The sequence below is a fragment of the Sutcliffiella horikoshii genome, assembly GCF_020524325.1.
Classification (GTDB): domain Bacteria; phylum Bacillota; class Bacilli; order Bacillales; family Bacillaceae_I; genus Sutcliffiella_A; species Sutcliffiella_A horikoshii_D.
In genome coordinates this window covers 1-57671 of the sequence record NZ_JAIVKY010000001.1, presented here as the reverse complement: position 1 = coordinate 57671, position 57671 = coordinate 1, and the positions used below count along the sequence as shown (strand labels likewise).

The 57671-nt window shown below is 40.2% G+C and carries 61 protein-coding genes (1 of these 61 running past the window's edge); 57 read left to right on the top strand and 4 right to left on the bottom strand.

Annotation, left to right across the window (positions count from 1 at the left end; all coding sequences use genetic code 11):
* Positions 1–142 carry the 5' portion of a ferredoxin gene (locus LC091_RS00305; RefSeq protein ID WP_010194489.1) on the bottom strand. 107 nt of this gene lie to the left of the window's left edge, so 142 of the gene's 249 nt are visible here — the first part of the coding sequence; its start codon is at positions 140–142; its stop codon lies beyond the left edge, outside the window.
* Positions 143–392: 250 nt separating this feature from the next.
* Between LC091_RS00305 and LC091_RS00300 the strand changes: the two genes are divergently transcribed.
* The 10 genes from LC091_RS00300 (at position 393) to LC091_RS00255 (ending at position 10454) form a co-directional block, all read left to right on the top strand.
* Entirely contained in the window at positions 393–1484 is a 1092-nt protein-coding gene (locus tag LC091_RS00300; RefSeq protein ID WP_226679748.1) for a helix-turn-helix domain-containing protein, read from the top strand.
* Positions 1456–2988, top strand: a complete 1533-nt coding sequence (locus LC091_RS00295; protein ID WP_226679747.1) for a RecQ family ATP-dependent DNA helicase — start codon at positions 1456–1458, stop codon at positions 2986–2988. The genes LC091_RS00300 and LC091_RS00295 overlap by 29 nt, the downstream gene beginning before the upstream one ends.
* Positions 2985–3602 carry a CPBP family intramembrane glutamic endopeptidase gene (locus LC091_RS00290; RefSeq protein WP_226679746.1) on the top strand — a complete coding sequence of 206 codons (618 nt, stop codon included), beginning with the start codon at positions 2985–2987 and terminating at the stop codon, positions 3600–3602. Before LC091_RS00295 ends, LC091_RS00290 begins: the two co-directional genes overlap by 4 nt.
* Positions 3595–4302, top strand: a complete 708-nt coding sequence (locus LC091_RS00285) for a LysM peptidoglycan-binding domain-containing protein (RefSeq protein WP_226679745.1) — start codon at positions 3595–3597, stop codon at positions 4300–4302. Before LC091_RS00290 ends, LC091_RS00285 begins: the two co-directional genes overlap by 8 nt.
* Positions 4303–4835: 533 nt before the next feature.
* Complete coding sequence (locus LC091_RS00280; RefSeq protein ID WP_226679744.1) at positions 4836–5291, top strand: DUF2663 family protein; 456 nt, start codon at positions 4836–4838, stop codon at positions 5289–5291.
* A 68-nt stretch (positions 5292–5359) separates the two neighbouring features.
* A complete protein-coding gene (locus LC091_RS00275; protein WP_226679743.1) occupies positions 5360–6136 on the top strand; it encodes a metallophosphoesterase in 777 nt (258 codons plus the stop codon).
* Positions 6137–6287: 151 nt separating this feature from the next.
* On the top strand, positions 6288–7202 hold the full coding sequence (locus tag LC091_RS00270) for a MerR family transcriptional regulator (RefSeq protein WP_226679742.1): 915 nt from the start codon (positions 6288–6290) through the stop codon (positions 7200–7202).
* Positions 7203–7301: 99 nt separating this feature from the next.
* Entirely contained in the window at positions 7302–7892 is a 591-nt protein-coding gene (locus tag LC091_RS00265) for a genetic competence negative regulator (protein WP_226679741.1), read from the top strand.
* 200 nt (positions 7893–8092) lie between these two features.
* Positions 8093–9373, top strand: a complete 1281-nt coding sequence (locus LC091_RS00260; RefSeq protein WP_223489625.1) for a Glu/Leu/Phe/Val family dehydrogenase — start codon at positions 8093–8095, stop codon at positions 9371–9373.
* Positions 9374–9485: 112 nt separating this feature from the next.
* Complete coding sequence (locus tag LC091_RS00255) at positions 9486–10454, top strand: YpdA family putative bacillithiol disulfide reductase (RefSeq protein ID WP_226679740.1); 969 nt, start codon at positions 9486–9488, stop codon at positions 10452–10454.
* Between the two features lie 159 nt (positions 10455–10613).
* On the opposite strand, the gene LC091_RS00250 is transcribed toward LC091_RS00255, so the two are convergent.
* A complete protein-coding gene (locus LC091_RS00250; protein WP_226679739.1) occupies positions 10614–11588 on the bottom strand; it encodes an asparaginase in 975 nt (324 codons plus the stop codon).
* A gap of 133 nt (positions 11589–11721) precedes the next feature.
* On the opposite strand from LC091_RS00250, the gene prsW reads away from it, so the two are divergent.
* From prsW to fni, 9 genes are all read left to right on the top strand, one after another.
* Entirely contained in the window at positions 11722–12372 is a 651-nt protein-coding gene (gene prsW, locus LC091_RS00245; RefSeq protein WP_226679738.1) for a glutamic-type intramembrane protease PrsW, read from the top strand.
* 196 nt (positions 12373–12568) lie between these two features.
* Entirely contained in the window at positions 12569–13579 is a 1011-nt protein-coding gene (gene sleB, locus LC091_RS00240; RefSeq protein WP_226679900.1) for a spore cortex-lytic enzyme, read from the top strand.
* Positions 13580–13597: 18 nt separating this feature from the next.
* Positions 13598–14938 (top strand): germination protein YpeB, encoded by a 1341-nt coding sequence (ypeB, locus tag LC091_RS00235; protein ID WP_226679737.1) that lies wholly within the window; start codon positions 13598–13600, stop codon positions 14936–14938.
* Positions 14939–15034: 96 nt separating this feature from the next.
* Positions 15035–15697 carry a flagellar brake protein gene (locus tag LC091_RS00230; protein ID WP_226679736.1) on the top strand — a complete coding sequence of 221 codons (663 nt, stop codon included), beginning with the start codon at positions 15035–15037 and terminating at the stop codon, positions 15695–15697.
* 61 nt (positions 15698–15758) lie between these two features.
* Entirely contained in the window at positions 15759–15941 is a 183-nt protein-coding gene (locus LC091_RS00225; protein WP_226679735.1) for a YpfB family protein, read from the top strand.
* A gap of 98 nt (positions 15942–16039) precedes the next feature.
* Positions 16040–16723 (top strand): (d)CMP kinase, encoded by a 684-nt coding sequence (gene cmk, locus LC091_RS00220; RefSeq protein ID WP_226679734.1) that lies wholly within the window; start codon positions 16040–16042, stop codon positions 16721–16723.
* Between the two features lie 2 nt (positions 16724–16725).
* Complete coding sequence (locus LC091_RS00215) at positions 16726–17307, top strand: lysophospholipid acyltransferase family protein (RefSeq protein WP_226679733.1); 582 nt, start codon at positions 16726–16728, stop codon at positions 17305–17307.
* A gap of 294 nt (positions 17308–17601) precedes the next feature.
* The gene (gene rpsA / locus LC091_RS00210; protein WP_226679899.1) at positions 17602–18744 is read left to right on the top strand and encodes a 30S ribosomal protein S1; all 1143 of its coding nucleotides are present in this window, start codon (positions 17602–17604) and stop codon (positions 18742–18744) included.
* A gap of 41 nt (positions 18745–18785) precedes the next feature.
* Entirely contained in the window at positions 18786–19847 is a 1062-nt protein-coding gene (gene fni / locus LC091_RS00205) for a type 2 isopentenyl-diphosphate Delta-isomerase (protein ID WP_226679732.1), read from the top strand.
* Positions 19848–20936: 1089 nt separating this feature from the next.
* On the opposite strand, the gene LC091_RS00200 is transcribed toward fni, so the two are convergent.
* The gene (locus LC091_RS00200; RefSeq protein WP_168864971.1) at positions 20937–21068 is read right to left on the bottom strand and encodes a YpzI family protein; all 132 of its coding nucleotides are present in this window, start codon (positions 21066–21068) and stop codon (positions 20937–20939) included.
* A gap of 123 nt (positions 21069–21191) precedes the next feature.
* Here LC091_RS00200 and LC091_RS00195 point away from each other — a divergent pair, with 123 nt between their 5' ends.
* From LC091_RS00195 to LC091_RS00010, 38 genes are all read left to right on the top strand, one after another.
* Positions 21192–21797: a YphA family membrane protein gene (locus LC091_RS00195; protein WP_226679731.1), complete on the top strand. Its 606-nt coding sequence runs from the start codon at positions 21192–21194 to the stop codon at positions 21795–21797.
* Positions 21794–22693, top strand: coding sequence for a YIEGIA family protein (locus LC091_RS00190; RefSeq protein ID WP_226679730.1), 900 nt, complete (start codon positions 21794–21796; stop codon positions 22691–22693). The genes LC091_RS00195 and LC091_RS00190 overlap by 4 nt, the downstream gene beginning before the upstream one ends.
* On the top strand, positions 22683–22868 hold the full coding sequence (locus LC091_RS00185; protein WP_226679729.1) for a capping complex subunit for YIEGIA: 186 nt from the start codon (positions 22683–22685) through the stop codon (positions 22866–22868). Before LC091_RS00190 ends, LC091_RS00185 begins: the two co-directional genes overlap by 11 nt.
* Before the next feature lie 217 nt (positions 22869–23085).
* Complete coding sequence (der, locus tag LC091_RS00180) at positions 23086–24396, top strand: ribosome biogenesis GTPase Der (protein ID WP_226679728.1); 1311 nt, start codon at positions 23086–23088, stop codon at positions 24394–24396.
* A 17-nt stretch (positions 24397–24413) separates the two neighbouring features.
* Positions 24414–25451, top strand: coding sequence for an NAD(P)H-dependent glycerol-3-phosphate dehydrogenase (locus LC091_RS00175; protein WP_226679727.1), 1038 nt, complete (start codon positions 24414–24416; stop codon positions 25449–25451).
* A gap of 769 nt (positions 25452–26220) precedes the next feature.
* On the top strand, positions 26221–26427 hold the full coding sequence (locus LC091_RS00170) for a DUF2768 domain-containing protein (protein ID WP_226679726.1): 207 nt from the start codon (positions 26221–26223) through the stop codon (positions 26425–26427).
* Positions 26428–26448: 21 nt separating this feature from the next.
* Complete coding sequence (locus LC091_RS00165; protein WP_226679725.1) at positions 26449–27180, top strand: hypothetical protein; 732 nt, start codon at positions 26449–26451, stop codon at positions 27178–27180.
* Between the two features lie 248 nt (positions 27181–27428).
* Positions 27429–28907 carry a stage IV sporulation protein A gene (gene spoIVA, locus LC091_RS00160; protein ID WP_226679724.1) on the top strand — a complete coding sequence of 493 codons (1479 nt, stop codon included), beginning with the start codon at positions 27429–27431 and terminating at the stop codon, positions 28905–28907.
* A 500-nt stretch (positions 28908–29407) separates the two neighbouring features.
* Positions 29408–29680, top strand: a complete 273-nt coding sequence (hbs, locus tag LC091_RS00155) for a non-specific DNA-binding protein Hbs (protein WP_010193643.1) — start codon at positions 29408–29410, stop codon at positions 29678–29680.
* Between the two features lie 135 nt (positions 29681–29815).
* A complete protein-coding gene (gene folE, locus LC091_RS00150) occupies positions 29816–30382 on the top strand; it encodes a GTP cyclohydrolase I FolE (protein ID WP_226679723.1) in 567 nt (188 codons plus the stop codon).
* Between the two features lie 31 nt (positions 30383–30413).
* Entirely contained in the window at positions 30414–30635 is a 222-nt protein-coding gene (gene mtrB, locus LC091_RS00145; RefSeq protein ID WP_226679722.1) for a trp RNA-binding attenuation protein MtrB, read from the top strand.
* Between the two features lie 227 nt (positions 30636–30862).
* Positions 30863–31681 carry a heptaprenyl diphosphate synthase component 1 gene (locus LC091_RS00140; protein ID WP_226679721.1) on the top strand — a complete coding sequence of 273 codons (819 nt, stop codon included), beginning with the start codon at positions 30863–30865 and terminating at the stop codon, positions 31679–31681.
* A 3-nt stretch (positions 31682–31684) separates the two neighbouring features.
* Positions 31685–32398, top strand: a complete 714-nt coding sequence (locus LC091_RS00135) for a demethylmenaquinone methyltransferase (RefSeq protein WP_226679720.1) — start codon at positions 31685–31687, stop codon at positions 32396–32398.
* An 18-nt stretch (positions 32399–32416) separates the two neighbouring features.
* A complete protein-coding gene (gene hepT / locus LC091_RS00130) occupies positions 32417–33379 on the top strand; it encodes a heptaprenyl diphosphate synthase component II (RefSeq protein WP_226679719.1) in 963 nt (320 codons plus the stop codon).
* Between the two features lie 136 nt (positions 33380–33515).
* Complete coding sequence (gene ndk / locus LC091_RS00125; RefSeq protein WP_226679718.1) at positions 33516–33962, top strand: nucleoside-diphosphate kinase; 447 nt, start codon at positions 33516–33518, stop codon at positions 33960–33962.
* 325 nt (positions 33963–34287) lie between these two features.
* Positions 34288–35070, top strand: coding sequence for a CheR family methyltransferase (locus tag LC091_RS00120; protein ID WP_226679717.1), 783 nt, complete (start codon positions 34288–34290; stop codon positions 35068–35070).
* A gap of 128 nt (positions 35071–35198) precedes the next feature.
* On the top strand, positions 35199–36371 hold the full coding sequence (gene aroC / locus LC091_RS00115; RefSeq protein ID WP_226679898.1) for a chorismate synthase: 1173 nt from the start codon (positions 35199–35201) through the stop codon (positions 36369–36371).
* Positions 36355–37449 carry a 3-dehydroquinate synthase gene (gene aroB, locus LC091_RS00110; RefSeq protein ID WP_226679716.1) on the top strand — a complete coding sequence of 365 codons (1095 nt, stop codon included), beginning with the start codon at positions 36355–36357 and terminating at the stop codon, positions 37447–37449. The genes aroC and aroB overlap by 17 nt, the downstream gene beginning before the upstream one ends.
* Before the next feature lie 14 nt (positions 37450–37463).
* On the top strand, positions 37464–37844 hold the full coding sequence (aroH, locus tag LC091_RS00105; protein ID WP_226679715.1) for a chorismate mutase: 381 nt from the start codon (positions 37464–37466) through the stop codon (positions 37842–37844).
* A gap of 287 nt (positions 37845–38131) precedes the next feature.
* On the top strand, positions 38132–39646 hold the full coding sequence (gene trpE, locus LC091_RS00100) for an anthranilate synthase component I (RefSeq protein WP_226679714.1): 1515 nt from the start codon (positions 38132–38134) through the stop codon (positions 39644–39646).
* Positions 39639–40664 carry an anthranilate phosphoribosyltransferase gene (gene trpD / locus LC091_RS00095; protein WP_226679713.1) on the top strand — a complete coding sequence of 342 codons (1026 nt, stop codon included), beginning with the start codon at positions 39639–39641 and terminating at the stop codon, positions 40662–40664. Before trpE ends, trpD begins: the two co-directional genes overlap by 8 nt.
* On the top strand, positions 40654–41418 hold the full coding sequence (gene trpC, locus LC091_RS00090; RefSeq protein ID WP_226679712.1) for an indole-3-glycerol phosphate synthase TrpC: 765 nt from the start codon (positions 40654–40656) through the stop codon (positions 41416–41418). The genes trpD and trpC overlap by 11 nt, the downstream gene beginning before the upstream one ends.
* A complete protein-coding gene (locus LC091_RS00085) occupies positions 41411–42076 on the top strand; it encodes a phosphoribosylanthranilate isomerase (protein WP_226679711.1) in 666 nt (221 codons plus the stop codon). The genes trpC and LC091_RS00085 overlap by 8 nt, the downstream gene beginning before the upstream one ends.
* A complete protein-coding gene (gene trpB, locus LC091_RS00080) occupies positions 42051–43250 on the top strand; it encodes a tryptophan synthase subunit beta (RefSeq protein WP_226679710.1) in 1200 nt (399 codons plus the stop codon). The genes LC091_RS00085 and trpB overlap by 26 nt, the downstream gene beginning before the upstream one ends.
* Positions 43247–44053, top strand: coding sequence for a tryptophan synthase subunit alpha (trpA, locus tag LC091_RS00075; RefSeq protein ID WP_226679709.1), 807 nt, complete (start codon positions 43247–43249; stop codon positions 44051–44053). Before trpB ends, trpA begins: the two co-directional genes overlap by 4 nt.
* 9 nt (positions 44054–44062) lie before the next feature.
* Positions 44063–45157: a histidinol-phosphate transaminase gene (gene hisC, locus LC091_RS00070; RefSeq protein ID WP_226679897.1), complete on the top strand. Its 1095-nt coding sequence runs from the start codon at positions 44063–44065 to the stop codon at positions 45155–45157.
* Between the two features lie 57 nt (positions 45158–45214).
* On the top strand, positions 45215–46327 hold the full coding sequence (locus LC091_RS00065; protein WP_226679708.1) for a prephenate dehydrogenase: 1113 nt from the start codon (positions 45215–45217) through the stop codon (positions 46325–46327).
* 16 nt (positions 46328–46343) lie between these two features.
* Positions 46344–47636, top strand: a complete 1293-nt coding sequence (gene aroA / locus LC091_RS00060; protein WP_226679707.1) for a 3-phosphoshikimate 1-carboxyvinyltransferase — start codon at positions 46344–46346, stop codon at positions 47634–47636.
* A 422-nt stretch (positions 47637–48058) separates the two neighbouring features.
* Positions 48059–48970, top strand: a complete 912-nt coding sequence (locus LC091_RS00055; RefSeq protein ID WP_226679706.1) for a hypothetical protein — start codon at positions 48059–48061, stop codon at positions 48968–48970.
* Positions 48971–49014: 44 nt separating this feature from the next.
* Complete coding sequence (locus tag LC091_RS00050) at positions 49015–50274, top strand: tetratricopeptide repeat protein (protein ID WP_226679705.1); 1260 nt, start codon at positions 49015–49017, stop codon at positions 50272–50274.
* A 32-nt stretch (positions 50275–50306) separates the two neighbouring features.
* Entirely contained in the window at positions 50307–50843 is a 537-nt protein-coding gene (locus LC091_RS00045; protein ID WP_223489575.1) for a ReoY family proteolytic degradation factor, read from the top strand.
* Between the two features lie 414 nt (positions 50844–51257).
* On the top strand, positions 51258–51716 hold the full coding sequence (locus LC091_RS00040) for a YpiF family protein (protein ID WP_226679704.1): 459 nt from the start codon (positions 51258–51260) through the stop codon (positions 51714–51716).
* 246 nt (positions 51717–51962) lie between these two features.
* The gene (locus LC091_RS00035; protein ID WP_226679703.1) at positions 51963–52472 is read left to right on the top strand and encodes a ubiquinol-cytochrome c reductase iron-sulfur subunit; all 510 of its coding nucleotides are present in this window, start codon (positions 51963–51965) and stop codon (positions 52470–52472) included.
* A 3-nt stretch (positions 52473–52475) separates the two neighbouring features.
* Positions 52476–53150 carry a menaquinol-cytochrome c reductase cytochrome b subunit gene (gene qcrB, locus LC091_RS00030; protein WP_010193681.1) on the top strand — a complete coding sequence of 225 codons (675 nt, stop codon included), beginning with the start codon at positions 52476–52478 and terminating at the stop codon, positions 53148–53150.
* Positions 53151–53187: 37 nt separating this feature from the next.
* Complete coding sequence (locus LC091_RS00025) at positions 53188–53982, top strand: menaquinol-cytochrome c reductase cytochrome b/c subunit (RefSeq protein ID WP_226679702.1); 795 nt, start codon at positions 53188–53190, stop codon at positions 53980–53982.
* Between the two features lie 71 nt (positions 53983–54053).
* Positions 54054–54650, top strand: coding sequence for a lipoprotein heptaprenylglyceryl N-acetyltransferase LhaT (locus LC091_RS00020; protein WP_226679701.1), 597 nt, complete (start codon positions 54054–54056; stop codon positions 54648–54650).
* 59 nt (positions 54651–54709) lie between these two features.
* Positions 54710–55507 (top strand): sporulation protein YpjB, encoded by a 798-nt coding sequence (locus LC091_RS00015; RefSeq protein WP_226679700.1) that lies wholly within the window; start codon positions 54710–54712, stop codon positions 55505–55507.
* Positions 55508–55592: 85 nt separating this feature from the next.
* Positions 55593–56273 carry a zinc metallopeptidase gene (locus LC091_RS00010; RefSeq protein ID WP_226679699.1) on the top strand — a complete coding sequence of 227 codons (681 nt, stop codon included), beginning with the start codon at positions 55593–55595 and terminating at the stop codon, positions 56271–56273.
* A 247-nt stretch (positions 56274–56520) separates the two neighbouring features.
* Here LC091_RS00010 and LC091_RS00005 read toward each other — a convergent pair whose 3' ends face one another.
* Entirely contained in the window at positions 56521–57396 is an 876-nt protein-coding gene (locus tag LC091_RS00005) for a YitT family protein (protein WP_148988378.1), read from the bottom strand.
* Positions 57397–57671 lie beyond the last annotated feature (275 nt).

The following is a 57671-nucleotide window of genomic DNA, read 5'->3' as shown; positions in this document are numbered from 1 at the left end:
GAATTTCTACAATTCCTTGGTTGTCATCAAGAGTTACGAATGCAATGCCTTCATCATCGTAGTCGTAGATGTCTGGAGCTGCAGCACCGCACGCTCCACAAGCGATACAAGTATCTTTGTCAACAATCGTGTATTTTGCCATGAAAATAACCTCCCAAATAGTAACTAGTCAATTAAATGATTTCCAATATTTAGATGGAAACCAATTCCTCATATTATATATTGTAAAACTGTTTTCCCAACTTTTCAATAGAAAACTCAATGAGAATGCTTATCACACAAGGGTTTTGAAACATATTGTTAGATTACCCGACGAAAAGATGTGATAAACATGTCATCCTTTACAAAATTTTGATAAAATGACTGTAGGGGAAGAAAGGTGTAGAAATTTGATGAAATCATTCGAATATTTGTGTTTGAAATGCCTTCAATTATTTAAAGGAGAACGGAGCATTTCAGCGATATACCATTTACTTAGAGGAAAGAAATCTTCTCAAACGATACAAGATGCCAATATCTTCTCGTTGGTGAATGTATATGGACTTTTTCCCGATCTAAACAGAAACCTTCTTCAACAAACCATACATTTTTTACATTCAGAACATTTTATTAGTGAAGTACATAGCGAACATTGGGAAATCACAAACAAAGGAATACTGCAATTGTCAAAGGACGAAAAACTGTATGTTTTAGCTCCCTATTTAAATGGATATGCATACAAAGATAAAAGTTTGACTTTTTGGAAGAGATATTCTCTGCTTGTTCAAACTTTGTCTAATCTGGCAGGGAAAGAAAGTTCATTCATCCCAATACAGTATGACGATAAAATCCAGAGGTGGGTGAAAAGATATTTATTAAGCCAAAAAGGCCGTTCAAAGACGCAGTTGTTAAATGAGTTATTCAGGGAAACGAATAGTTTGCTAACACAATTGCCGACCAATCAGGCAACTATCTTTGCACTAAAGCTATCAGGGTATCGGCATGCAGGAAATACAGATGAGCAAATTGGCAGAAGGTTAAAAAATGATCCCGCCTGGATTCACGTAGAGTTCCAATCATCCCTTCATTATATTATTCAAAGCTTAGAGCAAGAAGGTGCTGCTTCAACCTACAAATGTCTTTTTTTCATATGTCGTGATTTGCTGGAGAAACCACTTCTTACTGAAACGACACAAAAAAGTTTAAAGCTTCTTCATCAAGGTTTTAGTCTACATGAGATTGCCAATATTCGGAGATTGAAGAAAAGTACCATTGAAGATCACGTTGTTGAAATTGCCATGCAGATTCGTGATTTTCCACTAAATCCTTATGTGAAAGAGGAAGAGGTAGAAGCAATCAAAGCTGTTATTCATGAATTGCAAACACATCAACTCCGAAAAATAAAAGAGAAGTTGAATACCCTAGATATCAGCTATTTTCAAATAAGGTTAGTGCTGACAAGGATGGGGGATAACGATGAATCTAGACAACCTGCTGAAAGATAAGACCGGCTTTTCTTCTTTTAAACCGGGACAAAAAGAAATTATCCAAGACGTACTAATAAAAAAAGATGTTATTGCCTTACTTCCTACAGGAGGGGGTAAATCTCTATGTTATCAACTCACAGGGTATGCTCTTCGGGGCACTGTGGTCATTGTTTCCCCTTTATTATCTCTAATGGAAGACCAGGTACAACAACTTAGGTCAAATGGTGAAAAAAGTGTCGTGGCATTAAATTCATTTTTAAGTTTTTCCGAAAAAGAAAAGCTGTTGTCCATCGACTTAAATTCTTATAAATTCCTTTTTATCTCACCAGAAATGCTTCAGGTAGATAAATGGATCAAGAAACTTCAATCTGTACGAATTGATTTGTTTGTAGTAGATGAAGCACATTGTGTGTCCCAATGGGGCCATGACTTCCGGACTGATTATTTAAAATTGGGAACGGTCAAAAAAGTACTTGGTGAACCGCCAACTTTAGCGCTGACTGCTACTGCAACAAAAACTGTCATACAAGACATTCAATCCTTTTTATGTATGTCAGAACCTGTATTTCATATCAATTCATTGGACAGGCCCAACATAGCATTGAAGGTGGAGGAAGTCATCAATAACCAAGAAAAAAAGGAACGGTTACTGGAATTAGTGAAAGAGTTGCGCCCCCCAGGTATCATCTATTTTTCAAGCAGAACAAAGACTGAAGAGTTATATGAATACCTATCAGAAAATGGAATAGATAAGGTCGCATTTTATCATGCCGGGCTATCACAAGAGCAACGAATATTAATTCAACAACAATTTTTGATGGATCAGATTGATCTTATCTGCTGTACCAGTGCGTTTGGAATGGGTATCAATAAAAGTAATGTAAGGTATGTTCTTCACTACCACCAGCCAACTCAGATTGAGTCGTATGTTCAGGAAATTGGCCGTGCAGGAAGAGGGGGCAACCAAAGTATTGCACTATTGCTGAAAAGTAAGGAAGATGCGATGCTGCCAGAGTTTATTATCAACAATGAATTACCAGACCCAGAGTGGGTTTCAATAATCTTGCGAAATCTGGTAGATAAGTATATGGAAATAGAATCTCTATCAAAAATACAAACCAAAGAATGGATGGAACAATATCCAGAGCAAGAGTCCCATTGGAGGTATCTTTTTTTTCAACTAAACGAGTTTTTAGAAAAACACGGAAAACTGAATGACACCTCCATTGAACAGTGTACAGAACTGATACAAAACCGAATTGACAACCGAACTTCCATGAAACGTTCAAAACTTGAGGAATTAAATAAATGGACTTCTACAACTCATTGCAGGAGAAAAGAATTGCTTCATTACTTCGATGAAGTTATGTCCACTCCTATCGATCAATGTTGCGATAACTGTGGCTTGAATATGGATATTTATAGTAGGGAATTAAAAGTCACAACAAAAAGTAATGTAGATGAACCTGTAAAATGGGAGAAGGTTTTGAAAAAAATATTTTGGCAGGAAGATGAGAATTGAAAAACAGACAAGCAGAAATTATTAAACATATGGATCCAAGAGAACTTTTATATCATCTCTATCTTTCTCAGATTGCTTTTTTCGCTATCGGATTAGTACTAGCCTATTTTTTGTTTAACAGTTTCCAATCCTTTAAAGAAATTTTCGCATGGCAGCCAATAAACATTTTTGTCATTGGAACGTTAGTCGCACTTGTGGTTGTAGCCGCTGATCTTTTACTCATGAAAATGATCCCGAAAAGCCTTTTAGATGATGGCGGAATAAATGAGAAGATGTTCCAGACAAGGTCATTGCCGCATATTATCCTTTTGGCATTCGTTATATCCTTTGCAGAGGAATTCCTTTTTCGCGGAGTGATTCAAACTCATTTTGGGATTTGGATTGCCAGTATTTTGTTTGCAGTACTTCATGTAAGGTATTTACATAAATGGGTATTGTTCATTTCGGTCGTAGTAATCAGTTTTGTCTTAGGATTCATCTATGAAGTTACAGGAAGTTTATGGGTAACAATTTGGACTCATTTCTTGATTGATTTGATGCTTGCTTACAAGATTAGAGCAGACTATTTGAAAAATATAAACAAGGAAAAGGCGGGAGTGGTAAGAAATGGATAATAATAAAGGCTTAGATCAGGCAGACGGGTTAAGGGAAGAAGTACAAAAAGAATCAAATAAACTCCCATCCAGAAGTGAGCTCCATGCACAAAAACGTGACAAAAAAACTAAATGGAAAGTGAATTTTCCGTTCGTCCGTCTGATAGGTGTATTATTTTTGTTAATTCCTATCAGTATTATGGCCATTCATTTTAATAATCAGGAGACAAATTTTTTAGACAAAATGTTTACTCCAGCAGTTAAAAACGTAGAGCAAATAACTCTTCCTTCAAATGCTTCTGCCAGTACTGTAGATAATGGTGATAACAATGATAAAGATGACGAGGAAAAGCCTATTGTTGCAGAAAAGGAGTATACCAAAGATGTGAAAGCACAAGAAGCTGCAAACCAAGGTGAGGCAGATGGTCCTGGTAAAACTGCAGAAAAGGAAGAAAGTAAAACGGCTACCGAACAAAGTGATGCAACTCCTGTGTCACAACCGGAAACCGAAGAAAAGGACGCAACGGAGGAGCAAGTAGAAGAGGATTCAACAAATGTGACATATGTTGAGCATATTGTACAAGAAAGTGAAACTCTTTATCGCATTTCCATGAAATATTTCAGCAGCAGAGATGGAGAAAGAATCATCAGCGACCACAATAACCTTGTAAACGACCAAGTAAATGTCGGCCAGAAGCTTCTCATCCCGATAAATAGATAACACCACCCACAAAGAGCACAGAGTTGAAGAAAAGAGCAAAAAACTGTTGATTTCCGTTCCAGGCGCTTCGCTTGCCTGCGGGCGGTCTGGGAGCCTCCTCACAACGCTTCAGGGGTCTCCCCTGTCCCTTCCTCCCGTGGGCGTCTGCGCGCCTTCCACTCCAATCAACAAGGTGACTTCATTCGCTAGGGGATTGTGTAATGGCATGTAACAAACTGATAAAGCAATAACGTTATGTTTTCTTGATTTTTAGCTGTGTATTGGAGCAAATGGCGGAGACTCCTGCGGGGGAGTAGCGGCAATGTTGAGACCCCGCAGGCTTGCCGAGGAGGCTCAAGGTCGCCCCGCGGAAAGCGCAGCCATTTGCGAAAAGGAACAGCGTCGATTAATTAAAAACTAACATTTTGTATTTTAGAACTAGGCGTTTCTCTGCCTGGTTTTTTATTTGTTTCCTGTCTTTCCAATACTAAATCATAGAGTGGTTGTGTTCTGCATAGTTTTCTAGTAGGACAGGTTGGAAAGAGGGGATGACAGTGGAACATGCAATAAAGACACTTAACCATCATACAGACGAAGCAACAAAACAAACACTACAACTCTTAGTGGATAAAAAACGAAAACAAGATACATTTAAGAAGAGGGAGTGGAGATGGAGAATATCCTGCTGCATTACATTAGGCTTATTTTTAATGTATCTTTACTTCTTTATTTTCCAGCGATCTTCTTCTTATTCAGCAAGCATATCTTACTTCTTTGATCGCTCCATTCATTTTTGGGTAGTCATGTTTATTGGTTACCAAATTGGGATGGTCAAGTATCTGCTATATAAAAAAGATAAGGCGGAAAAAGAGTACCATGATCTTAGAAAGGAAATGGTAAAACGAAGTGATGATTATTGGTCAAAACCTGCAGACTGGAAGCAGAGACATCAAGTATTTGATCTTATGAAAAGTGAGTTTGATATCAATTTATATCATGAGACAAAGTGAGTTTAATACAAATTTTGGTTAGTGTGATATAGTTGGATTACAACTATGCACAAAAGGGGAAGTTCGAGATGATATGGATCCTACTTGGAGTGGTAGCTCTTATTGGAGTATCACTTCTTTTATATATGTACAAGCAAGCAATTCAAGAAAATATTATAGAGCAAACACTTGCTTTTCCGAATTTTCCGCAAAGCTTTGGTGAAATAAGAATCTTCTTTATCTCAGATATTCATAAGCGGAAAATTAGCCCAGATTTCATTAATAAAATTAAGAACATAGATTTGGTGATTATAGGTGGAGATTTAACGGAAAAGAATGTGCCTTTAAAACAAGTATCTGAAAATATTGAACAACTAAAGAAACTGGGCATTGTTTTTTTCGTATGGGGAAATAATGATTATGAAATTGATTATCACGAATTAGACTCCCTGCTTCTTCAAAATGGTGTGAAAATACTAGATAACACCAGTTACTTGTTTGAAAGTGAACAAGGTGACCGACTAGAATTAGTTGGAGTGGACGACATGGTCCATGAACGGGACGATCTTGAAATTGCTTTGGAGGAAACAAAGGGCGACAGTTTTAAGATCTTGGTCAGTCATGAACCCGAAATCGTGGACAAGTTTACAGACGCAAAAAATATCAGCCTTGTATTAAGCGGACATACACATGGCGGGCAAATTAGGATTTTTGGATTTGGTCCTCATGAAAAAGGAAGGCTGACACAATTGCCGCATACAACACAGTTAATCAGTAATGGATTTGGGACATCTTTAGTGCCCCTTAGACTTGGTGCCCCGCCTGAAACACATATATTGACCGTTACTACACGAGCGGAGGCCTGATTTCTCAGGTTCCGCTTTTTACTTTGTCAGTATACCTTTCTGAATTCTGCACAAAAAATGTAACCTATTCAAAACCTATACAAAGTTTACACAAAAACATTCGTACTATATAATGCAAGTAATGATTTTGAAAAGAGAGAAAGGGATCTGTATGGCAAATAATGAAGGTAAATACAATATTAAGGCAGCATCCAAAATGCTTGGTATCCAACCAGGTACATTAAGGGCCTGGGAAAGAAGATATCAGATTATTGCTCCCGTAAGGAATGAGTCCGGGCACCGCTTATATACGGAAGAGCATATCAAAATATTGAAATGGTTGATACAGAGGGTAAATAAAGGCTTTACCATCAGTCAAGCTGTTTCGCTATTTGAAAAAAACAATCAGGCTCTTTTGGAATCAGATTCACCACAACATACGGATCAAGAAGATTTATCTACTGATTTGCTAAACCAATTGCTAGAAGCTCTTTTGGAGTTCAATGAAGGTCAAGCTCATGAATTAATGGATAAAATATTTAGCTTATATTCTGTAGAAAAAGTGTTGATAGATATTTTAGGGACGCTCTTAGTAAAGGTTGGCGACATGTGGGAAAATGATGAAATATCAAGTGCCCATGAACACTTTGCGTCTGCCTTTTTGCGTTCTCGTATCGGAATGATTCTTCATGGATTACCAGTGAATGGATTCCTACCTAAAACCGTTTCAGTTTGCGGACCAGGGGAATGGCATGAACTGGGCTTATTGATCTATACTCTGTTTGTGCGTAGAAAAGGCTTTGAAACCATATACTTAGGTACAAGTATTGCTGATGAAGATATTCATGTTGTTCTAAAAGAAGTTCAGCCGAAATTTTTATTTCTGTCATGTACACTGTCCATCAACCTACCAAAAACATTAGAAATGGTTACTGATCTTAAAGAACAATATCCGGACCTTCTCATTGGTTTAGGTGGTACTGCAGTGGATAAAATGCCAGAAAATAAGAAAAAGCAATTTGTTGATCACCTGATTGGAAATTCTATGAAAGAATGGGAAGATTGGCTTAGGGTTAGAATGAATTGATTTCATCCTCAACAATAAGAATTACTCACGAACCAACTTACACCTTTTATCATAAAATGTAAGAAGTTCAATGGTGTTAAAGGTTGGGAGGAGTCTTTCATGCGGCTGGAACGTTTAAACTACAATAAGATAAAGATATTCCTCACATTTGATGACTTGGAAGACCGCGGGTTAACAAAAGAGGATTTATGGAAAGATTCGCAAAAGGTTCATCAGCTGTTTCGAGACATGATTGATGAAGCTAGTGCGGAACTGGGTTTTGAAGTGAGCGGATCATTGAATGTGGAAGTTTATGCTCTCCAAGCTCAGGGAATGGTGGTAATTGTAACATCAACGGAACACGAGGAAGTAGAGGAAGAGTTCAATGATGATTATATAGAGATGCAAGTAACAGTAGATGAATGCCAAGAACTGTTTTATGTGTTTCAATCTTTTGACCACTTAATCGACTTAGCCAAAAGGCTTCAAAGCCTCAATATAAATGGCGGTACCATCTATTCGCATGATCATATGTTCTATCTACTTCTGATGGAAGAAGATGTGGATGCAGACATGGACATTGATACCTTAATTGCACTACTGTCTGAATACGGTACACCATCGACCATGACGATACACCGAATTGAAGAATACGGTAAGTTGATAATGAAGCATTCCGCTTTGAAGCAAATAAATTCGTATTTTAATTAGAAAGCAGCCTATTCTACATAGATCTTTTTGTAGTGTAGGCTGTTAGTATTTTCTGATATTTCTTACGTTTTGTAATCGGTTACATTTTTTTAATAAAAGTTTATTTTCTATCTTTGCATAAGTTGAAGTAAGGTGTATACTATGTCATGAAGATGGACTTTTTCAATCTTATTATGTGAGACAATCTAGGAGGTTTACTTATGGTAGCCGAGAAAAGCAATGATAAAAAAAGTTCTAACGAAGACAAGTTAGATGTATTAAAATCGACACAAGTTGTTATACATAAAGCATTAGAAAGGCTAGGCTATCCGGAAGAAGTTTATGAATTACTAAAAGAACCTATGCGCATGCTTACGGTGAAAATCCCTGTCCGTATGGATGACGGATCTGTAAAAATCTTTACTGGATATCGCGCACAACATAATGATGCAGTTGGACCAACTAAAGGTGGAATTCGTTTCCATCCGAATGTCTCTGAGAAAGAAGTTAAAGCACTATCCATCTGGATGAGCTTGAAATGTGGAATAGTGGATCTTCCATACGGTGGAGGTAAAGGCGGAATTGTCTGCGATCCTCGTGAAATGTCATTTAGAGAACTTGAAAGACTTAGCCGTGGCTATGTTCGTGCAATCAGCCAAATTGTAGGACCGACAAAAGATATTCCTGCTCCAGACGTCTTCACCAACTCTCAAATTATGGCGTGGATGATGGATGAATATAGCAGAATCGATGAATTCAACTCTCCTGGATTTATTACAGGTAAACCTCTAGTATTAGGTGGTTCACACGGCCGTGAATCAGCAACAGCTAAAGGAGTTACTATCTGTATCCGTGAAGCAGCGAAGAAAAAAGGAATTAACATTGAAGGAGCTCGCGTAGTTGTACAAGGATTCGGTAATGCGGGTAGTTACCTTTCCAAGTTCATGCATGATGCAGGTGCAAAGGTTGTAGGTATTTCTGATGCGTACGGCGGACTGTATGATCCAAACGGTTTGGACATCGACTATTTGTTAGATCGTCGTGACAGCTTCGGAACGGTGACTAAACTTTTCAACAACACGATTACCAACAAAGAGTTGCTTGAGCTTGAATGTGATATTTTGGTTCCGGCAGCTATTGAAAACCAAATTACAGAAGAAAATGCCCATAATATCCGTGCTAAAATTGTGGTAGAAGCAGCAAATGGTCCTACTACGATTGAAGGAACCCAAATTCTAACGGACCGTGGCATCCTACTTGTTCCTGATGTGCTTGCAAGTGCGGGTGGAGTGACGGTATCCTACTTTGAGTGGGTACAAAACAACCAGGGTTACTACTGGACAGAAGAAGAAGTAGAAGAAAAGCTTGAAAAAGTAATGGTGAAATCGTTCAACAATGTGTACGAAACATCACAAAGCCGTCGTGTAGACATGCGATTATCAGCTTACATGGTCGGTGCACGTAAAATGGCCGAAGCATCCCGCTTTAGAGGCTGGATTTAATATTTGCTTAAGCTTTCACAATCCCCTATCATATAGTGATGGGGGTTTTTCTTTAGGAGAAAATTCTTAGATTTTAATAATACTCAAATACTGAATACGGAGTTGAACAACGGTGATAAACAGAGATGCCATCATTGTCGGCGGTGGTCCATGCGGCTTGGCAGCAGCCATTGCACTAAAGGATGCAGGACTATCCCCGCTTGTCATAGAAAAAGGAAACATTGTAAATGCCATCTACAATTACCCTACGCACCAAACATTCTTCAGCTCTAGCGAAAAGCTGGAGATAGGCGAAGTTCCTTTTATTACGGAAAATAGAAAACCCGTTAGAATCCAAGCCCTTACCTACTATCGCGAAGTAGTGAAAAGAAAGAAAATTGAAATAAACGCCTTTGAATTAGTAGAGCATGTGGAAAAAGTTGAGGACGGTTCATTCATCGTACATACTTCCAAACAAACCTATTCCACAAAATATGTCGTCATTGCCACGGGCTATTATGATAACCACAATAAACTGGATGTGCCTGGTGCTGACTTAGACAAAGTATCGCATTATTTCAAGGAAGGTCATCCTTATTTTGATAAACATGTGGCTGTTCTTGGGGGGAAGAACTCCAGTGTCGATGCAGCTTTGGAATTAGTAAAAGCAGATGCACATGTAACGGTTATCTATCGGGGAGAAACATATTCACCGAGTGTGAAACCTTGGATCCTTCCGGAATTTGACGCATTAGTACGTAATGGCACCATTCGTATGGAGTTTGAATCTAATGTGACAAGCATTACAGAGAAAGAGATTTCATTTGTTAATAAAGAAGGCGAAGAGCAAACGATCTATAATGATCACGTGTTTGCCATGATTGGTTATCATCCAGATCATTCCTTTTTAACGAAGATGGGTGTCGGAATAGATGGGGAAACAGGACGTCCAACTTTTAACGAAGAAACGATGGAGACAAACGTTTCTGGAATTTTCATTGCTGGTGTTATTGCAGCAGGTAATAATGCAAACGAGATTTTTATTGAAAACGGTCGCTTTCACGGCGGCATGATCGCAGAATGTATTAGGGGTAGAGAGTAGTTTAAGGTAGAAATCGTGATTTGGGGCTATCTAAGCCCCAAATTGCAATCAAGAATTGTTTTCGAAAACAGAGAGGGCGTCTCAACGCCCGAAAGACCTCACAAAACGCTAAAACGGTAGTTGAGCGCATTAATTAGCTACTCTAATACAAATTTGTTTTTATCTTAAAAACAATTCCTGCAGTTTATCAGGGTTATTGGTACTTTCTAATGCAACCATTAATTTTATGCGGGCTTTTTGTCCGTTAAGACCATTAGAGAATATAACGCCAAGCTCTTTTAAACGGCGCCCGCCCCCTTCATAGCCATAAATATCTTGGACTATCCCGTTAAAGCAACGAGATACCATCACAACGGGGATGTTTGCTTCCCTTAAAGACTTAATGCCTTCCACAGCTGTTGGAGGAATATTACCTTGTCCGAGAGCTTCTAATATGACACCGTCAATTTGCATATCTTTTAAAGCGTGAAAAATACTTGAATCCATTCCCGCATAAGCTTTCAAAAGCATGACATTTTTCGTAATGGAATCCACTTGATATTTGTCTTCAGAAACAGGCGAGTGATGAAAAAACGCACCTCGTTTTGTCACAATCCCAATTGGTCCATATTGAGGGCTTTGAAATGTTGCGATATTGGATGTATGGGTCTTTGTTACGTTCTTGGCGGTATGTACTTCATCATTCAACACAACGAGTACCCCTTTATTTGTGGCTTCTTCGCTCGCCGCAACCTTTACAGAGGAAAGTAGATTATATGGCCCGTCAGAGCCGATCTCGTTGCTTGAACGCATTGCTCCTGTGAGCACGATAGGTACCCGTGTTTGAACCGTTAAATCAAGGAAAAAGGCCGTCTCTTCTAATGTGTCAGTTCCATGTGTCACAACAAAACCTTCGATTCCACTCTCCATTACTTGCTGATCTATAAATTTGGAAAGCATTAGCATATGTTTGGATGTGATGTGTGGAGAAGGCAAGTTGAACAGTTCATGACTTTCTATGTCAATATTGTTGTCGACAATCAAGGGAACGGTGGTCAATGGGTTTCGTTCGCCAGGCGACACTGCTCCTGTTTGTTCATCCTCTGACATGGAGATGGTACCCCCAGTGTGAATAATCATGATTTTCTTTTTCATTGTTGTATGTCACCTCATTATTTCTTTGTGATTTTATGTTTTACAAACAATTTCCAAAAGTTTAGACATCTTATTTCATTAATTACGATAACATGATACGATAAAAAAAAACAGATTGAAACGAGGCTTATTTATGCTGGCAGTTGTGTCCGCCGGGATTGCTCCAGGCTTAGCATTGTTGTCTTATTTTTATTTAAAGGATACTTTTGAAAAAGAACCCATCACTTATGTATTTAAAATATTTATGTTTGGTGCACTGCTTGTGTTTCCGCTCATGTTCATGCAATACGTAATTGAACTTGAGCTTGGAGTCACCTCCCATATAGTAAAAGCTTTTCTTATGTCCGGTCTTCTTGAAGAATTCTTTAAGTGGTTTATCCTCGTTTATCTTGTCTATCAGAATCTCCATTTTGATGAGCATTATGACGGAATCGTTTATGGTGTAGCCGTGTCTTTAGGCTTCGCTACAGCTGAGAATATTCTCTTCTTGATTGCAAATGGAGTGGAACTCGCCTTGGGCAGAGCCATTCTCCCTGTCTCCAGTCATGCCTTATTTGGCGTAATAATGGGCTATTATCTTGGAAAAGGGAAATTTAACACGAACACAAAGCATAAGCGGATATGCCTTACAATGTCTTTGTCTATTCCAATCTTCTTACACGGAATGTATGACATGATTATCCTCTCTCAGAAATATTGGGGATTATATATGGTTCCATTTATGATTTTTTTATGGTGGCTTGGTTTAAGAAAAGTAAAGCTTGCAAATACAGTAGAAATTTAGCCCGCATAAACGTTAAGTACAAAAACGTTTGTGTGGGCTATTTTTTTAGGTGGGAGTAATCCATATTATGGAATACCTCTTTTCTCCAAATGTATCTGTATAAAATACCAATATCTACAGAAAATACATTGTAACAATTGTTTAAAGAAGACAAAGGAGGAAATGTAAGGTGAAACGGTTACTAATAATTTCATGTATGTTTCTTTTAAGCGCATGTATGTTATTTTCGATAAATCAAAACTCAGTCAGTGCCTTTTCTGAACAAATCATTCAAAAAGGTGCAACAGGGAATGATGTTGTCGAATTGCAAGCCCGCCTCCAATATAACGGTTATTACCATGCAAGAATTGATGGAGTATATGGATGGAGCACATACTGGGCTGTGAAAAATTTTCAGCAGGAATTTGGCCTAGATCATGTGGATGGATTAGTTGGGCCAAAAACGAAAGAAATGCTTCATAAGGCTACGAAATTCAATAAAGAATGGGTCCACCAACAAATCAATTCTGGTAAGAAATTTACGCATTATGGTGGTATGGAACTGAAGTATCAGGTAGAACCATCGCCAGCGACGGTTGAAAAGGCAAAGCAAGGAGCAACAAATCAGTGGGCTAAGCAAAAAACGCAATATCAAAAGCAAACTCCTGCACCGCAAAAGGATCAAGCGAAGCCTGCACCAAGTCAACAACAACCTGCTCCAGGACAACAACAAGAACAACCTGCCCCGGAGCAGCAGCCAGCGCCGGTACAGGAACAACCTGCCCCGGCTCCTGAAGAACAGGCAGCTCCTGAAGATCAACCAGCAGAAGATGAAGGAGAAGCTCAGAGTGCAACCAATATGCCTGGTGGGTTTTCGGAAAATGATATCCAATTGATGGCAAATGCCGTTTATGGAGAAGCGCGTGGAGAACCGTATGAAGGTCAGATAGCGGTAGCTGCCGTAATCTTAAATCGTATCAACTCACCGACCTTTCCAAATACAGTATCCGGGGTAATCTTTGAACCACTTGCGTTCACAGCAGTTGCTGACGGTCAAATTTGGCTAACTCCAAATGAAACAGCAAAAAGAGCGGTCATTGATGCGATCAACGGAATGGATCCATCAGAAGGAGCAACGTATTATTTTAATCCAAATACGGCAACAAGTGGTTGGATTTGGGGACGTCCGCAAATTAAGCGAATAGGAAAGCACATTTTCTGTGACTAAAGAAGAGGGTGAAGAATTATGTTGAGACTTGTTATCATCGCTGTTTTAGCAATTGCAGTAGCAGGAACAGGCTATTGGGGTTATCAAGAGCATCAAGATAAAAACGCAGTCCTCATTAATGCGGAAAACAATTATCAGCGTGCTTTTCATGACCTTGTCTATCATGTAGATTTGTTACATGACAAAATCGGAACGACATTGGCTATGAGTTCAAGAGAGCAACTTTCCCCATCCTTTGCGGAGGTATGGAGAATCACATCTGAAGCACAGAACGATGTAGGTCAGTTGCCATTGACACTTCTGCCTTTTAACAAAACGGAAGAGTTCTTGACGAATACAGGGGACTATACGTATCAAGTGGCAATTAGGGATTTGGACAAAAATCCTCTAACAGATGAAGAATATAGTACTCTTCAAGCCCTCTACCAAAAGTCAGATGAAATTAAACAAGAGTTGAGAAGAGTTCAAAGTATGGTTATGAGCAATAATTTGCGGTGGATGGATGTAGAACTTGCACTTTCTGCTAAAGACCAGCCGCAGGATAATACGATCATTGATGGTTTTAAAACGGTTGAGAAGAACGTGGAAGGTTATGATGAAGCAGACTTCGGCCCGACGTTTACCTCTATGAATCAAAAAGATAAGAATTTCAGTCAGTTATCTGGAAAAACAATTACAGAAAAAGAAGCAAAAAAGATTGCTGATAAATACTTAGAACTTGAAGGAAACGAAAAAATAAGCATTACTGAAAATGGCGAAGGCTCAAAGTTTGGTTTCTACAGCTTGAAAATTGTTGATAAAAATCAACAGGACACTTACATGGATATTGCCAAAAAGGGCGGTATACCAATATACTTGGTCCAAAATAAAGAATCAAAAAAGAAAAACATCAGCTTAAACGAAGCAACAGAGAAAGCTAGAAACTTTTTGAAACAGAATAAATTTGACACGTTGGATTTATATGAGAGCGTAGAATACAACAAACTTGGTATCTTCACATTTGTGTCAAATGTGGATGGGGTAAGGATATATCCAGATTCCATCAAAATGAAAGTAAGCCTTGAGACCGGTGAGATCGTAGGCTTTTCTGCAAAAGACTATTTAATGTCCCACCATTTAAGAGAAATACCGGAGCCGGGCATCTCATTTGAGGAAGCAACCCAGAAGATTAATGATAAAGTAATGATCATGGAAGATTCCCTTGCCATCATTAACAATGATCTCGGTGAAGAAGTACTGTGTTATGAGTTTTTAGGGACAATCGATAATGACACCTATCAGATCTTCATCAATGCCAACGATGGACGGGAAGAAAAGGTGGAAAAATTAAAAAATCCGGAACTGTTATATGATTTGTAATTATATGGAGGAAAAGTCAAAATTGGCTTTTCCTTTTTTTCGTTAAATGGTTTAATAAGTATATAGAGAGAACGGTTTTTTAAGGGAGGCAGTTTTTTGTTAAAGCCAGGGGTCATATTAACGCTGCAAGTGATAAACGATGATAAAGTGGAAAAATATAGATGTAAAGTACAGGAAGTTAAAGAGAAAGAATTTTATGTGGATTACCCATCACATATTGAGAATGGAAGAACAACCTACATATTAAACGGTACACAATTACTCATTACCTATGTGACAGATGAAGGAGTAGCATATACATTTGAAAGCGAAGTCCTTGGAAGAATGAAACAGGCAATTCCAATGGTACAATTGTCGTTTCCTGGATACAACCAGGTGTTGAAAGTTCAAAGAAGACAGTATGTGAGGGTCGAAAGTAATATGGATGTGTCGGTTCATCCGCTGACACATCATTTTACTCCCTTTATTACAGTCACACACGATATTAGTGCAGGGGGGGCTGCACTTGTTTTGCCTGATAAAGCTAGTCTTCCTGAAAAGGGTCACATTTTAACCACATTTGTCATTCATTTAAACAATGGAGAGACGCACTATTTAAAACTAAAAAGTAAAATAATCAGGTTAGTGGAGGAGCAAGTCAAGAATAGGTGGAAAGCATCATTGCAATTTGATCCCATCAATGAAATTCAACGGCAAATCATTATGAAGTACTGCTTTGAACAGCAACTCTTGTTAAGAAAAACGCATTCTTTAGCATAATTAATTCCATATTCATCCATACTGATAGTAGTAGAGAGATTAGTAATAGAAGGTGAATAATATGAAAAGAGTGGAACGAATAATCATCAAACTGATCGTTATTCAATTAGTTTGTCTTATTTGCGCACAAGGACTCTTGTTATATACCGATACGGCCCCTTTTTTAAGCAAGGTCATTCAGTATGAGGGAGTAGGTGGCATGAAGATAATAGAACATATAGAAACATTCGACCAAAGTAGATGAGTATGATAAAATATAATAGGCAATAAGTCTAAGAAAACATGCAGGGAAACCTGCTTTTTTCATGCGAAAAATGATAAAAGGTACATACAGGAGGAACTATGAAACAACAATTATCTATAGCAATTGATGGCCCTGCAGCAGCAGGTAAAAGTACGGTTGCAAAAATTGTAGCAGACAAATTAGGGTATATTTACATTGATACAGGCGCCATGTACAGAGCGGTAACATTCCAAGCAATTAGAGAAGATGTTAACCTAGAAGATGAGGCTTCTTTACAACAACTAGTAGAAAAGATGGATATCGACCTTCGCATTGCAAACAACCAGACGCAACATGTTTTCATAAACGATGAGGATGTTACAGAGCAAATCCGCACACATGAGGTGACAAATAATGTATCCATTGTTGCCAAGCATAAACATGTTCGTGAAGAAATGGTTGCAAGACAAAGAATACTAGCTAAAAGAGGCGGAGTGGTAATGGACGGAAGAGATATCGGGACGCATGTACTTCCTGATGCTGAAGTTAAAGTCTTCCTTTTGGCTTCCGTTGACGAAAGAGCAGATAGAAGACATGCTGAAAATCTTTCCAAGGGTTTTGAATCAGACCTTGAAAAATTGAAAGAAGAAATAGCGAGAAGAGATAAGCTTGATTCCGAGCGCGAAATTGCCCCATTACAAAAGGCAGAAGATGCTAAAGAAATTGATACCACTTCCTTGAACATTCAACAAGTTGTAGGAAAAATAATGGATTTGGTTCATCAATATGAGGAGACTAGGTAACCATGACATTTTACTCATTTGCCAAGTTTATCGTTTCTGTTGTACTTAAGCCACTATACCGGATTAAGGTGGTGGGCAGTGAAAATATACCTAAAGAAGGGTCCGTACTAATATGCTCCAACCATATAGATAATTTGGATCCTCCGGTAGTCGGAATTACTTCACCTAGAACTGTACACTTTATGGCAAAGGAAGAAATCTTTCATGTACCAATTTTGAAAACGATTCTGCCAAAGCTTCATGCTTTTCCAGTAAAAAGAGGAATGAGTGATCGGGAAGCATTGCGAAAAGCTTTGAAAGTGTTGAAAGAGGGGAATGTTTTAGGCCTTTTCCCAGAGGGAACTAGAAGTAAAACAGGAGAGTTAGGCAAGGGCTTGGCAGGTGCAGGTTTTTTTGCACTCCGTTCTGAAGCAACGGTAATTCCGTGTGCGATTATCGGACCTTATAAAAAGTTCCAGCCTCTAAAAGTGGTGTATGGAAAGCCAATTGATTTCACCCAACACCGTTTGGAGAAAATCTCTGCAGAAGAGGCTACTTTAGTGGTAATGGATTCCATAAAAGAACTTATCGAAAAAAACAGATAGTTTAAGAGTTTTGACTTGACAAAATGTCCTATTTATTAGAAGTTAGTAGAAGGAAGCTAAATTATGTAGGAATTTGTTTAGATTATTTCTGCTAATTTATCACCTGGCAGTTCTAATTGATCTGTCCGATCAATCAAGTAAGTTAACATCCGTTAATTTATGAATTATTACACGAAACAAATGCAACTTTTGTTAAGTTCGCATGTACCGGCATAAGCCGACATGCTTACGTAACGTCTACCGTTACTTACATAAATAATGGATTAGCTGGTTTGTATGGAGGAGGTAATAATGATGGTGGAAGACATGAATCAAGTAGAAGTTAACAATTTAGAAGTTGGCAACACAGTGACTGGAACAGTTACAAAGGTAGAAGAAAAACAGGTCCTTGTTTCGATTGAGGGCAGCAAGCTAGATGGTATTATCCCAATAAGTGAATTATCCAGCCTTCATGTAGAAAAAGCGACGGATGTCGTTTCAGAAGGTCAGGAACTTCAACTTAAAGTTACAAAAGTAGAAGAAGAATTACTAGTATTATCTAAAAAAGCGGTGGATGCTGACTTGGCTTGGGAAGATCTGCAAAAGAAATTCGAATCCAAAGAAGTATTTGAAGCTGAAATTAAGGATGTAGTCAAAGGTGGACTTGTGGTCGACCTTGGCGTACGAGGATTTGTTCCTGCTTCCCTAGTTGAAAATTACTTTGTTGATGACTTTTCCGATTATAAAGGGAAAACATTAACGTTTAAAGTGGTAGAACTTGAAAAAGAGAAAAATCGTGTAATCCTCTCTCACCGTGCAGTAGTAGAGGAAGAGATGCAAAATAAAAAACATCAATTGTTAGATACCATTGAAACAGGTCAAGTGCTTGAAGGTACCGTACAACGAATTACTGACTTTGGAGCATTTGTTGATATAGGTGGAGTAGATGGATTAGTTCATATTTCTCAATTGTCCTATGAACATGTAGGGAAACCTTCAGATGTTGTGACGGAAGGCCAAAAGGTAAATGTCAAAGTTCTTTCTGTAGATCGTGATAATGAAAGAATTTCACTATCAATTAAAGAAACATTGCCTGGACCTTGGTCCCAAGTATCAGAAAAGCTATCCGCAGGCAGTGTAACAGAAGGTGTTGTAAAACGCCTGGTTTCCTTCGGAGCTTTTGTTGAAGTACTACCTGGCGTGGAAGGCTTGGTTCATATCTCTCAAATCTCCAACAAGCACATCGGTACTCCGCATGAAGTTTTAACAGAAGGCGATAAAGTACAAGTAAAAGTGTTGGATGTAAACGAATCAGATCAAAGAATTTCCTTAAGCATCCGTGAGTTAGAAGAGCCTGAACAAGAAGAGGATTACAGTCAGTATAACCAATCAGAGGACACTGGCGGTTTCCAATTGGGCGAAATGATCGGGGATAAACTAAGCAAGCTTAAGAAATAATAAACGATATACAAATAATGATGATGTCAAGGTGATAACTGGTGAGTAGAGCTCAAAGGAAAATGGACCATATACAACATGCATTAACAACAGGACAAGTAAGGCAAACTGGATTTGACGATGTAATGTTTGTTCATCAAAGCTTGCCAAACCTCTCCACCACTGACATTCAATTGAATACAAAAATAGGCGAACTTACACTAAGTTCGCCTATTTTTATCAACGCAATGACAGGTGGGGGCGGCGAAAAAACGTGGGAGATCAATAAAGCACTGGCTGAAGTGGCGAAGAATTGCAAAGTAGGCTTGGCGGTAGGATCTCAAATGTCAGCAATTAAGGATCGGGATGAGGCAGCTACGTACGAGATAGTAAGAAAAGCGAATCCTAATGGTCTGATCTTTGCGAATTTGGGAAGTGAGGCCACTCTTGACCAAGCCAAAAAGGCAGTTGACATGCTAGAAGCGGATGCTCTTCAAATTCACTTAAATGTAATCCAGGAACTTGTCATGCCTGAAGGTGATCGTGATTTTTCCGGTGCCCTTGGAAGAATCGAGCGAATTGTAGAATCCTTAAACGTACCAGTAATAGTAAAAGAAACAGGTTTTGGAATTAGTCGCGAGACTGCTAAGAAATTAGTAGATGCAGGAGTTTCGGTTATTGATGTTAGTGGTTACGGTGGGACTAACTTCTCAAAAATAGAAAATGAGCGCCGTACACAAAGGTTGGAGTTTTTCAATGATTGGGGAATTCCTACCGCAGCTTCCATTGCAGAAGTGAAACATGCTTTACCTGACACCTCCATTATCGGCTCTGGTGGCATACAAAAACCAATGGATATTGCCAAAGCCGTAGCTTTAGGTGCTTCAGCTGTTGGCATGGCAGGATACTTTTTGAAAGTATTTATGGAAGAAGGGCAAGAAGGTTTGATTCAATTAATTCAGCAAACACATGAAGAATTAAGATGGATGATGACTGCACTTGGAGCCTCTACCATAGAAGAATTACAACAAGCTCCTGTCGTGATTAAAGGTGAAACGTATCATTGGCTGTCTCAGCGTGGTGTAGATTGCTCCGTTTACAGCAACAGAATATTGAACAATTAACATGCACAAATCAACGCCTTCTTTCTGATTAATAGAAAGAAGGCGTTTTTTTTTTGAGGGAAAGTTTATAAACCGGTTTGATTTCCGTTCCAGGCGCTTAGCTTGCCTGAGGGCGTTCCGTGTGCATCCTCGGCTTGTATCGAAGCGACTGAAGAAGTCATTGATTTTAGATATTATTGTTCCACCGCTGTTGATTTCCACAAACGGCTTCGCTTTCCTAGGGGCACTGCTGGAGCCTCCTCGGCTGCGCCTGTGGGGTCTCCACCTAGCGCTATCTCCCTCAGGAGTCTTCGCCTTTTGCTCCAATCACCAGCTAGAAATCACAATTAACATTAGATTTCAGTTTTCAGTGGCTTCGCGTGTCTTCTGGGTCTCACCTGTCCCTTCCTCCCGCGGGCGTCTTCGCGCCTTCTACTTCAATCAACAAGGTGACTTTATTTACTTAAGGGCTTGTAAGCATTCATCTAACTGAGTTATCTGTAAAAGCACTAACATTTCGTTCCTCTTAATTTCTAGCTGTGGATTGGAGCAAATGGCGGAGACTCCAGCGGGGGAGTAACGGTAGATTGAGACCCCGCAGCGCAGCGAGGAGGCTCAAGCACCGTCCCGCGGAAAGCGAAGCCATTTGCGGAAAGGAACAGCGGAGTTTAACCAATCAACTTAAAATGGATGTTCAGAGTAATTCTTCATCGTCGATATGAAGACCTCGGTGACGAGAAATAAGGGGGAGAGGTGTCTCCATCGTCGATATGAAGACCTTAGTGACGAGAAATAAGGGGGAGAGGTGTCTTCATCGTGGTTATGAAGACCTTAGTGACGAGAAATAAGGGGGAGAGGTGTCTTCATCGTGGTTATGAAGACCTTAGTGACGAGAAATAAGGGGAAGAGATGTCCTCATCGTGGTTATGAAGACCTTAGTGACGAGAAATAAGAGGAAGAGATGTCCTCATCGCCTATATGGAGCTAATGGTGATTAGTTAAAGATGAGCGCAAAGGAAAGATCCGATCCAACTTTTCAAAGCAATACGAAAAGCGAGAAACGCCCCAAAAGATTTTGGGACGTGGGTTTAGGTTGCGTTAGCGATTTTCTTATTTATTTCGCTCTCTTGCTCCTTCAGGGCCTTCCATAGTTGTTGCTCCCGGATACTTTAGAGATTGATCGCGGTCTGATTCCGTTCTTTTTTGGGCTTTCAGTTTTCGTTCTTGTCTATCTTTTCCCATATGATCACCTCTTTTCTAAGAATCTGTTTCATATTATTTGCTTAATCGGTAAAAACATACTGTGGTGAATGATTAGTATGCTCTATTTTTAGGCATAATGATTTGGTGAGAGGAGGGAGAAAAATGGAAATAACAGGTCAGTACTTTTATTTTATAAGTTGGATGGGTTGGATTATTATTACATTTTTCTTTCCGAAATCTGCAACTAGAACTTTTTTGTCTATCCTTTTGTTACTTGTAATAGCCGGCTCTGGCACTACTGTACAAATCTTCGGTTTCACCATAACTGCCTCTTTTCTTGTACTGGCCATTACTGCTCTTATTATGTTAGTGAATTCACTAAAGCAAAAATACATGTTGCATTACTTTTCCATTTGTACGGTTGCATTGGCGTATGTGTGTTTTATCATTTTTGAAATATATGATCCGGTCTGGATTTTTCTAGATAGGACATGGTTGCTATCTGTTATTATTTTATATTTATCATTGTTGCTTTTTAAAACAAAAAGAGAAAGGTTCGTGTTCATGCTGACGGGAGTCTTACTTGGTGAGATTTTACGCAGTATAGTAACGGATCGCATCTTTTCCTATTCGAATATTGGTTCATTTGAGTTTTTGGCGGTTCTTGCATTATCTTCTGCTGGGATGGCGACATGGATGATGTTTGAAACGTTGACAATACAGCTAGATTCCTTAATACAAAAGCGCGTAAGGGAGAGACAAGGATGAATGAGTATACATTACCCATTATTTTTGGGGTATTAATAGGGTTAGCGACAAGGCTATATATGCTTGTGACGGATTATCGTCAGTATCCTACCTATTTGCATGGTAAAATCATACACTTATCACTCGCTTTTATCGCATCAGGTTTAGGGACAATTGCAGTTCCTGCCATCATGGAAGAAGAGTTTGCAGCTATTACATTTCTAGCTCTGGCGGCATCTCAATTTCGAGATGTTAGAAATATGGAAAGAAACACACTTACCGAACTGGATGCTTTTGAATTGGTACCAAGAGGGAGTACATATATTGAAGGAATTGCCATTGCCTTTGAAGGAAGAAACTATCTTGTCATGATTACAGCTTTTTTGGCCACACTTGCCTATTTGGCAGCGAACATTTGGGTAGGATTAGTTGTTGGTATTTCTGCGGCACTCCTATCTCATAAATTGATGACTGGTGGGCAATTGAAGGATATTGTAGATATTGAGTACGTGAAGCCCCATTTTGATGGAGCAGGCCTGTATGTTGATAATATCTACATCATGAATATTGGATTACCTGATCGCCAAAAAGAAGTATTGCAATATGGGATGGGCTTTATTTTAAAGCCGAAGAACTTCAATGCGAGAACGACGATAGCGAACCTGGGGCAGAGACAAGCAATTCTGCATGACATGTCCACAGCACTTGGAGTGTATCGTGATTCTGGAACGCCAGCGCTTGTCCCATTGGCTAAAAGGGATTTAGATGATGGACGTGTAGGAGTGTTTCTACTACCACAAGAGCAGGATTTGGAAATAGGGATGGCAATTCTTGAACGGGTACCAACATTGGAAAATGCAATAAGAATGCCTACGAAAAACTTGAAGGAAAAGGTGAACAAGAAGGATGGAAGTTGAGAAATATATACTTGCTGTAATTACGACCAATGCCAGTAAAGTAGCCGGAGGAGCTCCTATTTTCACCTGTGAAACAAAAGAGGAAATGGAATTTGTAGCAGCAAACCTTGAGGCGATACTAGACGGAATTGCACACGGGTTAGGTGAAGAATTATATGTTATTGTCAAACATTAAGATTTAACTTTATCACTTTGCAAAAAGTCAGACTTCCTTATTGCGGGGAATAATGTTAAACTATTCAAGTTAGACCTTCCTATGCAGGAGGGTTTCTTTTATTAGAAGATACAACAAAGTATCCTAAAACATTCTTTAGTAAAGACTAAGAGAATCAATGGATTAGTATGAAAGAAATATTACATACATTTTATAGAAAAATGGGAGGGTGGTCACCATGCCAAAACCAACCGTAGCGATCGTTGGAAGACCAAACGTGGGGAAATCCACAATATTTAACAGAATCGTCGGAGAGAGAATTTCCATCGTAGAAGATGTACCAGGAGTAACTAGAGATAGAATATACAGCTCCGGAGAATGGTTAAACCAATATTTTAATATTATTGATACAGGTGGAATAGAAATTAGTGATGCACCGTTCATGACTCAAATTCGTGAACAGGCAGAAATCGCTATTGACGAAGCGGATGTCATCATTTTTATGACTAACGGCCGTGAAGGGTTGACAACAGCCGATGAAGAGGTAGCAAAAATTCTTTATCGTTCTAAAAAGCCTGTGGTAGTTGCTGTTAATAAAGTAGACAACCCTGACATGAGAGATACATTATATGACTTTTACGCTCTAGGTTTTGGTGAGCCGATTCCAATCTCAGGATCACATGGCTTAGGACTTGGAGACCTGCTTGATTTTGTCATAGAGAACTTCCCGAAAGACGAAGAAGAGGAATATGATGAGGATATTATTAAATTCTCATTAATCGGCCGTCCAAACGTTGGGAAATCATCCCTTGTGAACGCTTTGCTTGGTGAAGACCGCGTTATTGTAAGTGACATTGCAGGTACAACTAGAGATGCTATTGACACTCCTTATTCTTATGACGGGAAAGATTACGTTATCATTGATACAGCAGGTATGCGTAAAAAAGGAAAAGTTTACGAGACAACAGAGAAATACAGTGTACTACGTGCCTTACGTGCCATTGAGCGTTCTGACGTTGTTTTGGTTGTAATCAACGGGGAAGAAGGAATCATTGAGCAAGACAAAAAGATCGCAGGATATGCACATGAAGCAGGAAGAGCCATTGTTATAGTAGTAAACAAGTGGGATGCTGTGGAAAAAGATGAAAAGACTATGAAGGAATTTGAGCAAAAAATCAGAGATCACTTCTTGTTCTTGGATTATGCACCGATTGTCTTCTTATCTGCTAAAACTAAAAAGCGAGTCCATACACTTATTCCTAAAATCGACATGGCAAGTGAAAATCACGCCATGCGTGTGGTAACAACTGTGTTGAATGATGTTATCATGGATGCAGTGGCAATGAATCCTACGCCAACCGATAAAGGCCAGCGCTTGAAAATTTACTATGCGACACAGGTTGCAGTAAAGCCGCCTACCTTTGTTATTTTCGTTAATGATCCAGAGCTTCTGCACTTCTCCTACAAACGTTTCTTAGAAAATCGTATCAGAGATGCATTTGGCTTCGAGGGAACACCTATTAAACTAATCGCACGTCCACGAAAGTAAAAGGGAGGAGTGAGTCAGTGAAAAAGGTTGCTGTATTGGGAGCGGGAAGCTGGGGAACTGCCCTTGCAATGGTACTTGCCGACAATAATCATGAAGTTCGTCTATGGGGGCATAAACAAGCTCAAATTGATGAAATCAATCAATCCCATACGAATGAAAAATACTTAAAGAATATTAAGCTATCCGAAAAGATTGTAGGGTTCACGTCTATGGAAGAGGCGGTTGAATCTGTAGAAGCCATAGTGCTTGCAGTACCTACCAAGGCAATGAGGGAAGTGTGCCAACAACTAAAAGGTTATTTAAAGGCACCTGCATTATTTGTTCACGTTAGTAAAGGAATTGAACCAGATACACATTTAAGGGTATCGGAAGTGATAGAAGATGAAATACCTGAATCTATCCGCGAAGCCGTTGTCGTTCTTTCAGGACCTAGCCATGCAGAAGAAGTAAGTATGAGACAGCCTACCACGGTTACAGCTGCTTCACTTAATGCTGAGGCTGCTGAAAAGGTACAGGACCTATTTATCAACCAGCATTTCCGTGTATATACAAATACGGATGTTGTAGGAGTAGAAATCGGTGGATCTCTTAAGAACATCATTGCGTTGGCTGCCGGTATTACAGATGGACTTGGATATGGGGACAACGCAAAAGCAGCTTTAATTACAAGGGGGCTGGCTGAAATTGCGCGCCTTGGGAGCTGCCTTGGTGCCAATCCACTCACTTTCCTTGGTTTGACAGGGATGGGGGACCTTATCGTTACATGTACAAGTGTTCACAGTAGAAACTGGAGAGCAGGAAACATGTTGGGGAAAGGCATGAAGCTTGAAGAGGTATTAGATAACATGGGAATGGTGGTAGAAGGTGTACGCACAACTAAGGCTGCCTACCAGCTCTCACAAAAGCTTGAAGTGAAAATGCCGCTAACATCTGCACTTTATCATGTATTGTTTGATGGAGTGGATCCTAAAGATGCGGTGGATGAACTGATGAGCCGTTCCAAGACAACCGAATTGGATGATCTAGCGCAGCTTCTAGGCGACAGAGTCCAGTGAATTAAGAAGCCCCTTTGTGTTACGAAGGGGCTTTTGTTCGTTTAAGGGCAATTTTAAAAGAGTTAGAAATTTGATATTTCGATTGATTTTCGTTCCAGGCGCTTCGCTTGCCTGCGGGCGGTCCGTGAGCCTCCTCGGCTACGCCTCCGGGGTCTCACCTGTCCCTTCCTCCCGCGGGCGTCTGCGCGCCTTCCACTGCAATCAACTAGGTTACTTCATTTAATTTAGGTTAAAGAAAACCATCTAATGGAGATACCTTGAAAAGCATTGACGTATCTCAATGTAATTTCTAGCTGTGGATTGGAGCAAATTGCGAAGACTCCAGCAGGGGAGTAACGGTAGCTTGAGACCCCTGAAGTGTTGCGAGGAGGCTCAAGCACCGTCCCGCGGAAAGCGAAGCCATTTGCGGAAAGGAACAGCGGCGATCAACCAAAATCCAATCTTTCTTATAAATCTATACATAAAATATACAAACACCCATCCCTCATCAGTGCATAACTTATAAAGAAGAAACCATAGGAGGGTGCTCAGGAAAGAAATCCATAATTTTTACAAGCTTTTTTGCGATAAATAGGCATTTGGCGATGCATGTATGTAAAGTGCCGCATAAGATGTGTATGAGGATATCACTGGTTGAGCTGTGGGATTGGATTATTTAGTCTTTCTATTAATGCTGAAGTAAAAAGGGCCCCTTTTACTTCAGCTTTTTTGTTGTTTCATTTCATGTATATCTTATGCTATAATGTTTCACGGAAAAGGAGAGATGAGGATGTCACCTGCATTAATGAAGATGTGGATATCGTTTGTAGCGATGGGATTCATGATTATTTCCGTGTTAACGGTTTATTTTACTAGATTCAAGGTGAAAAACAACATTATCAGAGGTATTTTGAATACGGTTGCTTTTTTATTGATTCTACTTGCCGGTCTAATTATTTTTTATGTTGTATTCAGTGGCCCTGTACCGGAGCAATAATGATGAAGGAAGGAATAATTTATGAAATTAAATAGGTTCTTTCTACTAGTAGGACTTATGGTGGTAAGCAGCGTCCTTTCAGGTTGTTTATACCCCCAAGATCGTTTAGCGGAAAACCAAGTACCTTATTTAGATCAACTAGAAGCGGTACAGTCCTCAGTCGATCAATACCGCGAGGCATCTGGCGGCTTGTTGCCTATCAAAGACAGGGATATGGAGACACCGATCTATCAAAAGTATCCGATTGATTTTAATAAACTTTCTCCACGATACATACAAGAACCTCCTGGAACGGCTTTTGAGAGCGGTGGAGTCTATCTTTATGTTCTTGTAGATGTTGAAGAAGATCCTAAAGTGAAGCTGATTGACCTTCGGGTGGCCGAACAAATCCGCGATATTAATATCAGAATAGATATGTACAAGCGCTCGAATAATGGATATGCCCCGATCAAAGAAGTAATCAATGATCAAGCATTCAAATTGGATTGGGAAAAACTCGGCTATGAATCAGAGCCTTTTGCAGAGAGTCCAATCTCTGGTAAAAACTTGCCATTTGTCTTAAATAACGCAGGACAAGCTCAATTGGATTATTCTATTGACTTGTACGATTTTCTGAAAGAACATGAACATAATTACAAATCAGGGGATGACATCCGTGACATTATCGTGGATCATTCCGTGTTTGTACCTGCTTTCTCGCTTCCCTACACGGTAGATGAGAACAATGAACCAGTGTTTTTAAATAAAGAATAGAATAGTTGTCATGAACCCTTTTTTAGAGAATACATTCTAAAGAAGGGTTTTTTGTTTTATTTACATGAAACATAATGCCCCACTAATTCTTGCTTATTAACCATATATAAAAATAAAGAGGGAAAAGGGATGAATTTTCTATTAAAGTAGTCATATTTAATTAGGACAACATCATACACATATAGTGTCATAGATTATATCCTTACTAGAAAATGAAAATCCCAAGATAAATGTCGGGAGGGAATCACTTGGAAAAAGTAGATATTTTCAAAGATATCGCTGAACGTACGGGCGGCGATATATATTTAGGGGTCGTAGGAGCTGTTCGTACAGGGAAATCAACATTCATTAAAAGGTTCATGGAGTTAGTGGTTCTGCCGAATATAGGAAACGAGTCTGATAAAGCTCGTGCTCAAGATGAGCTGCCGCAAAGTGCAGCTGGTAAAACGATTATGACAACAGAGCCTAAATTTGTTCCTAACCAGGCAGTAAAGGTTAAAGTAGATGAGGGCCTTGATGTAAATATCCGTCTTGTAGACTGTGTAGGCTACACTGTACCTGGGGCGAAAGGGTATGAGGATGAAAATGGTCCAAGAATGATCAATACTCCTTGGTATGAAGAACCAATCCCATTCCACGAGGCAGCGGAGATAGGTACGAGAAAAGTAATTCAAGAGCATTCCACTATTGGTGTGGTCATTGCTACAGATGGCTCAATCGGAGAAATTCCTCGCAGAGATTATATTGAAGCAGAGGAAAGGGTTGTGGAAGAATTAAAAGAAGTTGGTAAACCATTCATCATGGTAATCAACACAGTACAACCACATCACCCTGAAACAGAAGCCTTAAAACGCGAGCTGTCCGAAAAGTATGACATCCCTGTTATTGCAATGAGTGTGGAGAGCATGAGGGAGTCAGATGTGTACAACGTGTTAAGAGAGGCATTATTCGAATTCCCGGTACTAGAAGTGAATGTGAACCTTCCAAGCTGGGTAATGGTCCTTAAAGATAACCACTGGCTGCGTGAAAGCTACCAAGAGGCTGTAAAAGACACGGTGAAGGATATTAAGCGTCTTCGTGACGTGGACCGTGTGGTGGGTCAATTCAGCGAGTATGAATTTATCGACAGGGCTGGCCTTGCAGGAATAGAGATGGGGCAGGGTATCGCGGAAATCGACCTATATGCTCCAGACGATCTATACGATCACATTCTCAAAGAAGTAGTGGGAGTGGAGATTCGAGGAAAAGATCACTTGTTGCAATTAATGCAAGACTTTGCATATGCAAAAGCGGAGTATGACCAGGTCTCCGACGCATTGAAAATGGTGAAGCAGACAGGATACGGCATTGCCTCTCCTGCTCTTACAGATATGAGTCTAGAAGAACCAGAAATTATTCGCCAAGGATCTCGCTTTGGGGTCAGATTAAAAGCAGTGGCGCCATCCATTCACATGATTAAGGTGGATGTAGAAAGTGAATTCGCACCGATTATCGGTACTGAAAAACAAAGCGAGGAACTTGTTCGCTACTTGATGCAAGACTTTGAGGATGACCCACTATCTATCTGGAATTCCGATATCTTCGGACGCTCCCTGAGCTCCATTGTTAGAGAAGGTATCCATGCCAAAATATCATTAATGCCTGAAAACGCCAGATACAAGCTAAAAGAAACACTAGAGCGAATCATCAACGAAGGCTCCGGCGGCCTAATCGCGATAATTCTATAAAACTTCTAGCTGTTGATTGAAGCAAAAGGTGAACACTCCTGAGGGAGATAGCGCTAGGTGGAGACCCTGCAGGTTGCCGAGGAGGCTCACGTCAGCCCCTGGGAAAGCGAAGCCGTTTGCGGAAATCAACAGCAGCGTTAAAAAAACTGTCGAAAATGTTTAAGAGCTTCCCGACTGTGGAAATAACACAGATGGGAAGCTGTTTTTTGTGTATTAAAACAGAGAAACGCTTGATATAAAGGGATTCTTATGTTAATCTACATACAGAAAATCTTCTCTTAATTGGCGAAATATTCCTCTAGAAGCACTTTTTTGTGAGAAATTTGTTGAAATCTAGTGTTTAATGGGTTAATATTAGCCTAGTTACAAGATTAAGCGATTCTACTATGTATAGAATCAATCAAAATTGTGAACAAATGTTAGTACTAAAGGCTTTTGCTAGACTAAAATGCTATTTTGGTTTAGAATAGCGATAACTCCTTTGGGAGGAGGTGAATGGCATGAACAAGACAGATTTAATCAATGCAGTTGCTGAAGCTAGTGAACTTTCCAAAAAGGATGCTACTAAAGCAGTTGATGCTGTTTTCGATACAATTCTTGACGCACTTAAAAACGGTGACAAAGTACAATTAATCGGTTTTGGTAACTTTGAAGTACGTGAGCGTGCTGCGCGTAAAGGTCGTAACCCACAAACTGGGGAAGAGATCGAAATCGCTGCAAGCAAAGTACCAGCTTTCAAACCTGGTAAAGCACTTAAGGATGCTGTGAAATAATTGACAGCTACATAGTCAAATGAATGTCATCTTAAAGAGGCGCATAGTTTGCGCCTCTTTATTTTTGCTTTTTTAAAAAAACTTATGCTAGAATCACATTACAGCTATTTTACGGTAATGTAGGAGGATAAAGAAATGACAGAAGTTAATAAGGCTCAAATAGAAGAAGCAGTAAGAATGATTTTGGAAGCAATCGGGGAAGATCCTAATCGCGAGGGACTACTAGATACACCTAAACGTGTAGCAAAAATGTATACAGAAGTTTTTGCTGGCCTAAATGAAGATCCTAAAGAGCATTTTAAGACAGTCTTCGGGGAAGCACATGAAGAATTGGTACTTGTTAAAGACATCTCGTTCTTCTCCATGTGTGAACATCACTTAGTTCCTTTCTTCGGAAAAGCCCATGTAGCATACATACCTAGAGGAGGAAAAGTTACTGGTCTTAGTAAACTTGCCCGTGCGGTGGAGGCGGTTGCAAAAAGACCACAACTCCAAGAAAGAATTACTTCAACCATAGCAGAATCCATTGTAGAATCACTTGATCCACACGGTGTAATGGTAGTAGTGGAGGCAGAGCACATGTGTATGACCATGCGTGGTGTCAAAAAGCCCGGTGCAATGACCATTACATCTGCAGTTCGCGGTGTACTAGAAAATGACCCAGCAGCTAGAGCGGAAGTTTTATCTTTAATTAAAGGATAAGTCAACACTGTAAACGATAAGGAGGATTGTCATGAGTCAAACAAACTCGAACGACTTTATTGTAATCAAAGCGAAGGAAGATGGCGTAAGTGTCATTGGACTTACACGTGGAACAGACACACGGTTCCATCATTCCGAAAAGCTTGACAGAGGAGAAGTGATGATTGCCCAGTTCACCGAGCACACCTCCGCGATCAAGATAAGAGGCAAAGCGACCATCCAATCTTCCCATGGAGAAATGGAAACAGACTAAAAGATACAATAAATCTTGAGTAAGAAAGCAGAAGAATAAATATTTCTCTGCTTTTCTTATTATCTATTCAATAGCGGGTTAAACTAAAGAAAGATAGCCCATTTTAACAATATGCTTCACTAATGTGCTATAATTAACTTTGTCTATTTTAGTTCGACTCTATTGTCTGTATAGTTTTGGTGAAACGGACGATGTCAGTCAAGAAAAGGGAACAAGGGTGGTCTTTAGTGAGTCATATACATATATCCATTATAAAAGAGAAATTACATAATCTGATTACACATCCATATTTAATTAAACATATTGAATACCCTGCCATTGATGAGGATAAGTTATTGTTGCTATATTCCATCTTGGAATCCATCGATATATCTGATGAAAAAAAAGAACAATACATATTATCAACCATGCTTGTCCAGATTGCCCTTGATACCCATGATATGGTGACAAATGCGAAAGCAGATCAAATGAAAGACGGCGATGAAAAGAGTCGTCAATTGACTGTTTTGGCTGGTGATTTTTATAGTGGCCTTTATTACAGTCTCTTGGCAGATGTGAATGACATATCGATGATTAAAACACTCGCACATTCCATAAAACAAATAAATGAGCATAAGATTGCCTATTATCATCAAGAACTCGAAGGAATCGAACCATTGATGGACAGTCTGGGAAAGATAGAATCTTCACTTATTCAGTCCGTTTCTGACTTTTTCTCCAATTCAATTCTCAAAGAATTAAGCGGCAACTTTCTTTTATTAAAGCGCTTAATTCAAGAACGGAAACTTTTCTGTCACGAAAGATCTACCTTTCTTTTTGACACTTTGCGAAGAATAGCCTTCTCAAAAGGAGAAAAGGATGTAGCATCCAAAGAACAGGAAACCTATATGTTATACCTTATTGACAGGTATATCGATCATATCAAACAAAGAATAGAACAATTGACGCATTCTATTCCAACAATGAACAAACTATTAGAAACAAGAATACAAGAACTTTTCTATGAAATCCCATTTTCATCGAAAAAGTATGCGGAAGAAGGGTAAGCCATGCAACATCCATCTAAAGAAGAGCGTGTTCATAATGTTTTTGAAAAAATATATAAAAACTATGACAAAATGAATTCAGTCATCAGTTTCCAACGTCATGTAGCTTGGCGTAAGGATACGATGAAAAGAATGAATGTGGCAGATGGCGCCAAAGCATTGGACGTTTGCTGCGGAACAGCGGATTGGACCATCTCTATGGCAGAGGCAGTCGGCCCAAGTGGGAAAGTGGTTGGCCTCGACTTTAGTGAAAACATGCTTTCTATCGGCAAAGAAAAAGTGAAAAACCTTGGAAAGAAGAATATTGAACTGCTTCATGGAAATGCGATGGCACTTCCTTTTGAAGATAATACGTTTGATTATGTGACGATTGGTTTCGGGTTACGTAATGTGCCTGACTATTTTCAAGTGTTGAAAGAGATGTACAGAGTAGTCAAGCCGGGCGGAAAGGTTGTTTGTTTAGAAACTTCACAACCTACCATGCCAGGTTTCCGTCAAGTGTATTTTCTTTATTTTCAATACGTAATGCCGATGCTAGGGAAGGTTTTCGCCAAAAGCTATAATGAGTACGCTTGGTTACATGAATCAGCTAAGGACTTCCCGGGAATGAAAGAACTAAAAAAGATGTATGAAAAAGTAGGTTTCCAACCAGTTGAGGTAAAGGCATATACAGGTGGAGTCGCTGCCATGCATTTAGGAGTTAAACCTAGAAAATAGTTTGTAAAGGTGACCTACATGAAATTAAAGATGATGTATTCCTTTTTAAATAATGATTTGCAAATAATTGAAAATGAATTAGAAGCTACCATTCAAACAGAACGAGCTTTGTTACAAGAGGCATCGTTACATTTACTTCAGGCTGGAGGGAAAAGAATTCGACCAGTCTTTGTTCTGTTGGCCGCAAAACTAGGAACGTACGACATACATAAAGTCAAGAATGTTGCGGTCGCCCTGGAACTCATGCATATGGCATCTCTTGTTCACGACGATGTTATTGATGACGCGGAATTAAGGCGGGGAAAAGCTACGATTAAAGCAAAATGGGATAACCGCATTGCAATGTACACGGGCGATTATATTTTTGCAAGGTCCCTTGAAATGATGACTAGAGTAGAAGACATCGAAGCGCACCGCATCCTCTCTAATACGCTTGTAGAACTCTGTAAAGGCGAAATCGAACAGATCCGAGATAAGTATAACTACGATCAAAACCTGCGGACATATTTGCGAAGAATTAAAAGAAAGACCGCAATCCTTATTGCCGTCAGTTGTCAGCTTGGAGCCATCACTTCCGGTGTCTCTGCATCGGTTCATCAGAGCCTTTATTGGTTTGGTTATTATGTCGGAATGTCTTTCCAAATTACAGATGACATTCTTGACTTTACTTCTACCGAAGAACAGCTAGGGAAGCCTGCCGGAAGTGATCTTCTGCAGGGTAATATTACCTTACCTGTTCTATATGCCATGGAATCGCCTGGATTGAACGAGAAGATCCGTACGATTCACGAACATAGCAGTTCAGTGGAAATAAAGGAAATAATTGAGTTGATCAAAAGGTCTGATGCGATTGAACGTTCCTTTGCACTTAGTGACCGTTATTTGGAGAGGGCATTCAAGGAACTTGAAAAACTTCCAAATGGACTTGCTAAACGCACCTTCAGCAATGTGGCAAAATATATTGGAAAACGTAAATACTAGGCCAAATTTCGCAAACTTTGTAAAATATTACGATAATTCTCCATCTTCTGTTGCGAAACTATAAAAACCGTGATATATTTTGGTAGGTTAGGGTTTACCTAACCTTACATAATCGTAATGGGGTGGAGAAATTATTATGGAAAAAACATTTTTAATGGTAAAGCCTGATGGCGTACAACGTAACCTTATCGGTGAAATCGTTTCTCGTTTTGAAAAAAAGGGTTTCCAACTTGTTGGTGCAAAATTAATGCAAATTCCTACTGAATTGGCAGAAGAGCACTACGGTGAACATAAAGAGCGTCCTTTCTTTGGAGAGCTTGTAGACTTCATCACTTCTGGTCCTGTATTCGCAATGGTTTGGCAAGGTGAAAATGTAATCGCTACCGCGCGCCACATGATGGGTGCTACAAACCCTAAAGATGCAGCTCCTGGAACTATCCGCGGAGAGTACGGCGTAACTGTAGGAAAGAACATCATTCACGGTTCTGATTCTTCCGAGAGTGCAGAGCGCGAAATCGGTCTTTTCTTTAATGGCGAAGGTCTTGTTGAGTACAAAAGAGACGTAAACAACTGGATCTACTAATATTTAAGATAAATTGAAAACGCTTTATCTAAAAAACCCTTCTCAGTTTGAGAGGGGTTTTTTTGTTGATTTTTTGATGGTGGGGACGAATTACGGAGACTGTTTTTAGGTGGAGAAGGGTAAAGTGTAGAATATTTAAGCTAAGAGGTAGAAGGTCGTTTGGGAAATGTATTAAGGTATGCCGGGAAATGTAGAAGGTGGGGGGCCAAACGGTAGAAGGTTGAAATTTAAGTGTAGAAGCTAATTCGGAAAAATTTTTGAAGCTACGTCCCATCTCCAATCTCAAATCAGCTATACTGAAATTACAGATATAGAGAGAAAGTAGATGAATGGCATGAGGGACGATTACAATCAGTTTATTGAACAGATAAAAAGGAAGACAGGTATTGACCTGGCACTTTATAAAGAAGGGCAGATGAAAAGAAGGCTGACCTCTCTGTACGAAAAAAAGGGCCTGAAAAATTTTAATGAATATTACCGTCTTCTAGAAAAGAATCGGGAAGAACTTTTTGAATTTCTCGATCGAATGACCATAAATGTTTCTGAGTTCTATCGAAATTATAAGCGTTGGGAGATCTTAGAGAAGAAAATTCTCCCTGAATTGATAAAGGAAAACAAGAGTCCAAAAGTTTGGAGTGCTGCATGTTCCACAGGAGAGGAGCCTTATACACTTTCCATGGTGCTAAGTAACTTCCTGCCACTGAAAGAAATAAAAATCAAAGCTACCGATATTGACTCAAATGTCATTGCAAGGGCAAAGCTAGCAACGTACCAGGAACGATCCCTACAGGAGGTTCCCACCGAAATCAAAAATAAGTATTTCACCAAGCAAGATGCTTTCTATAAGGTTAAAGATGAAATAAAGAATACAGTTATTTATAAAAGACTTAATCTACTATCGGATCCTTTTGAAACTGGCCACGATTTGATTGTCTGCCGGAACGTATTGATATATTTTACAGAGGAAGCAAAGGAGCAGCTTTACTACAAATTCAGTAATTCTCTAAAAAAAGGCGGTATTCTTTTTGTAGGAAGTACCGAACAAATTTTTCAGCCGGCAAAGTACGGTTTTGAAGTAGTAGACACATTTTTTTACAGGAAGATCTAACGTACAAACTATATAGCTGCACATTTTTTTTACTAGAACAATTCGCTACACTTGTGTTATAGTATTACATAATTAATTTCACTTACACGCTTAAAAGCTTTAAAGAGATAAAGGAGAGGCTGATGACGATGAGATATTTGACTGCTGGCGAGTCGCATGGACCGCAATTGACAACCATATTAGAAGGTGTCCCAGCTGGGCTGCCACTGACTGTCGAGGATATTAATGATGATCTTGCAAGAAGACAGAAAGGGCATGGCCGTGGCCGAAGAATGCAGATTGAAAAGGATACTGTAGATATTCTAAGTGGAGTTCGTCATGGTCAAACGTTAGGTTCTCCCATAACCTTAGCGGTAACAAATGATGATTGGAAGCATTGGACAAAAATTATGGGGATAGAACCCCTTTCTCAAGAAGATCAAGAAGAGGTAAAACGAAAAGTTACAAAGCCTCGTCCTGGACATGCAGACCTTAATGGTGCCATCAAATACGGTCATCGTGATATGAGGAATGTCTTAGAGCGTTCTTCCGCAAGGGAAACGACCGTAAGGGTAGCAGCAGGTGCTGTTGCACGAAAATTCCTCGCTGAACTAGGCATTAAAGTAGCAGGACATGTAACAGAAATAGGAGGGGTGAAAGCAGAACCTCAACCAATCAAGAATCTTGATGACTTAAAAGTGCAAACCGAAGCTTCTCCAGTTCGTTGCTATGATAAAAAAGTAGAGCAAGAGATGATGGATGCGATTGACACAGCCAAAGAGAATGGAGATTCTATTGGCGGTATTGTGGAAGTCATAGTCGAGGGAGTTCCTGCTGGAGTAGGCAGTTACGTGCATTATGATCGAAAGTTAGATGCGAAGGTTGCCGCATCCATTATGAGCATCAATGCCTTTAAAGGTGTGGAGTTTGGGGTTGGGTTCCAAGCAGCGAGCCTTCCTGGTAGCAAGGTTCATGATGAGATTGCTTGGAGTGAAGATAGAGGGTATTACAGATTATCCAATAACCTTGGAGGTTTTGAAGGCGGCATGACGACGGGTATGCCGATTGTGGTAAGAGGTGTCATGAAACCAATTCCTACCCTTTACAAGCCGCTTCAAAGCGTTGATATTGATACAAAAGAGCCGTTCCAGGCAAGCATAGAACGTTCCGACAGTTGTGCGGTACCAGCAGCAAGCGTGGTGGCAGAAGCGGTGGTCGCGTGGGAAATCGCTCAAGCGATCGTAGAACAGTTCGGACAGGACAGAATGGACCTTATCAAGGAAAATGTCCAAAGGATGCGAGAACATGCCGCAAAGTTCTAACTGGAAGGAAATTCCCATTCAGACTGAATCAAAGGAGTATCCTGTATTTTTAGGAAAAGGCGCGGTAAAGCAATTGTCACCATTTCTGGGTTCATTTCAAAAGAAACCGAGTAAGGTGCTAATAGTGACAGATGATGTAGTTGCTGACCTGTACCTTTCTGAAATAGTTTCAAGTTTAACACAAAAATTTATCGTGCATTCTTATGTACTTCCTAATGGGGAAGAAGCAAAGTCATTCGAAAACTATCATGCCATTCAAACATTCGCGCTAGAAAAAGGAATGGACCGCCATTCTGTCATTATTGCTCTTGGTGGTGGAGTGATAGGAGATATTGCAGGGTTTGTTGCCTCTACATTTATGAGGGGAATCAAATTCATTCAAGTGCCAACTACACTTCTCGCGCATGACAGTGCAGTAGGCGGGAAGGTCGCAATTAATCATCCGCTTGGAAAAAATATGATTGGTTCCTTTTATCAACCCGAAGCGGTCATATATGATGTAGATTTCTTAAAAAGCCTTCCCGAAAAAGAAATGCGCTCAGGCTTTGCCGAAGTGGTGAAACATTCACTTATCTGGGACGACGAGTTCTATCAATGGATTAGAGAAAATATTAAAAGCCTGGACGATTTAACGGAAGACAGACTGCTTGTGTCCTTGGAAAACGGAATAAAAATCAAAACGGAAGTCGTATCAAATGATGAAAAAGAGACAGGTTTGCGGGCGATTTTAAACTTTGGCCATACATTAGGTCATGCTCTTGAGGCAGCTTACGGTTATGGAAAAATAACGCATGGAGACGGAGTAGCGCTCGGTATGCTTTTTGCAACAAGACTAAGCGAAAAGTTACATTCGGAACTGAAACTAACAACGGACTTGTTAGGAGCGTGGGAACGTTACGGCTTTCCAACTAAGATTAGACCTTCCGTTTCCCCTGAAGAACTGTTAGGTTGGATGAAAAAAGACAAAAAAACACAGAACAGTCATATACATATGGTATTGATACAGTCAGTAGGAAATGTAGAACTGCGTACCGTATCAGATGAGTTCATACTAGAAACGTTACAAGAATTTTATTGAAAAGGGGGAATTCGGTGATTCGTGGTGTAAGAGGCGCAACAACCATACTTGAGAATTCAGAAAAAGAAATCATTTGTAAAACAGAAGAATTATTAACAAGCATGATTGATGCGAACAACATTGTGGCCGAAGATGTCGCGCAAGTACTTATTTCTGTAACAGCAGATATCACGGCATGTTTTCCTGCCAAAGCGCTTCGAAATCTTGAAGGCTGGGATTATGTCCCTGTCATGTGTACAAAAGAGATTGCTGTGCCTAACTCACTGCCTTCCTGTATTAGAGTAATGATGACTGTCAACACAGAAGTCGCGCAAAAGAACATTCAGCATATTTATTTACATGAAGCAGTAAGTTTACGACCGGACCTAGCAAAAGCTTTATCGGTTGACAATTAGCAATCTTCTATCATATAGTACTAACAAGTAGTAAAACAGTTTAGAGATTAGTTTAGAGATTTAAGTTGAGGGCTAAAGAGCCAAGAGTAATACCCAACCCAATATATTAATTATTGAGCCGAGTTGAGAAGAGAATAGCTGAGAATGAGTCGAGATTAGCTGAGGTTAGAATGTATCCTATAAATCTACCCAAAGACTATCCTCTGTCTTTGGGTTTTTGTTTTTCCTCATTCTGTAACGCCTCGTTACAAACTCATTCTCCATTTCGTGAAAATGGAGGAGATCACATGCATCAGTTTGCAGACTTTCTGCATGCAAGCAAACATTACAAAACCATTCCCATTATGGAAAGTTTTTTTGAAGACACATTAACACCCGTTTCCATCTTTCAGGCTTTAAGAAATGAAGCGGTTTATCTTTTAGAAAGTAAAGAGCCTAAATCAGATTGGGCGAGGTATTCTTTTATTGGATTAAATCCATTTCTAAAGATAATAGCCGAGAATACCACCATATCTTTACGGGACGAAAAGACAAACCACATCCTATTTCAATCTAAAGAATTGAATGAGGTCATCAAACAAGCTAATAACCTACTTCAAGTAAAGCTCCTGGAAAAAAAGATAGGGTTTACAGGGGGAGCAGTCGGATATCTAAGTTATGATTTTATCCCGACGATCGAAAAAGTGCCCATGCACCCATCCTATGGAGGAGAACACACAGCAAATCTATTGTATTGCGAAGATATAGTGGTATGTGATCATAAGGAAAATGAATTACATTTTATTCATTATATCCGTTTAGATGGAAATGAAGATGAAAAAGAGCTGAAGAATAGATTTAGTCAGGCAAAACAATCAATACTTGATAAAGTTTCTCTGATAAGAAAACGCCAAGAAAGCGACCCGCTTGTGGAAGTGGATAACGGAAAAAAAGAACTAACTGTTCAATCCAATTATACAAAAGAGAGATTCATTGAACATGTAGAAAAGATTAAGAAATATATCCAGACTGGTGACATCTTTCAATGTGTCCTTTCCCAGCGTTTTGAGTTAGAAGCAGACATGGAAGGATTTGACGTTTACCGAGTGTTAAGAAGACAAAACCCCTCTCCATACCTGTTTTATCTCAAATATGACGAAATGGAACTGATAGGGAGCTCTCCAGAGAGGCTGATACAAATTCAAGATAAGAAGTTAGAGATTCATCCGATAGCTGGAACAAGGAAAAGAGGAAAAACACAAGAGGCAGACCAGCAGCTTGCGGAGGACCTAATGCAAGATGAAAAAGAACAGGCCGAACATTATATGCTTGTCGATCTTGCCAGAAACGATTTAGGAAGAGTCGCCAAATATGGAACTGTCCATACGCCGGTCATGAAAGAGCTTGTGTATTTTTCAAGGGTGATGCACCTTATTTCCATCGTGAAGGCCGAACTTGCTCCAAGCTACACACCTGTAGAAGCCTTGCTTGCAGCATTTCCCGCTGGAACGGTTTCCGGCGCACCAAAGGTAAGGGCGATGCAGATCTTGCAAGAACTCGAGCCGACAGTAAGAAACACCTACGCTGGAGCCATTTGTTATATCGGTTTTGACGGAAATATTGATTCTTGTATTACTATCAGGACCATTCAAAAACGCGGCAACAGCTTTTATGTTCAGGCAGGAGCAGGTGTGGTAGCAGATTCTGTACCGGAACTGGAATATAAAGAAACAGTAAACAAAGCCTCGGCATTAATAGAAACGATCCAACTAGCGAATAAATATTTTGCCAAAAAGTCGGGAGGGTCTGCAAGCTATGTTTAAAGCTTATTTAACGAAATTAATAGATGGGGCGAACCTTACAACAGAAGAAGCCGAAAGTGCGATGGATCTAATGATGAATGGGGAGGTAACCTCCAGTCAGATTGCAAGTTTTATCTCTATTCTCAGATTCCGCGGGGAGACTTCGGAGGAAATGTTGGGTTTCACAAAAGCGATGCGAGGTCATATGAAGCCGATATCTTTTGCGCATCCTCATTTAATCGACACATGCGGTACAGGAGGGGATGGAGCCTCTACCTTCAATATTTCTACTGCTTCTGCCATTGTGGCGGCAAGTGGTGGGGCAAAAGTAGCCAAACATGGAAATCGGGCAGTTTCTTCTTCCAGTGGAAGTGCAGATGTGTTGGAGCAGCTGCAACTTCCCGTTCAGCAAACACTTGAAGAAGCGACAGAAAACCTTAAAGTCAATGGAATGAGCTTTCTTTTTGCCCCTATTTACCACGAGGCAATGAAGCATGCGGTCGCTCCTAGAAAAGAAATCGGATTTCGGACTATTTTCAATCTGCTTGGTCCTTTGGCCAATCCTGTTCGTTGTAAAAAGCAGGTGATCGGTGTGTTTTCAGCAGACTATGCTTATAAAATGGCGGAAGTATTGAATGAGCTTGGTTCCGAACATGTATTGATTGTAGCAGGGGAAGATGGGTTGGATGAAATTACGATTACCGCAAGGACGCATGTGGTGGAAGTGAAAAATGGGAAAATAACATCCTATACGATAGCTCCTGAGGACTTTGGGTTTGAACGAGGCCGCCTGGAGGACATTCAGGTGTCTAACAGTTTACAGAGTTCCCATCTTATCAAGCAAATTTTCCAAAACAAAAGCAATGAAAGTGCACGAAATATCGTTTGTTTAAATGCTGGTGCTGCTCTGTATGTATCAGGAATTACCGAAACAATCCATAAGGGTGTAGAGCTTGCCCTTCAATTGATTAAGGAAAATAAACCGTACGAACTATTACAGCAACTAAAGAAGGCAGGGGTGACGGAACATGTTAACTAACATTGTCGAGACAAAAAAGATGGAAGTGAAAAATCTAACACTTCCTTCCCAAAAACAAGTAGAGCGTTACTCCTTTTATGATGCACTTGCCAATCCCAATCGTCATTTAGGCGTGATAGCAGAAATGAAAAAGGCCTCCCCGTCAAAGGGGATCTTAAAAGAAAGCTTTGCTCCTATCGATATTGGAGCGGAATATGAAAAAGTCGGGGTGGATGCGATATCTGTTCTCACAGATCAGACATATTTCAAAGGATCAAAGCATGATTTGATGATGGTAAAGGAAACAACAAGCCTTCCTGTACTGAGAAAAGATTTTATTATAGACCCGATTCAGGTGGAGGAGAGTGCAAGAATTGGTGCAGATGCGATTTTGTTAATTGCTGAAATTCTTACCGACCAAAAATTAGCTGCCTTATATAAACAAGCGACAGGTTTAGGTTTGGATGTACTGGTGGAAGTGCACAGCTTGAATAGGCTAATGCAACTACTGCAAACAATCACGCCAAAGATAATCGGAGTAAATAATAGAAATCTTGCAACCTTTGAAACAGATATTCAAACAACCAAGGACCTGGCAAATTACATCCCTAGCTCTTCCTTACTTGTGAGTGAAAGCGGCATATTAACTGCTGATGACCTGCGCCAAGTAAAAGAGTTTGGTGCAAAAGCCGTGCTTGTTGGGGAAGCGTTTATGAAAGATCAAACACCAAGTACAGGGGTGAAGAGATTATTCGGAGAGTTGGAGCATGTCTAGAACGAAGGTGAAATTCTGCGGCAACAAAAGTTTGGAAGATTATGAGGCAACAGTATCGTCGGACGCAGACTATCTAGGCTTCGTTTTTGCGAGGAGTAAGCGCCAGGTAAAACCCGAACAGGTGGCAGAATGGGTAGTAGCCGTTCCTCCTCGGAACAAGCGGCTCGTAGGAATCTTTGTCAATCAAAGTAAAGAGTTCATCCTTCATGCTGTCCGCACTGTTCCGCTTGATGTCGTTCAGTGCCACGGAGATGAGGGCCTGACTTTTATTAAAGAGTTGAAGTCACAATGTAATGTGGATATTTGGAAGGTAATTCATCACGAAGATGAAACCACCTTAAATAAATTAACCCCCTTCATTGGTACAATAGATGGTTTTGTGGTAGATAAAAAAGTCGGCAATCAGTATGGAGGGACGGGAACAAGCTTCAACTGGGAGCATATCCCTCTTTATGACAAGCTTTCGAAACAATATGGTATCCCTTATATGATTGCGGGCGGAATTAATGTAGAGACATTACAAGAACTGTTACCTTATTCACCACAAGGAATCGATCTATCAAGTGGAATAGAAGAGAATTTTGCTAAAAGTAAAGAAAAAATGAATCTGATAGAAAGAATGGTGAGGGAACATGACAAACGTACAAACACCAGATAGCTTCGGTAGATTTGGGGAATTCGGGGGCAAGTATGTGCCTGAAACATTGATGCTGCCGTTGGAAGAATTAGAACAAGGCTTACAAGAGGCCTTAAAAGATCCAACCTTTCTAGAAGACTATCATTATTATTTAAAGGAGTATTCTGGGAGACCTACAGCGTTAACATACGCCGAAAAACTTTCAAGCCGTATCGGTGGAGCAAAAATCTACTTAAAGAGAGAAGACTTGAATCATACTGGCGCACATAAGATTAATAACGCTATCGGTCAGGCATTGCTTGCAAAGCGCTTGGGCAAAAAGAAGATCATCGCCGAAACTGGTGCAGGGCAACATGGGGTGGCAGCCGCAACCGTTGCTGCCAAGTTTGGACTCGAGTGTAAGGTGTTCATGGGCGAGGAAGACATTGAGCGCCAGGCATTAAACGTTTTTCGTATGAAATTACTAGGAGCAGAAGTAATACCTGCTACAAGCGGCAATAAAACGCTTAAAGATGCTACAAATGAAGCCATTCGCTACTGGGTGCAGCATTGTGAAGACCACTTCTATATGATTGGTTCTGTTGTGGGTCCACACCCATATCCATATATGGTGCGTGAATTTCAACGGGTGATTGGTGAGGAGTCCAAAAGACAGTTCCAAGAACGAGAAGGCGGTTTGCCAGACAAAATTGTAGCCTGTGTAGGCGGAGGCTCCAATGCAATTGGAATGTTTGCACCATTTGTTGACGACGATGTGAAACTTATTGGTGTGGAAGCTGCCGGAAAAGGCATTGATACTCCTCTTCATGCTGCAACGTTAACGAAAGGGACCAAAGGAGTTATCCATGGATCTTTAACGTATCTGATTCAAGATGAACACGGTCAGATCATTGAACCCTATTCCATTTCAGCTGGCTTGGATTATCCTGGTATTGGACCAGAGCATGCCTATTTAAAAGACAGCAACAGAGTGGAATATCAAAGTGTGACAGATGAGGAAGCGTTGGAGGCCCTTCATATTCTTGCAAAAGAAGAGGGCATCATTCCCGCGATAGAGTCGGCTCACGCACTTGCAACCGCCTATAAAGAAGCAGCAAAAATGCCAAGTGATAAAACGGTCCTCGTATGTTTATCGGGGCGCGGGGACAAAGACGTGCATACATTAATGAATAGAATGGAGGGGACAGTAGAATGACAACGTATCTAGAGAGATTACCAAAACATGACAAGCTGTTTATTCCATTTATCATGTCTGGGGACCCTACACCGGAATTGACAATAAAACTGGCCCTTCTTTTAGAGGAAGCAGGTGCATCTGTACTAGAGCTTGGAGTACCTTACTCTGATCCGCTAGCAGATGGCCCGGTTATACAACGTGCTTCTAAGCGGGCTTTGGCTCATAAAACAACCATAACTAGCACGATGGAGCTTGCTGGAGAAATGAGAAGAAGAGGACTGAAAATTCCGATCATCCTCTTTACGTATTTCAATCCTGTGTTACAATTAGGGGAAGAATCCTTTTTCGCTTTAGCGAAGCAAAATCAGGTCGACGGGCTCCTCATTCCTGATCTTCCGTTTGAAGAGAGCGGGCGAATACGAGAGAAATGCAGCGAACACGCTATAACGTATATCTCTCTTGTTGCCCCAACTTCCAAAGACCGGATGAATACGATCACAGAGCATGCCCAAGGATTTTTATATTGTATCTCATCGCTTGGCGTGACAGGGGTGCGTAAGGAATTTTCCGAGGAGTTGTATGCTTTTCTTGAAGAAGTGAAAAAGAAAAGCAACGTCCCGACTGCAGTAGGATTCGGAATCTCAGAGAGTGAACACATACAAACCTTAAAACCATATTGTGATGGCTTTGTGGTGGGAAGTGCACTCATAAAAATGATTGAACAAAAAGAAAAACAATTTAGAGTTGATGAAGAAAAAACATTGCATGAATTAAAACAACAAATAGAGGAGCTTATTTCTCCACTTTTGGCAGAAAGGTGATTGTTGAAGATGGATATTAAAGAACAACTGCTTAACTTGACCCCATATCAACCTGGGAAAACAATGGAAGAAGTGAAGAGGGAATTAGGACTTGAAAAAATAGTGAAACTAGCATCTAATGAGAATCCTTATGGGTGCTCCCCGTCTGTTCAACAGGCATTGATCGCGGAGCTAAGCAAGTCCGCAACATACCCTGATGGTTATGCAAGAGACTTGCGAGATGTACTTGCAGCCCAAACAGGTGTAGGCGAAAAAGAGCTTATTTTCGGAAACGGCTCTGATGAGGTCATTCAAATTGTTTGCCGGGCACTATTGAGACCTGGAAAGAATACGGTCATGCCAACTCCTTCTTTCCCACAATACAAGCATAACGCCATTATTGAAGGGGCAGAAGTTCGAGAAATTCCATTAAAAGATGGTTACCACCAGCTTGACGAAATGCTTAATTCGATAGATGAGAATACAGCAATCGTTTGGTTATGCAGTCCAAATAATCCTACAGGAACGTATATTAAGGAAGAGCTACTTCTTTCTTTTCTTGAGAAAGTCCCTGCTAGTACGTTAGTAGTTGTGGATGAAGCATACAAGGAGTATGTCACGTCAGACGACTACCCTGAAACGGTGAAACTGTTAAAAGACTATCCAAACCTTATGATTACGCGTACTTTCTCGAAAGCTTACGGCCTTGCAAGTTTTCGAATCGGATATGGTATTGCCAATGAAAAGCTAATCCGCCTCATCGAACCGGCAAGGGAACCTTTTAATACGAACTCCCTGGCTCAGGTTGCTGCCAAGGCTGCAGTAAGAGACCAATCTTTTATAAAAGATTGTGTGACAAAGAATAAAGAAGGTTTAGAGCAATATTACGTGTTCTGCGAGGAAATGAAGCTTGCCTATTACCCATCTGAAGGGAATTTCATTTTGATTGATTTCCAAACGGACTCCGATGTATTGTTTCAATACTTGATGAAAAAAGGCTATATTGTGCGTTCTGGAAAAGCATTAGGTTACCCGACTTGTTTACGTATTACAGTCGGAACAAAAGATCAAAACGCAGAGATCATCTCTTACTTGAAAGAATATAAAATGAAGCAAGCCATCTAATAGAGAGGAGATATCCTCTCTATTTACATATATAAAGACATCAGGCGGTGAAGTGTAGTGAACGGGAAAGTATTGGTCATCGGACTTGGGCTGATCGGCGGGTCCATTGCCCTTGCGATAAAAAAAGAACACCCTAACGCGAGTATAATAGGATACGATATAAATACCCAGCAGGCAAAATTAGCAACGTCATTAAAAGTCATTGATGAGTTCTGTGAGAATTACGATGCGGAAGCAAAAGATGCAGATTTTATTGTCATATCTGTACCGGTTATGCAGGCAAATGAAGTATTAAAACATTTAAGTAGGATAACATTCACGAAACCACAAGTTGTGATTACCGATGTAGGAAGTACTAAGAACAGCATCACAACTCTGGCGGCTACCCTTTTCCCTCAGGAAAATGTTACATTCATAGGGGGGCATCCGATGGCAGGTTCCCATAAGAGCGGTGTGATTGCTGCCAAAAGCCACCTTTTTGAAAATGCTTTTTATGTGCTTACTCCATTTAAAGAGGATGCCAATCCAAAAGAAGTAGCCTTAACGAAAATGTGGCTTGCCGGGACAAAGGCAAACTTTATCACCATGTCTGCTGCAGAACATGATTTGGTAGCTGGAGTCATTAGTCATTTTCCTCATGTGGTCGCAGCAGGTTTAGTTCACCAGGCAGAGGACATGCAATCTACCAACCCGTTTGTCTCAAGACTTGCAGCCGGAGGGTTTCGAGATATCACTAGGATTGCCTCGAGCAACCCGACCATGTGGAAAGACATCTTAATACATAATAAAGCGACCATCCTAACACTTTTAGATCAATGGATGAAGCAAATGGAAGTGGTACGCGATCATTTGTCACAAGATAACGAAGCTTTCTTGCTTGAGTATTTCAGCAAAGCAAAAGAGTTCCGTGACGGCCTTCCGGTAAAATCCAAAGGTGCTATTCCGTCATTCTACGATTTATATGTGGATGTGCCTGACTACCCTGGGATCATTTCTGAGATTACAGGAATCCTTGCAAAAGAAAAAATAAGCATCACCAATATCCGTATCATGGAAACAAGAGAAGAAATCTATGGAGTGCTGAGACTAAGCTTCCAATCAGAGGATGATCGTCAATCAGCCGAAGATTGCTTACACAAACACACCATGTATGAAACTTATATTGTCTAGTTAGGAGAGAGAGAAAATGAAAAAGCTTACAGTTACTGCAAGTGGATTAGAAGGAACCATTCAAATCCCTGGAGATAAATCCATTTCCCATCGTTCCGTCATGTTCGGCTCTATGGCGGAAGGTAAAACGACAGTGGAGAATTTCCTCCCGGGTGATGACTGCCTAAGTACAATCAGTTGTTTCTCCAAGCTTGGAGTGAAGATAGAACAAGATGGCTCCAATGTGACGGTATATGGAAACGGATTGAAGGGACTTCGAGAGTCAACAGAAATATTGGATGTCGGGAATTCTGGAACAACAGCACGACTAATGATGGGGATCCTTTCCGGCTTGCCAATACACTCTGTCCTAATTGGGGACGAGTCTATCGCGAAAAGGCCGATGAAACGGGTGACTGTTCCGTTACGTGATATGGGAGCAAGAATACAAGGGAACCAGGATGGCAATTTCACGCCGATCTCTATTCAGGGAGGTGGCTTGACTGGACTTGATTACGTGTCACCTGTCGCAAGTGCTCAAGTGAAATCTGCTATTCTTTTGGCAGGGTTGCAGGCTGAAGGGGTTACCACTGTAAGTGAACCTTTTAAATCCCGTGACCATACAGAGAGAATGCTGCGTGCGTTTGGAGTGGAAGTAAAAGAAGAGGAAGGCTGCAAGGTAAGCGTAGTTGGTGGACAGAAGCTTGTGTCTGATCTGCATATTGTCGTTCCTGGAGATATCTCTTCTGCAGCGTTTTTCCTTGTGGCTGGGGCGATTGTGCCTGGAAGCAGGATTACACTGCAAAGGGTCGGGTTAAATCCTACTCGAACTGGGATATTAGAAGTTTTGAAAAATATGGGGGCAAGTCTTTCTTATTCTAATGTAGTAGAGGATGGACCGGAACCTTATGCTGATATTACCGTTGAATCTTCTGTGCTTAAAGGTGTTGAAATTGGCGGAGATATCATCCCACGCCTGATTGATGAAGTGCCTATCATCGCTTTGATGGCAACCCAGGCTGAGGGGACAACAGTCATTAAGGACGCAGAAGAGCTGAAGGTGAAAGAAACAAACCGTATTGACACAGTTGTGGACGAGCTGAAGAAGCTTGGAGCTGACATTGAGGCAACCGAGGACGGGATGATCATTAAAGGCAAAACAAAGTTGCATGGCGGCACCCTTGACAGCTACGGGGATCACCGTATCGGGATGATGGGTGCCATTGCGAGCTTAATTGCGCATGGAGAAACAGTTCTTCATAATGATGGGGCAATCAATGTCTCCTATCCGAGCTTTTTTGAGCATATGGAGAGTTTGAGAAGAGGTTGAATTTAGAGAAGGTGGTCCATCCATGGGGATGGGCCACTTTTTCATTTAGTTTGCTATTTTTAATAGCTTTGACTAAGGTCGTATGATTGCCTAGGGAGGGGTGGGGGTATATCTAACGTTTTGGGCGGGTGATAATCGGCATTTCGCCCGTAAATTGAGATTATCGCCAGATTAGTCTTATAAATCGCCCGTAAAATGAAATTTTCGCCCGATTCACCCAAAAAATAGCCCGTAATTTCTGATTATCGCCCGTTTTCTAACTAAGTACCACTAGGGGGTATGTGAACACTATGGTACGCGCCGGTGTCAGCGCGAGCCCAAACGTTACCCCAATTTCCGTACACCCCAATTATTACGTCCAAAGCATATTTCCCCCTTCCCTCGCATAGCTTGTCTTAAGGACAATACAAGAGGGGGATGCTATGGAATATATTATAGAAGCTGCCAATGTGGTCAAGAACAAATCAACACTCCTCCATACCAATTTGCTAGTGAAAGATAGCAAAATCCATTACATGAAAGAAGGCCCTTTTGTCAATTCAAAATCCATGAGAATGGATACTTCCCCCTATGTGCTGACACCCGGACATGTTATGCTGGTCGATAACCTTAATCAAATGCCCTTTCCGGAGTTCAAACAGTTCATCACCGAGAACTATTTAAAAAAAGGATGTACAACCCTTCTTTCTCTCATTACCGTTCAACGCGAAAAAGAATTATTGCAAACATTAAAGAGAGCGAGATCTTTCTTATTAAATAGTCCGATTGATTATTATTTTGCGGTAAGAATTCCCTTCCATAAACTCACACCTTCTTTTGTACGACAATGTAGGCGCTATAAGATATCTGCTATCTTTTTGCAGATGGATGATGCAACAGAACTCTCTTCCGTCCCATGGGGGTGGATTAAAGATGCCTTGTATCAATTTCCGGTAACATTTCTGCCGTGCTGGCAAAACATTTCTCCATCCAAAAAAAATAGGAAGAAAAAAGAGTGGAAACTAATCATGAAAGAAGAAAAATTAACACATTCCACCGAGTGCCCAGAACAGGGGAAACCTCTTGATTTGGATCTATTAATGAAAATTGGTATCTACCCCACTAAAGGAGATTTGAGGGTCGGTGGAGAATTAGACTATAATCTCTATTTGTCACCAGAAGGCCATATTATTGAAACTATTGAAAATCTGGATTATGATAGTCATATTCCAGAAGTTACGGTTCATCAAGGAACGGTTATCAAAGCGGGAGATGAGGTTTTATTTCGTCCGGGCTTTGGAAAAGAATGTACAGTAACCATTCCAGGGCACTTCTTACTCACTGAACAGATTTGAAGAACGTGTGACTGCGGATTTTAAAAACGAAGGGAAGTAGTATTTTGTCTTACACAGTAATTGATAAAGCTCTAGAACTAATAGATAACGGGGACATAGAACAGGGTCTTACTATCCTAAAAGAAAACGAATCAAAATTTGGAGAAGAGGATTTGTTTCAGACTGCCCAGATTTATCAGCAACTTGGCATGCTTGAAGACGCCAAACAACTTTACCAAAACCTCCTATACCAATTTCCAAATGAGTCTGACCTCATTATTTCACTGGCTGAAGTCCACATTGACCTTGATGAAGAAGATGAAGCGATGGGTTTATTAGAGAACATAGCGGAAGATGATGAGGTCTATATACAGTCTCTGCTTCTTCTTGCAGACCTTTACCAGGCACAAGGACTATTTGAGGTCAGCGAGCAAAAACTGCTTACTGCCAAAAAGCTTGCACCAAAGGAACCGATCATCAGCCTTGCTTTAGGAGAAGTATATTTGTCTCAAGGTGATTATAAAAAAGCCATTCCATATTATGAAGCTGTTCTTCCGCATGCTGAAGATATTGAATTCTCCTTGCAAGAAAGACTCGCTGAATGCTACAGTGCTACAGGTCAATTTGAGGAAGCGATGCCTTATTTCGACCAGGCGTTGCAGAAAGAGTTGAAAATTGACGTATTATTTCAATACGGATTTACCGCTTTTCAGGCAGGATATTTTAAGACCAGTATCGAAAAACTTAATCAGGTAAAAGAAATGGATTATGAATACTCCTCTCTTTACTTATATCTTGCAAAAGCTTACGAACACGAAGGATTATTAGAAGACAGCTTGCGTGTTGCAAAAGAAGGATTAGCGGTTAATGAATATAACAAAGAATTGCAGGTTTACGGAGCGAAAGTGGCAATGAAACAGCAGAATGTGCCTGAGGCGGAAAAGTTACTGAGGGAAGCCATTGCCATCGACCCTGGATATGTGGAAGCAGCCTTAACTTTAACGAAAATCTTCTTGCAGGAAGAGCGCTATGAAGATGTTATAGACTGCCTAAATGAACTCATTAATTTTGAAGAGTCAGACCCGCAATATGATTGGGACCTAGCTGTTGCCTTTCAACAAACCGAAAAATATTCTGATGCATTAAATCATTACCGTCAAGCATATACTTCTTTTAAAGATGACAGCAGCTTCCTTTACGATTACGCACACTTCTTATTGGAAGAAGGAAAACGAGAAGAAGCAAAGCCGCTTTTTGAAAAACTAATACAACTTGACCCAACCAACATAGAATTGCAAGATCTGTATCTAAATTTACAAGAGTAGGGAATATTCTACGCAGAGGAGGGACGATAGTTGTGGCTACCCCTGTATCTGTCAACGAGAAGAAGGACTTTATAAGGTGGTTCTTAGGAAACTATCAGTTAAAAAGACGTGAATGTGTATGGATTTTAAACTATTTGATGAGTCATGACCAGTTGATGAAGAAAGTTCACTTTGTCGAGCAAGCCCAGTTCTGTCCACGGGGAATTATCATGTCAACCCATTGTGTAGAGGAAGTGCCATTCAGGTTTTATAAGGAAAATGTGATGACGACGGACGCCGAAAAGTCCTTCCATGACATAAGGCTTAATCGTGATGAGGATATTTATATTCAATTAAATTTCCGGTCTGTCTATCATTCGCCGCAATACGCAGCGGTGCTGGAAGATAATCCGTTTATGCCGAAGCAGCCCCAAATCAATGAAAAGGACCGGATCTTAGCAGAGCGAATGCTAGAAGAATCCATTTACACCTTTCAAAAAGAGAAGCTATTGAAATTGATCGACGATGCGTTGGACCGTCAGGATGAAGAGGCGTTTCGTAAACTGACAGGCCAGTTAAAAAGACTATAAGAAATTGTATCCCCTCAACTAAATGTTGCGGGGGTTTTTGTTGATTGGAAAATTATTGTCAGGATGAAGACATGAGTGAAGAGGAAAAAGGAGGAGAGAAGTCCTCATGGCAATTATGAAGACCTCAGTGGCGAGGAAAAAGGGGGAGAGAAGTCCTCATGGCAGTTATGAAGACCTCAGTGGCGAGGAAAAAGGGGGAGAGAAGTCCTCATGGCAGTTATGAAGACCTCAGTAACGAGGAAAAAGGGGGAGAGAAGTCCTCATGGCAGTTATGAAGACCTCAGTGACGAGGAAAAAAGAGGAGAGAGGTCCTCATGGCACGTGTACTGCCCAAAACATTTGACCTCACCAACCACAAAACTTATATTTAAAGAACGACACTAAATCCATAATAGAAAGAGATGAAATCAAACCATGAAATGGACAAGCAAAGATATCTCCCAGTACGTTCAAGCAAAAGAATACATAGATACCGTTATCATTCCCCTGATGCCGATTAGTTTCGGTGACAATATCAAAACGATTGCCTCTCATGGAGAATACATAAACATATTGAGTTACGAATTGGAAAGACAGTTTAAAGGAAGAGTTATTCTGTTGCCGCCATTCAGCTATATCGAATCAGATCAAGCAGAAAGCAAAGTAGCGCAGCTTAATAATCTTTCTCTACATATTAAAGAAAACAATATTAAACACGTTTTTCTAATGACTTCCGACAGTTCTTGGAGTCAGCAAGAGCAGCAATTAGAAGGAAAGCTTGTATGGCTACCAGCGATTCCTTTAGAGGATATGGAAGATAAATACAAGCAGAAAATCATTCAAGATCAGATGAATCAATTATTACCGATGTTTATTCAAAAATGGCAGGATTAAAAGTATAGAAAATGGTGCAAAATATCCCAAAAGGCAAACTGCTAGCAAAATGATATTAAAAAAGCAATAAAAAAAAGAAAATATTTTAAAAGGATTGAAAATAAGTCACAACCTTGCCATTTTTTCAAGGCAGGAGATTATTGACCTTGGGACAAGATTGATATATCATGAGAATGTCCTAGTTTTCTATGTGTTATAATCTACTGTCCGTATGGACTTAGTTCTTTCTATAGAGGGGGGAAAACAATGAGTGAGAAAAACCATCGCGTGTCTAGACGTCAATTTTTAAACTATACCCTTACTGGTGTAGGCGGTTTCATGGCAGCAGGTATGCTGATGCCAATGGTCCGTTTTGCAATTGATCCTGTACTTAAAGCTGGTGCAGAGCAAGATATGGTTCCTGTATGTGATGAAAGCGAATTAACAACTGAACCACAACGATTTGATTTTAAAATTGATCAAGTTGATGCATGGTATGAATCTGAAGAACCGAGATCTGCCTGGATTTTTAAATCCGAAAGTGGAGATGTAATTGCTTTATCTCCTGTTTGTAAACATCTTGGCTGTACGGTGAACTGGGCTTCTGATAAAGCGAATCCCAACAGATTCTTCTGTCCATGCCACTATGGTTTGTATGAAAAAAATGGTGACAACGTACCTAATACTCCTCCACTTGCTCCACTAGATGTTTACGAACATAAAGTGGAAGATGGAAAAGTATATCTAGGTAGCGCAAAACCTAAAGGGGAGGCGTAATAATTGTTAAATAAGATTTATGACTGGGTTGACGAACGATTAGATATTACGCCGATGTGGCGCGATATCGCGGACCACGAGGTACCTGAGCACGTAAACCCAGCACATCACTTCTCCGCATTCGTTTATTGCTTTGGTGGATTAACGTTCTTCGTAACAGTTATTCAAGTACTTTCAGGTATGTTCCTGACTATGTACTATGTTCCGGACATTAAAAATGCGTGGGAATCCGTCTATTACTTACAAAATGAAGTTGCGTTCGGTCAAATCGTACGCGGTATGCACCACTGGGGAGCGAGTTTAGTTATCGTAATGATGTTTTTACATACACTACGTGTTTTCTTCCAAGGTGCATATAAAAAACCACGTGAACTTAACTGGGTGGTAGGAGTACTTATCTTCTTCATTATGTTAGGTCTTGGTTTTACAGGTTACCTATTACCTTGGGATATGAAAGCATTGTTTGCTACAAAAGTAGGATTAGAGATCGCCGCTGCAACTCCATTAATAGGGGATATGGTGAAAACGTTACTTGCTGGACATCCTGAAATTGTTGGTGCGCAAACACTGACTCGATTCTTTGCGATTCATGTATTCTTCTTACCTGCAGCTCTATTCGGTTTGATGGGTGCTCACTTTGTCATGATTCGTAAGCAAGGTATTTCTGGACCGCTATAAGATTCATTATTTTTGATAACAAAGGAGGGGAACCTATATGCATAGAGGAAAAGGTATGAAGTTTGTTGGTGACTCGCGTGTCCCGGCAGTACGCAAACCTAATATTCCAAAAGATTATTCCGAGTTTCCTGGTAAAACGGAAGCATTCTGGCCAAACTTCTTGCTAAAAGAATGGATGGTTGGTGCGGTTTTCCTAATCGCATTCCTATGCCTGACTGTCGCTCACCAATCACCATTAGAGCGTATCGCAGATCCAACTGATACTGCGTATATCCCGTTGCCAGACTGGTACTTTTTATTCTTATACGAACTACTTAAATATCAATATGCAGCTGGACCATACACGGTTATTGGTGCAATGATCATGCCAGGTCTTGCGTTTGGTGCATTATTACTTGCTCCATTCTTAGATCGTGGTCCTGAGCGTCGCCCAAGTAAGCGTCCGGTTGCTACTGGTTTAATGCTACTTGGTATTGCATCAATCTTCTTCTTAACTTGGCAGTCTGTAGATTCTCATGACTGGGAAGCTGCGGCAGAACAAGGTGAGATCAGAGACGAACTTGCGGTTGAAATTGATGAGAATGCAGAAGGTTACTTGATTCTTCAAGAAAACACCTGTCTTTCTTGCCATGCTAACAACCTGCAAGGTAGCCCTGGTGTAGCTCCATCCCTACTAGACAACCCTGACTATGCATCTGAAGATTATCAGAAGATTGCAGTAGAAGGTCAAGGTGATATGGGAGCTGGGATTTTCAAAGGTTCAGACGAAGAACTTAAAATCCTAGGTGACTACCTAGTTGAAATGAACAAAAAAGCTGCGGAAGCAGAATAACAAAGAAGCTGGCTAATTTAGCCAGCTTTTTTGTATAATGGAAACATCAATATATAAAGTGAGGAAATAGGATGCTAACTTGGTTTATACATTTATTGAAGACACCGGTGATGCTGTGGTTGGTTTTGATCATCAACCTTCTTGGGACCATCTATGGGTACATATGGTATGGTTATCAGCTGGCAGAAACCCCAGCTATTTTTCTTATTTTTGTCCCGGACAGTCCTACGGCAAGTCTTTTTTTCTGTTTTGTGTTGTTAGGATTTATTTTTAATAAAAATTTTAAACTGTTTGAGGCGTTAGCAATCATTACGCTGGTGAAATACGGAATATGGGCAGTGGTAATGAATATCTTAACGCTTATGGAAACTGGCTATTTGCCGATAGAGGGGTATATGCTGATCGTTTCTCATGGTGCAATGGCCGTCCAAGGAGTGCTGTATAGTCCGTATTATCGCTTTAAACTATGGCACCTTGTTGCAGCGGGTATTTGGACTTTACATAATGATGTTATTGACTATGTATTTAAAATGATGCCTTGGTATGGAAGCTTGATGAAATATTTGCCTCAGATTGGCTATTTCACTTTTTGGTTAAGTATATTTTCCATTGGCGTCGCGTATTATTTCTCTTTACGGAAAAGTAGAATGAAGCTGAGCTTGGATTAATGTTCTAACCTTGTCCACCCTCTCATAACATGTAGTAGAGAATATGGGAGGGACAAGCGATGAAAGCAAAAAAACTTATAGTAGCCATTCTATTATTTTTACATATTTTCCCGACAGGTATAAAAGCGCACTCTCATGAATCATTGGAGCCATTTGCTTTGAATTTTATTATGGATGATGCTCTTCAGCTTGTAAAAACGGAAAGATATGTAGAAGCACACAACCTGCTTGACATTTTTTCAGACGAATTTACAAAACTGATGGTGACGAACCAGCAGATTCCTTCAGATGAAGTAAGAATTATATCTGTCGTTCATCAACAATCAATGGCCTCCCTGAGTGATACACTCCTTCCACACGAAGAAAAAGTCAGGGCGATCATCAGACTGCGATTGGCTGTAGATGCCATGACATCTGAACACCAGCCGATGTGGGTCGAGATGGAAGATCCTTTAATCATGACCTTTCAACAATTGAAGGATTCTGTTGATACCAGAGACAGCGATTCTTATGAAGCATTATATCGAAGACTTTTATTGGAATACGATATGATCCATCCTAGTGTTAGGATGGATGTTAAGCCGGAGTATATACAAAAAGTCGATGCACATATCGATTATTTAGATAAAAACAGGGAGGCTCTGCTATCTCATTCAGAGGAATTTGACGATATGCAGGTAATTGAAGCCGACCTTAAAGCACTTTTTAAAGAGCTTAAGGAAGATGAAACAGATCCGTCGTTTTTATGGGTCATGATTTCAACAGGGAGTTTTATTTTATTAACACTGTCCTATGTTGCCTTCCGTAAATACCTTGGGGCTAAAAAGCTCGAGATGCGGAAAAAGCTTAAAGATTGACATGGATAAAATATAGGAAATAAAATAATCCTAATAGGAAGACTACAGTTAGCTTGGTGATATTAGGCTAAGGAGGGACTTACTAATGGGATTGGGAATGTATCTAATCTACTTTGCTTTCTTACTGATTGTCCCATTATGGGCGCAGTCAAGAGTGAAAAGCGCATATAAAAAATATTCTAAAGTTGCTTCCTCATCTGGAATGCCGGGGGCAGAGGTTGCCAGAAGAATTTTACACGATAACGGCATTCACGACGTGAGTGTGGAAGAAACCAGGGGTCATTTGACTGACCACTATGATCCCCGCTCGAAAACGATCAGACTGTCATCTCATAATTATCATGGGAATTCCATAGCAGGTGCGGCCATTGCAGCACACGAAGTAGGGCATGCCATTCAGGACAATCAAGATTACGCATTTTTACGGTTTCGTCATTCGTTAGTACCGGTAGCGAGTCTTGGATCGAATATGTCGTTTTTCTTGATTTTCGCTGGGATTATCTTTGGTGCCAGTAACCTGATTCTTGTAGGAATTATCTTTATGGCAGCGGCGGTGCTGTTTCAGCTAGTCACGCTCCCAGTTGAGTTTGACGCTTCTAATAGGGCGATGGATCAAGTTGTGTCGCTTGGTATCATTAATAATAATGAAGAGCGTGAAACGAAGAAGGTATTGAATGCCGCGGCATTGACCTATGTGGCAGCGGCAGCTGTTGCGGTAGCGGAACTGGTGAGATTTATATTGATTTATTTGGGTAGTAGGGAATAGTTAGATTGTTTGGGAGCAGCCATTTTAGTGGCTGCTCCTTTCGATATTTGCGCAATGAAGACACTTTTGAGCCGGAAATTTTGGTGGAATTGCCTTCATGATTTGGATGAAGGCAGTTTTGACAGAAAAAATGGCGTGAAACTGTCTTCATAAGGGAGATGAAGACACTCTGAACAGAAAAAAGGCTGTGGAACTGTCTTCATAATGAATGTAAGACAATTTCACAGCCAACCTTATAAAAGAAGAATTATCGCTCCATCGGATTCTTATTCTCATCCAATGTAAAGCCTTCCCCGAGTACATCGTGTACATCACTGACCGCTACAAACGCATGCGGATCAACAGAAGTGATAACGTTTTTCAACTTTACCAGCTCATTTTTTGCGACAACGCAATACAGTACATTGCGTTCGACCTTTGAAAAAGAACCTTGTCCTCGCAATATTGTCACACCACGGTCCATTTCCGCATGAACCTTCGAAGCAATTTCTTCATTCTTCTCAGAAATAATGGTCGCCCCTTTAGCTGCATAAGCTCCTTCTTGCATGAAATCAATCACACGAGCTGCAACAAACACAGCAACAAGCGTATACATCGCTTCCTGGTAGGTTAAGTACATGATCAAGGAGAGGACGATTACCACAGCATCAAACATGAACATCGCTTTTCCCATACTCCAGCCAATATACTTATGGGCAAGACGAGCAATAATGTCCACGCCACCTGTTGTTCCTCCGTAACGGAAGATAATCCCCAAACCAATTCCGATGAACACCCCTGCAAACAACGCTGCCAATGTTAAATCATCTTCAAGAGGAGGGAACATTAAAGGGACCCTTTGGAATATCCATAAAAACAAGGACAAGCTGAACGTCCCAATTAATGTATAAAAGAACGTGTTTCTTCCTAGCAACTTCCAACCGATGAAAAAGATAGGGATATTCAGTAGAAGGTTGGTATAGGAAGGATCAAACCGGAAAAGAAAATATAAAAGCAAGGTTATACCGGTAAAGCCGCCCTCTGCTAGATTGTTTTGCATGTTGAAGTTGACAAGACCAAATGCGAAAATGGCAGAACCGATGAGTATGTAGATAATATTTTTTATTTTCAAGCCTTTTAACATGATGAACCTCCAAGACCTAGATAGTTTACAACCTCTCTATTATAATAGACAAGAAGAAGATAAGTAAATGAGATAAAGGATTAGGCTTATTATTTGTTTTGCCTATCACTTCCTGTCGATTTCGTTCCAGGTGTTCCCTTTCCGCGGTGCGGTGCTTGAGCCTCCTGATATGAACGAAACTGTCAAGGCCCCCACTCTTCTAGGTGTTTTTGTTTTGTTTTTGTGCAACTCTAAGAAGAGAAGCCGATTCTACTTCTTTTTCTTTTAAGCGTTTG

Bases quoted from the DNA above. Each gene is read 5' to 3' on its own strand.
- LC091_RS00300 (WP_226679748.1), top strand. From the start codon at position 393: ATGAAATCATTCGAATATTTGTGTTTGAAATGCCTTCAATTATTTAAA.
- LC091_RS00295 (WP_226679747.1), top strand. From the start codon at position 1,456: ATGAATCTAGACAACCTGCTGAAAGATAAGACCGGCTTTTCTTCTTTT.
- LC091_RS00285 (WP_226679745.1), top strand. From the start codon at position 3,595: ATGGATAATAATAAAGGCTTAGATCAGGCAGACGGGTTAAGGGAAGAA.
- LC091_RS00275 (WP_226679743.1), top strand. From the start codon at position 5,360: ATGATATGGATCCTACTTGGAGTGGTAGCTCTTATTGGAGTATCACTT.
- LC091_RS00270 (WP_226679742.1), top strand. From the start codon at position 6,288: ATGGCAAATAATGAAGGTAAATACAATATTAAGGCAGCATCCAAAATG.
- LC091_RS00265 (WP_226679741.1), top strand. From the start codon at position 7,302: ATGCGGCTGGAACGTTTAAACTACAATAAGATAAAGATATTCCTCACA.
- LC091_RS00260 (WP_223489625.1), top strand. From the start codon at position 8,093: ATGGTAGCCGAGAAAAGCAATGATAAAAAAAGTTCTAACGAAGACAAG.
- LC091_RS00250 (WP_226679739.1), bottom strand. From the start codon at position 11,588: ATGAAAAAGAAAATCATGATTATTCACACTGGGGGTACCATCTCCATG.
- prsW (WP_226679738.1), top strand. From the start codon at position 11,722: ATGCTGGCAGTTGTGTCCGCCGGGATTGCTCCAGGCTTAGCATTGTTG.
- sleB (WP_226679900.1), top strand. From the start codon at position 12,569: ATGTTTCTTTTAAGCGCATGTATGTTATTTTCGATAAATCAAAACTCA.
- ypeB (WP_226679737.1), top strand. From the start codon at position 13,598: ATGTTGAGACTTGTTATCATCGCTGTTTTAGCAATTGCAGTAGCAGGA.
- LC091_RS00225 (WP_226679735.1), top strand. From the start codon at position 15,759: ATGAAAAGAGTGGAACGAATAATCATCAAACTGATCGTTATTCAATTA.
- cmk (WP_226679734.1), top strand. From the start codon at position 16,040: ATGAAACAACAATTATCTATAGCAATTGATGGCCCTGCAGCAGCAGGT.
- LC091_RS00215 (WP_226679733.1), top strand. From the start codon at position 16,726: ATGACATTTTACTCATTTGCCAAGTTTATCGTTTCTGTTGTACTTAAG.
- rpsA (WP_226679899.1), top strand. From the start codon at position 17,602: ATGGTGGAAGACATGAATCAAGTAGAAGTTAACAATTTAGAAGTTGGC.
- LC091_RS00200 (WP_168864971.1), bottom strand. From the start codon at position 21,068: ATGGGAAAAGATAGACAAGAACGAAAACTGAAAGCCCAAAAAAGAACG.
- LC091_RS00195 (WP_226679731.1), top strand. From the start codon at position 21,192: ATGGAAATAACAGGTCAGTACTTTTATTTTATAAGTTGGATGGGTTGG.
- LC091_RS00190 (WP_226679730.1), top strand. From the start codon at position 21,794: ATGAATGAGTATACATTACCCATTATTTTTGGGGTATTAATAGGGTTA.
- LC091_RS00185 (WP_226679729.1), top strand. From the start codon at position 22,683: ATGGAAGTTGAGAAATATATACTTGCTGTAATTACGACCAATGCCAGT.
- der (WP_226679728.1), top strand. From the start codon at position 23,086: ATGCCAAAACCAACCGTAGCGATCGTTGGAAGACCAAACGTGGGGAAA.
- LC091_RS00170 (WP_226679726.1), top strand. From the start codon at position 26,221: ATGTCACCTGCATTAATGAAGATGTGGATATCGTTTGTAGCGATGGGA.
- LC091_RS00165 (WP_226679725.1), top strand. From the start codon at position 26,449: ATGAAATTAAATAGGTTCTTTCTACTAGTAGGACTTATGGTGGTAAGC.
- hbs (WP_010193643.1), top strand. From the start codon at position 29,408: ATGAACAAGACAGATTTAATCAATGCAGTTGCTGAAGCTAGTGAACTT.
- folE (WP_226679723.1), top strand. From the start codon at position 29,816: ATGACAGAAGTTAATAAGGCTCAAATAGAAGAAGCAGTAAGAATGATT.
- mtrB (WP_226679722.1), top strand. From the start codon at position 30,414: ATGAGTCAAACAAACTCGAACGACTTTATTGTAATCAAAGCGAAGGAA.
- LC091_RS00135 (WP_226679720.1), top strand. From the start codon at position 31,685: ATGCAACATCCATCTAAAGAAGAGCGTGTTCATAATGTTTTTGAAAAA.
- hepT (WP_226679719.1), top strand. From the start codon at position 32,417: ATGAAATTAAAGATGATGTATTCCTTTTTAAATAATGATTTGCAAATA.
- ndk (WP_226679718.1), top strand. From the start codon at position 33,516: ATGGAAAAAACATTTTTAATGGTAAAGCCTGATGGCGTACAACGTAAC.
- LC091_RS00120 (WP_226679717.1), top strand. From the start codon at position 34,288: ATGAATGGCATGAGGGACGATTACAATCAGTTTATTGAACAGATAAAA.
- aroC (WP_226679898.1), top strand. From the start codon at position 35,199: ATGAGATATTTGACTGCTGGCGAGTCGCATGGACCGCAATTGACAACC.
- aroB (WP_226679716.1), top strand. From the start codon at position 36,355: ATGCCGCAAAGTTCTAACTGGAAGGAAATTCCCATTCAGACTGAATCA.
- trpE (WP_226679714.1), top strand. From the start codon at position 38,132: ATGCATCAGTTTGCAGACTTTCTGCATGCAAGCAAACATTACAAAACC.
- trpD (WP_226679713.1), top strand. From the start codon at position 39,639: ATGTTTAAAGCTTATTTAACGAAATTAATAGATGGGGCGAACCTTACA.
- trpC (WP_226679712.1), top strand. From the start codon at position 40,654: ATGTTAACTAACATTGTCGAGACAAAAAAGATGGAAGTGAAAAATCTA.
- LC091_RS00085 (WP_226679711.1), top strand. From the start codon at position 41,411: ATGTCTAGAACGAAGGTGAAATTCTGCGGCAACAAAAGTTTGGAAGAT.
- trpB (WP_226679710.1), top strand. From the start codon at position 42,051: ATGACAAACGTACAAACACCAGATAGCTTCGGTAGATTTGGGGAATTC.
- trpA (WP_226679709.1), top strand. From the start codon at position 43,247: ATGACAACGTATCTAGAGAGATTACCAAAACATGACAAGCTGTTTATT.
- hisC (WP_226679897.1), top strand. From the start codon at position 44,063: ATGGATATTAAAGAACAACTGCTTAACTTGACCCCATATCAACCTGGG.
- aroA (WP_226679707.1), top strand. From the start codon at position 46,344: ATGAAAAAGCTTACAGTTACTGCAAGTGGATTAGAAGGAACCATTCAA.
- LC091_RS00055 (WP_226679706.1), top strand. From the start codon at position 48,059: ATGGAATATATTATAGAAGCTGCCAATGTGGTCAAGAACAAATCAACA.
- LC091_RS00040 (WP_226679704.1), top strand. From the start codon at position 51,258: ATGAAATGGACAAGCAAAGATATCTCCCAGTACGTTCAAGCAAAAGAA.
- LC091_RS00035 (WP_226679703.1), top strand. From the start codon at position 51,963: ATGAGTGAGAAAAACCATCGCGTGTCTAGACGTCAATTTTTAAACTAT.
- LC091_RS00025 (WP_226679702.1), top strand. From the start codon at position 53,188: ATGCATAGAGGAAAAGGTATGAAGTTTGTTGGTGACTCGCGTGTCCCG.
- LC091_RS00020 (WP_226679701.1), top strand. From the start codon at position 54,054: ATGCTAACTTGGTTTATACATTTATTGAAGACACCGGTGATGCTGTGG.
- LC091_RS00015 (WP_226679700.1), top strand. From the start codon at position 54,710: ATGAAAGCAAAAAAACTTATAGTAGCCATTCTATTATTTTTACATATT.
- LC091_RS00010 (WP_226679699.1), top strand. From the start codon at position 55,593: ATGGGATTGGGAATGTATCTAATCTACTTTGCTTTCTTACTGATTGTC.
- LC091_RS00005 (WP_148988378.1), bottom strand. From the start codon at position 57,396: ATGTTAAAAGGCTTGAAAATAAAAAATATTATCTACATACTCATCGGT.